The organism is Rhizobium sp. AAP116, assembly GCF_001295785.1.
GTDB lineage: Bacteria > Pseudomonadota > Alphaproteobacteria > Rhizobiales > Rhizobiaceae > Allorhizobium.
This window is the reverse complement of record NZ_LJIB01000027.1, coordinates 114702-171584: the sequence shown is the minus strand read 5'-3', so window position 1 is coordinate 171584 and position 56883 is coordinate 114702. Positions and strand designations below refer to the sequence as shown.

The following is a 56883-nucleotide window of genomic DNA, read 5'->3' as shown; positions in this document are numbered from 1 at the left end:
ACCGATATCCTGTCGCTTGATGAACGCCGGGCGGCACCATCCGAAACCTTGAGTGAACGTGAGATCGCCTGCCTGCAGCTTGCAGGAGATGGACGCATCAGCGAAGAGATCGCAGAACGTCTCGGCCTGTCGGTGCATACCGTCAACGCCTATCTGGGATCGGCAACCATCAAGCTTGATTCGGTCAACCGCATCCAGGCGATCGCCAAGGCGATCCGCCTCGGCTACATCACCTGAACCGGTCTCATCCGTAGAGCGGGGACGCCTGTCCCTTGACGAAGCGCGCTTCTTCCAGGCGTTCTTCCAGCATACGCGTATTGCCGTCCGGATCTCCGGAGGTGTCGTGAAACGCGATATGCTTGATATCGAGGCCGGCATGCTCGTTGGTCAGCGTCAGCTGCGAGTAGATAGTAATTCCACGCGGCTTGATCTCAAGATCGAGCACGACTTCCGGCGGACCACCCCATTCGAGCCGATAATCGCCCCCGGCGCCGAAGACGACGGTACCAGGATGGAAATAGAGTTCGGCTGCGGACGAAACGAGGTCCGAGAGATTTCCGTAAAGTTCAAAACGTAGGAGTGAAATGAGGTCGGCAGCGTCGAGAAGGCGCAATTCACTCGCGACGGGGCTGATAGCCTCCGCAACGATGCGTTCACGCTGGTTAGTATAGGAGCACTTCTTCATCGGGCCTAGCGTATCCGTCTCTTGGGGGCCTTGGACGCATAGACCCGGTGCACGAGCTCTGCGACTGCCTTGTAAAATACTGACGGAATGACGCTATCGACCGAGACTTGCGCAAACATGGAGCGGGCGAGCGGGGGATCCTCAAAAATGGGGATGTCGTTTTCGCGAGCGATTTCGCGGATTTTCAGCGCCACCAGATCCTGCCCCTTGGCAACGACCATCGGTGCCTCGTTTTCCTCGCGCACATATCGCAAGGCCACCGCGTAGTGAGTCGGATTGGTGATCACCAACGTCGCACGGGGAACGCTGGCGATCATGCGTTTGCGGGCCCGATCTCGAGCAATGGAGCGCTGGCGGGCCTTGACGATCGGGTCACCCTGAGCCTGCTTGTACTCTTCCTTCACCTCTTGTTTGGTCATGCGCAGCTGTTCGTACCAGTGATACCGCGTCCAGAAGATATCGACTGTTGCCAGCAGTGCCGTCGCCATGACGACGATGATCATCATCTTGTTCAGGATCTCCGACATCTTGACGAAAATGACCTGAGGGTCGGAGAACATCGTGTCGATGACGGCGAAGTAATCGTTGCGCAGCGCAAACACCATGATCGCCGAAAGCACGACGATCTTGAAGATCGATTTGGCGAATTCGACCATGCCCTGGGCGCTGAAGATCCGTTTCCAGCCGGCGAAGAGCGAGATCCGGTTCACTTGGGGCCTGATTCGCTCCAGAACGAAGTAGGGCATGTTCTGCGCGACATTGGCCGTAACCCCGAGCAAGATCAGCATGATCAGCATGGGAGCGAGGAAGGCGCCGATCTCCCAAGCGAGATGGGTGAAGAGAGAGACGACGTCGACGGCCGTGCCGAGATACCATTGGTCGGGGCGCTCGAAGATGTCCTTCAGCGATTGTGCCAGGCGCGTGACCGCCCCGGGCATGAAGAACACCGCGAAGAGATAGAAGCCGAGTGCAGTCGCAAAGAGCGGTGCTTCGCGTGAGCTCGGCACGTTTCCCTTCTCCATCGCGTCCCGAAGCTTTTTCTCGGTCGGGTCTTCGGTTTTGCTGTCTTTGTCGTCATCTTCGGCCATGGCCGCTGCCATCCTCGGAGGCTGCACCGGGCGGGTTCGATGATGCCCCGGTCGATTGAGCCGTCTGCGCTTGGCGCCCACGGCCACCGGAAAGATGCCGGTGCCTTGAACGTAGACACCCGCCGATTGGGGTTCAATCGGCGGGTGATCAAAAGGATCGGGTTTTCAACAGAGGTGACCGTTCAGGCCGCCTGCGTATCGCCGCCTTCGGTATCTTTCAGCTGAATCTGACCGGCATTGGCGAGGCGGATCGCTTCCTGCGCCACTGCACGGCGTGCGATCGCGATCTCCCGCGGGTTGATTCCGGCGGTTCCGGCCTGCAGGTCTGATTCGATCATGCGGCGGGAGCGAGGGCTGATCGAGGCCAGCACGCATTCCTTGATCTCCGCGCTGGCACCACGCAGCGCCATGGTCAGGATATCGCCGGAGATGTCGTTCAGCAGGAGCACGCGGCTGCGCTGCGGCATGACGAGCAGATCTTCGAACAGGAAGATCTTCGGGCGAACCTTGTTGACCGATTCCTTGCTGATCGATTCCAGCGAGGTGAGCAATGTATCGACTTCGGTCTTTTCCAGTTCGTTCATCAGTTCCGCCACCTTGGCCGAGCCGGTCGAGTTCTTTTCGGCTTCGATTTCGGCGATCAGGTCGTGAACCCGGTTCTCGATGATCTGGGCAGCCTTCGGGCTGACATTCTTCAGGTTCACCGTGCGGTTCATGATGTCTGCGCGACGGCTTTCGGGCAGCTTCAGGAGCACCTTGGCGCCGAAGGACGAGGGCAGCATCGAGAGAATGTAGGCGACAGTCTGGGGATGCTCGCGCATCAGGAAGCGTGCGATGAAATCAGGATCGGCGTCCTGAAGACGGTCCCAGATGGAGGCTTCATAGGCCTGGAACGCGGTACGACGTCCGAGAAGTCCGTCGACTTCCTCGGGCGTCAGGCCTTCTTCGAGAATGCTCTCGATGGCCTTGGCATTGTCCATGAGGCCCGCACCTTCGGTGAACAGGTCTTCGAACTCGTTGACGAGCTCGGTCAGTTCATCCGGCGGAATGGTGCGCAGGGTCTGTGCCGATGCGATGATCGTCTGCAGCTCCGCCTGCGTGAAGTATTTGAGCAGCTTGCCGGCAACGCCCTTTCCCATGGCCAGCAGCACGGCGGCTGCCTTATCGGCCTGGGAAAGCGGTTTTCCGGTTAAGGGGCCGCCAAAATCGTCGAAGTCCATCATGGTCTTGTCCTCTCTGGCCCGTCATGGGTCAGGATGTCTTGGTCGCCATCACTTCAATCAGCTTGACACCAAATCGTGTATCGTCGTTCTCGAGAACGGTGATCTCGCCGCGCGCAATGCGACGACCATTCACCATGATCTCGACAGGTTCGCCGATCTTCTTGTCCAGCGCGATAATGGCGCCTTCTTCCAGGTTCATCAGTCCGGATACCTGCATCCGGCTGGAGCCGAGCACGATCTGGACCTCGATCGGGATGTCCATGATCAGGTCGAGATTGGCGGTGAGGCCGCTGCCCGGTTCCTGCTGCGAGCCGCTGGAGCCGCCGAAGTCGGCGCCGCCGCCGAAATCGCTGCCACCACCGAAATCGCTTGAGCCGCCAAAATCGCTGCCACCGCCGAGATCGCTGGAGCCGCCGAAATCGCCAAGTCCGAAGTCATCGCTTGGGCCAGCTGCAGCGCCGCCGCCGAAATCCGACTCAAACGCTGCGAGCGGGTCGTCCTTGAGACCAAGGTCCGAACCGAAGTCCCCGAGACCGCCGTCCGCGTCAGCCTTGAGGACGCCGCGCAGGTCATCGACGGCCTGATCGAAATCGGTGTCGCTCGCGCCCGGCATCGCCAGCGCGTCGTCATCCTTCGGTGGTGTCTTCTTCGTTGCCATGGGTTGATTATTCCTCTTGAAACTTGCCTCAAGCTGCCGTGCGGCGAGCCCCGGTAAATTGCTAGCTCATCAAATGCTTTAGAATCTCATCTTCGCTGCTCACATTGTCCTTTACGCGCACGGTGTATCGATCGCCTGCGCGGCCGAACTCGCAGCGGTAGAGATTCTTGCCGTTGGCGCTGACATCCACCATTACGTCGCCCTTGTCGTGGAAGGGAATGACGTCGCCGGCGACGAGGCGCGAAACGGTGGCGAGCGTCAGCGAATCGAGTCGGACCCGGGCTTCCAGGGTGACCTGGGAGCGACGAACCTGCTCGGCGATCTGTTCCTGCCATTCCTTCTTCGACTTGCTGGCCTGGTTCTTCGACTTCGGCATCGTGACGACAGTCTTGAGGAGCGCCTTCTGCGGAATCATCAGGTAGAATTCCGAGGTGACCGTGCCGAGCGTGATGCCGAGCTTTACCGTCACCGCATATTCGTCAACATGGTCTTCTTCCAGCTTCTGTCGATCTTCGGCATTGTGAGCCTTTTCGAGCAGCGGCTCGAACCCGCCGGGCGCGTTGACGCCCGAGCGCAGAACGTTTGCGATCTTGTCGAAAACCATGACGGCCAGATCGAGTTCGATCTGCGACAGAGGGCGCTCGATCGGCTCCTGGATCGTCTCCGGCAGGGCACCGAGAAGATTTTCCATCAGCGTGATGACGAAGCTGTTGCCGCATGCCAGCACGAAGTTCGGTGACCAGTTGCGCAATTGCCCGTCGGCAAGCGAGACATTGTCGCCGAGATCGGCAACCAGGTCCGTCATCAGGCCGCTTTCGTGGCCGTTGTAGTGAACCTGCATGGTGAGCCCGGTCTCGCTGTGGAAGACGTCCGGCAGGAACTCGACATAGAGCTGCCCGAAGTCGCTGCACAGGCGCTGCAGGGTTTTCGAATCGCCCAGCCCGCCGGTCAGTTTGGCGAGAAGCGCGCGGTCCATGCTGGGTGCTGTCTCAGGGATGGTCTCGGTCATGATCAAGCTGCCTTGCTTTCACCGCCGCCACCCGGGTTCATCATTTCCTGCTCGACGGCGTCGATCGACGGACGCTCGTGCGAGGAAATTGTCTTGCGGCCGTATTCGAGTGCCACCTGCGGCACCGAGCCGTTCATGTAGGCGAGTAGTGTCTGCTTCACGATGATGTAAAGGCGATGCTGCTTGGTGCGGACGACCTTTATCTGTGCGATCAGCGGGCTGACGAGGCAGTAGGACAGGAAGATACCGAGCATGGTGCCGACCAGTGCGGCGCCAACCAGGCCGCCGATCACCTCGGGCGATTCGTTGATGTAGCCCATGGTCTTGATGATCCCGAGCACGGCCGCGATGATGCCGATGGCCGGGAAGGCGTCACCGACCGTGTTCAGCGAATAATAGGGTTTCATCTTGTCGTAGAGGATCGTCTCGATCTCTTCGTCCATCAGCGCTTCGATCTCGTGGCTGCGGGCATTGCCGATGATGATCAGGCGGACATAGTCGCAGATGAAGGAGGTCAGCTCCTTGTTCTTCAGCAGGTTCGGTGCTGCCGTGAAGATCGAGGATTCTTCCGGGTTGTCGATATGGGCTTCGATCTCGTTGCGCGACTTCGTGCGAAGGTCACGCATCAGAGAATAGAGAACACCCAGCACGTCCAGATAGTCGCGTTCCTTGGGTACCTTGTACTTTATGGCTTCGCCAACAGCCTTTCCGGTATCCTTTATGACCTTCATGGAGTTAGCCATGATGAAGCCGCCGACGCCCGCGCCTCCGATGATGAGCAGCTCGAACGGCTGGTTGAGCACGGCGAGCTTGCCACCCATGGCCATGTAGCCGCCGAGCACGCAGCCCAGAGTGATCACGAATCCGATGATAATGTTCATTTTGCCCGTACCCGAACGTTACTATTCACTTTGAGCGATAAGGCACCTGCCTTGCGTGAGGCTGAATCAGGGTTTCCTTTTGGGTGTCCCCGCTTCTTAAGGCCTGGTTCCGTCTCGACAGTTTCGCGCAAGCCTTTTGCCGCAAGAAGAGTGGCATGGAGCGTAGGCTATCCTGCGTTAAATAATGATTTACTGATATTATTCACTTGCGGAGGCAAAGCGGTGCAATCCGGTATCTATGTGTCCCTGTCGTCGCAGATGGCCCTTGAGCGTCGTCTCACCACCATCGCCGACAACATGGCCAATGTGAACACGGTGGGCTTTCGCTCGACGGATGTGAAATTCGACGAGATGCTGAGCCGAACCGGCAATGAGCTTAATGCGAAAATCGCATTCGTGAGCCAGGGCAACGACTATCTGTCGACCAAGAGCGGCGAACTGCGCGAGACCGGCAATGTGCTGGACTTCGCGATCAAGGGTGACGCCTGGTTTTCAATCGACACACCGGTCGGCCAGGTGCTGACACGTGATGGCCGTTTCACCATGACTGACACTGGCGAGCTGGTTTCGACCCGTGGCTACCCGGTTCTCGATGCCGGCGGCGCGCCGATCCAGCTCAACCGCGCCGGCGGTCCGCCGGAAGTCGGGGCCAGTGGTCAGATCATACAGGACGGTCGTGTCGTCGCCACGCTCGGCATCTTCACTGCGGACGTGCGCAACGGCTTCCTTCGATATGAGAACAGCGGCGTGACCACCGTCGACAACCCGCAGCCGGTCGTCGACAACCCGGAAATCTCGATTCTTCAGGGCTATGTCGAAAACTCCAACGTCAACGGCATCGGCGAAATGACCCAGCTCATCCAGGTCAATCGCGCTTTCGAAGCCATCAGCGCTCTGATCAGCTCGAGCGAGAATACCATGAGCGAGGCGATCAAGGTCCTCGGCGGCGGCAACTAAGCCTGAAAGCGGATAAACATGAGCGCGCCGACACCAGACGAATTTCCGCTGTCACCCAAGCTCGGGCAACTGGCGGCGTTGGCGCAGCGTTATTCCCGGCCGACCAATTCTGTCACGCAGGGCGGCCATGTTCGCACCATCGCAGCCGGGCACTACACGGTAACCGGCCTCTCGCGCCATGTCCGCCTCGGTGAATTCGTCGCGCACCGTTCGTCGACGGGCGTGCATCTCGGCGAGGTCGTGCGTGTAGAGCCGGATGTCTGTTACGTCTGCCCGATCGAACCCGGCGAACCCATCGGCATCCACGATGTCGTGATCCGCAAGGGTGCCTTCCGCATCGCACCCGACGACAGCTGGTGTGGCCGCACCATCAACGCGCTGGGCGATCCCATCGACAACGGTCCGGCGCTGGCGCCTGGACCCGAGCGTCGTCCAATCTCGACGACGGCACCACCTTCCATGACACGGCAGCGTGTCGAGACCGGTTTCAAGACCGGTGTTCGTGCTATCGACATTTTCTCGCCGCTTTGCCTCGGCCAGCGTCTTGGCATCTTCGCCGGGTCCGGCGTCGGCAAGTCGACGCTTCTGTCCATGCTCGCCCGCGCCGATGCCTTCGACAAGGTCGTCATCGCCCTAGTCGGCGAACGTGGTCGCGAAGTGCGCGAATTCATCGAGGACACGCTCGGCGACAACATGGCGAAATCGATCGCCGTGGTCGCGACCAGCGACGAGAGCCCGATGCTCAGAAAGATGGCGCCGCTGACGGCGATCACCATTGCCGAGCACTTCCGCGACAAGGGCCAGAACGTTCTCTTTATCGTCGACAGTGTCACGCGTTTTGCCCATGCAATCCGCGAGGTGGCCACGGCCGCCGGCGAGCCACCGATTGCCCGCGGTTATCCGGCCTCGGTCTTCACGGAATTGCCACGCCTTCTTGAGCGTGCCGGTCCGGGCGCGGAAGGGGCGGGAACCATCACCGCGATCATCTCGATCCTCGTCGACGGCGACAACCACAACGACCCGATTGCCGACTCGACACGCGGTATCCTCGACGGTCACATCGTGCTTGATCGCGCCCTTGCCGACGAGGGACGTTATCCGCCGATCAATCCCCTGACATCGATCTCCCGTCTGGCCCGCAAGGCCTGGACGCCCGAGCAGGAGAAGCTGGTGTCGCGCCTCAAGGCGCTCATTCATCGCTTTGAGGAAACCCGAGACCTGCGCCTGATCGGCGGCTACCGCAATGGTTCCGACCCCGATCTGGACATGGCGATCAAGCAGGTGCCGGTCATCTACGACATTCTGAAGCAGACGCCGGGCGAGAAACCGGCACTTGATGCCTACGCCGATCTGGCAAACGCTCTCAAGGCGGCTGCCGGCGGGCAAGGCATGAGACAAAGGGGGTGACCATGACCGATTTCGATGCTGACGAGCCCGTGGCTCCGCTGCGACCGGTCTTGGCGAAGCGCCGTGTTCCGCCCGTTGACCGTGTTCTGGCCTTCACCGGCATTGCGCTGGCATGCAGTGCCGCGCTGTTTCCCTGGTACGTTTTCTTCAATGAAGGGAAATTCGGCGTCCGGCTTGCCGAGTGGGGGCCTACGCGTGATCTGCCCGAGGGCCCGGGACGCAACGTCTTCAGCGTATCGCCGCTTGCTCTCGTGGACAACGATGATGATGAAGATAATAGCGAGGGCGAGGTGGAGGCGGTTGACCAGATCGTCACCGCGACCGTCCCGACCTTGGGGCGGGAACAGCCGGAAGCGCTCGATGTGCCGAGCGCGCAGCCATTTCCAGGAAAAAGCGGCTTCCGTCTTTTGCATGTCGCCAATGGTCGTGCGCTGATCGAAGACAAGTCCGGCATGTTTCTCGTGCGGGTGGGTTCGATCCTGCCCGACAACAGCCGTGTCGCCACGCTTGAGCAGCGTGACGGAAAATGGGTCATTGTAACCTCGACCGGCGAAGTTGTTCGAAACAATTGAAAAGGCGCGGGGCGGGCAAGTCCCACGCAAGATTAAGGGCCTAGGCTCCGATCAGTAAAAGACGGAGTAACGCCCATGAATCCCATCCAGTTGTTCGAGCTGGCATCCCGACAGTCGGAATGGCTTTCGGTGCGGCAGCAGGTCGTGGCGACCAACATCGCCAACGCCAATACCCCGAAATTTCTGGCCAAGGATATCACGCCCTTCAGTGCGGTCCTGGACCGGACGAGCACCGTGCAGGGCATGGCCGTCACCCAGCCGGGCCACATGGCTGCCAACGACTTCAGCGATCGCAACATCGCCGTCGAGGACGAAGATCTCAACAACGAGATCGGCATTCAGGAATCGGGCAACACGGTCGCGCTCTCGGACGAACTGAGAAAGACCGGTGAAAACAAACGCAACCACGAGCTGAATACCTCGTTGGTCTCCTCCTTCCATCGCATGATGCTAATGACGGTGAAACGCTGATGACTGATCCATTGATGGCAACCTTGCGGGTTGCGGGAAGCGGGCTGGAAGCCCAGTCGACCCGCCTTCGCATTGTATCGGAAAACATCGCCAATGCGCGCACCACGGGCGATACGCCTGGCGCTGATCCCTATCGCCGCAAGACGATTACCTTTGGTGCCGAGCTGGATCGCGTGACGGGTGCACAGACCGTCGAGGTCAAGAAGCTCGGCGTGGATCAGAGTGATTTCATTGCGGAATACGATCCGGGTAACCCGGCGGCTGACGAGCGCGGCATCGTCAAGATGCCGAACGTCAACATTCTGATCGAGATGGCTGACATGCGTGAATCCAACCGCACGTATGAAGCGAATCTGCAAACCATCAAGCAGACTCGTGAAATGCTCTCTCAGACAATCGCGCTCCTGAGGGCCTCGCAATGATCGAATCTATCACGAAGACCAGCGCATTGGGCATCGGCGGCCTGGATTCACTGTCCAGCTCGTTTTCGTCCAAGGGCCTGACCACCGAGGGTACGACGCCTGGCACCATGACCGGCGAGACCTTCATGGCAGCGCTGAGCAATGTTGCGTCGGGCGCAGCCAACAACCTGAAGCAGGCTGAACAGGTCTCCTTCGATGGGATCCTGGGCAAGGCGACGACCCGCGAAGTGGTCGATGCCGTCATGCAGGCCGAGCAATCGCTCCAGACGGCGATCGCGTTCCGCGACAAGATCGTCAACGCCTATCTCGAAATCACCAAGATGCAGATCTGACAGGGGTACCGAACTATGAGAGCGCTCGCCATCGCAGCCACGGGTATGGATGCCCAGCAGACCAATCTTGAGGTCATCGCCAACAACATCGCCAACATCAACACGACGGGCTTCAAGCGCGCACGTGCTGAGTTTTCCGACCTCCTCTACCAGACGGAGCGGGCCCAGGGCGTACCGAACCGCGCAAACCAGGCGATCGTGCCGGAAGGCGCCAACATCGGTCTTGGCGTGCAGACGGCGGCCGTCCGCAATATTCATACCCAGGGTCAGCTGACGCAGACCGGTAACGAATTGGACCTCGCGCTCATCGGCCGTGGCTGGTTCCAGATCGAAAGCCCCGATGGTGCAACGCTCTACAGCCGCTCCGGCGCATTCAACATGAATGCCGAGGGCCAGCTGGTCACGATCGACGGTTACCTCGTCACGCCGCAGATCACGATCCCGCAGGATGCCAGCGAAGTGGTGATCAGCCGGACAGGCCAGGTTCAGGCCCGCATCGGCAACGATGCCGACTATACCGACCTCGGACAGCTGACCATCGCCAACTTCGTCAACGAAGCCGGTCTGAAGCCGCTCGGTGACAACCTGTTCGCCGAAACCGCAGCCTCGGGTGCCGCAATCGTGGGTGCGCCGGAAGATCCGGGCTTCGGCTACATCAAGCAGTCCTACCTGGAAGCTTCGAACGTCGACTCGGTGAAGGAGATCACGGACATGATCTCGGCCCAGCGCGCCTACGAGATGAATTCCAAGGTCATCACCACTGCCGACGAAATGGCTCAGATCGTCAGCAAGAACCTCAAGTAAGACAACTGGAGGCAAACATGAGGTTTCGCCGGAAATTCGGACATGCCTTGCGCGCGATGGCTGTCGCCGTCGCCGCCCTGGCTCTCGGCGCCGGCACTGCCCTGGCGCAGAACACGGCCGTGATCCCCAAACAGGTGATCTATCCAGGCGAAACCATTGCATCCGAGCAGGTCGATGTGGTTCCCGTAACCAATCCGAATCTGGCCGGAGGCTATGCCCGCACCAGGGAAGAAGTGGTCGGCATGGTGGCCAAGCGCACCTTGCTCCCCGGTCGGACCATTCCGGTCCATGGCCTCCGCGAAGCGTTTGCGGTCAAGCGCGGAAGCAGCGTTCGTCTGACCTTCTCGATCGGCACCATGCTGATCAGCGCCAGCGGTACGCCGCTGACCGACGCCTCGGTCGGCGAGGTCGTGAAGGTGCGCAATATCGATTCCGGCTCGATCGTGTCTGGCACGGTCATGGCGGATGGCACGGTACAGGTGATGGCAAAATGAGATTGATTGCTCCCATGCGGATTGCGCTCTGCGCGCTGGCGCTGGTCATGGCTCCCCTCGAGCCGGCCATGAGCGCCAATTCGCGCATCAAGGACATCGCCTCGCTCCAGTCCGGACGAGACAACCAGCTCATCGGTTATGGCCTCGTGGTCGGTCTGCAGGGAACCGGCGACAGCCTGCGTTCTTCGCCGTTTACCGACCAGTCGATGCGCGCGATGCTCCAGAACCTCGGCATTTCAACCCAGGGCGGGCAGTCGAACGCCAAGAACGTTGCGGCCGTCATGGTCACCGCCAATCTGCCGCCTTTCGCGAGCCCCGGAAGCCGCATCGACGTGACCGTGAGCTCGCTGGGTGACGCAACGTCTCTGCGCGGTGGCACGCTGGTCATGACATCGCTGACCGGCGCCGACGGTCAGATCTATGCCGTTGCGCAGGGGTCTGTCGTCGTCTCGGGCTTCAATGCCCAGGGCGATGCTGCAGCCGTGCAGCAAGGCATCACGACGTCCGGCCGCGTTCCTACGGGTGCCATCATCGAGCGCGAACTGCCGTCCAAGTTCAAGGATAGCGTCAACCTCGTGCTGCAGCTCCGCAACGCCGACTTCACCACGTCGCTTCGCATCGCTGATACGATCAACGCCTATGCCGCTGCCAACTACGGCGCGCCGATCGCCGAGGCGCGCGACAGCCAGGAAGTGGTTGTCCAGAAACCCCGCACGGCCGACCTCGCCCGCCTGATGGCCGATATCGAAAACCTGGTCGTCGCAACGGATTCGCCTGCCCGTGTCGTCATCAACGAGCGTACCGGTACGATCGTCATCGGCGCCGATGTCCGAGTTTCGCGCGTTGCCGTGAGCTATGGAACGCTGACCGTCCAGGTGCAGGAGACACCGCAGATCATCCAGCCGGAGGCCTTCTCGCGCGGTGAGACGGCTGTCCAGCCGCAGACCGATATCTCCATCCGGCAGGAAGGCGATCAGATCGCAATCGTCGATGGACCTGATCTCAGAACCCTCGTCAGCGGCCTCAACAGCATCGGCATCAAACCGGACGGCGTCATCGCCATCCTGCAGGGCATCAAGTCCGCCGGTGCGCTGCAAGCGGAGCTCGTGCTGCAATGATCCATCTCGATTGTCTTCGCCCCTCTGCAAAGTCGCTGCGCAACGTGGCTCTTGTCGTGGCCGTCGCCACCTTGCCGGCCTTCGCCCAGAACGCGGTCGGCCAGCAACAGCCGCTTGGAAGTGCGACAGAAGCCGAAATCCGCCAGTTCTGCACCGGCATCGCCGATGCAGCACGCGACCAGCGTTACCTCCTGCAGAAGCAGGAACTCGACAAACTGCAGGCCGACGTGGACAGCCGTATCGCCATCCTCGAAGAGCGCCGCGCGGAATACGAGGACTGGCTGACCCGTCGCAACGAATTCATGAAGCAGGCCGAAGGGCAGCTCGTCGAAATCTACCGGAAAATGGCGCCGGATGCGGCAGCTCCTCAACTTGAGGAAACCAACGTGATGCTGGCGGCCGCCATCATCATGAAACTGCCGCCGCGCCAGTCGAGTCTCATCCTGACAGAGATGAGCCCGGCCAAGGCTGCCCAGGTCGCTTCGATCATGTCGAGCGCCGGCAACCCCAATACATCGAAGGACCCATCATGATGAAGCGTTTCCCGGCACTGCTGGCCGTTCTCCTTCTGGCCGGCTGCCAGAGCCAGACGATCAAGGAGATCGGCAACGCACCGTCGATGAGCCCGATCGGGTCCGGACTGCGCTACAGCCAGACCCCGCAGATGGCGATGTACCCGAAGCAGCAGGCCCAGACCGCGAGCGGCTATTCCCTGTGGAGCGACAGCCAGTCCGCGCTGTTCAAGGATGCGCGTGCCCTGAACGTCGGCGACATCCTCACCGTCAACATTGAGATCAATGACCGCGCGTCGTTCAACAACGAAACCGATCGCAGTCGTGACAACAATACGGGCCTTTCTTGGGGAGCTGAGATATCGAACTTCCTCGGCTTCTCGACGGCGACGGGGACCACCGGAGATCTGTCGACTGATTCCACGACCAGTTCGTCCGGCAAAGGTTCCACGGAACGCTCGGAGCGCTTGAATCTGCTCGTTGCAGCGGTCGTCACGGGTGTGCTTGAAAACGGCAACCTGCTGATCAGCGGTTCGCAGGAAGTGCGCGTGAACCACGAGCTTCGCATTCTGAACGTCGCAGGTATCGTCCGGCCCCAGGATGTCGATGCAGACAACGAGATCTCTTATGACCGGATCGCCGAGGCCCGAATCTCCTATGGTGGTCGTGGCCGTCTGACCGAGGTCCAGCAGCCGCCGATCGGCCAGCAGGTCGTCGACATCTACTCGCCGTTCTGACGCGGGGGAGGCAAGGACATGGAAGAAGGCCAGGAAGGCGAAGGCAAGAAGAAGTCGGGGATCATGGCGCTTGTCATCCCGCTCGTGGTCCTCACCGCCGTCGGTGGCGGTGGCGGCTGGGTGATCGGCAACATGCTCGCACCCCAGGTGAAGCAGGCCGAAGACGCAGCCAAGGCCGCTGAAGCGGCTGCCGGTGAGAAGGGTGGTGAGGACAAGAAAGACGAGGAGGGGCTTCCTCCGATCTCCACCGAGGCCAATGGTGTCGTGGCGCTTGAGCCGATCACGACCAACCTCGCATACCCGTCCGAAAACTGGATCCGTCTCGAAGTGGCCCTGATGTTCAACGGCGCGCCGGATGTCCAGATCGCCGAAGCCGTGCACCAGGACATCATGGCCTATCTTCGCACCGTATCACTGCAACAGGTCGAGGGCCCGCGCGGCTTTCAATATCTCAAGGATGACCTTCAGGAGCGAGTTGACCTGCGCTCGGAAGGCCGCGTATCCAAGGTGATGTTCAGAACGCTCGTGATCGAATGATTCGGTTTCTACTCCTCGTCGCTGTCATGATGATGGCGCCGCAACTGGCTGTGGCCCAGCAGTTGCCGACGGATATCTTCAACACCCCGATCGATGGATCGGTGGCGGCGTGGATCATTCGTACCTTCGGGCTGCTGACGGTGCTGTCGATTGCACCCGGCATTCTGATCATGGTCACGAGCTTCCCGCGTTTCCTGATCGCCTTTTCCATTCTTCGCTCCGGTATGGGGCTTGCCAGCACGCCGTCGAACATGATCCTGACCAGTATGGCGCTGTTCATGACCTTCTATGTCATGGCGCCGACCATGGACCGCTCCTGGCGCGAAGGCGTTCAACCGCTCGTCAACAATCAGATTACCGAAGCTGAGGCTGTCGTTCTCATTGCCGAGCCGTTTCGCGCCTTCATGACCGCAAACACGCGCGACAGGGATCTTGCGCTTTTCGTCGATATTGCCAATGAGCGCGGCCAGGCAACCATAGTGGATGGCCAGATCGACTATCGCGTGCTCATCCCTGCGTTCATGCTTTCGGAAATCCGACGCGGCTTCGAGATCGGCTTCCTGATCATCCTGCCCTTCCTCGTCATCGACATGGTGGTGGCAACCATCACCATGGCCATGGGTATGATGATGCTGCCGCCCACCTCGATCTCGCTGCCGTTCAAGATCCTGTTCTTCGTCTTGATCGACGGCTGGAACTTGCTCGTCGGCAGTCTCGTCCGGTCGTTCGTTTAAGTTAACCATCCCCGCTTACGGTTGATTCACCACGCTCCCTTACGGGCGGTTTACCACGTCATCAGCGTCCCTTGAGCTGCCTTCAATTGTAAAGAAGTTGGCAAGGATTGGCTGCGAGTTTGGACCTCGCACGACGGGTCTGGTAGCAACGAAAAATACCAAAAGGCATGATGCCGAACGTCCGTGACCGGTAAGTCTTTCAGTCCGGTATGTCCCCTCTTGTATCTCGTTTTTAAGGGACAAATCCATGGCCAGCATTCTGACCAACTCCAGCGCGATGTCCGCGCTCTCCACTCTGCGCTCGATCGCTTCCAACATGGAATCGACGCAGAACTCCATCTCGACCGGCATGAAGGTTTCCAAGGCCTCCGACAACGCTGCCTACTGGTCGATCTCGACGGGCATGCGCTCTGACAACATGGCGCTCAGCGCAGTTACCGACGCTCTCGGCGTTGGCGCGGCGAAGGTTGATACCGCATATGCCGGTATGGAATCCGCCATCGACGTTATGAAGGAAATCAAGACCAAGGTTGTCGCCGCCACCGAAGAAGGCGTTGACAAGGCCAAGGTTCAGGAAGAGATCACGCAGCTGAAGGAACAGCTGGTGTCGATCGCCAAGAGCTCGTCCTTCAACGGCGAAAACTGGCTGGCGGTTGAAACTGCTGGCGACAAGACGGTCGTGTCGGGCTTCATCCGCGATGCATCGGGCAATGTCGGTGTTAAGACCACGACCTACACCCTGGATCAGAACAACCTGCTCTACCGTTTTGACGCGCAGGGTGAAGTCGATGACGCTCAGGAATCGATCCTGACGAGCACCGACAACGTTACGGTCAGCGGCGCGGCTGCTGCGGTGCAGTCGATCAAGATCACCGACCTCGACGTCGAGAACGACGATCTTGACGTGGCTCTCGCATCTGTCGACGCTGCTCTTGAGAAGATGACGAGCGCTGGCGCCGAACTCGGCTCGGTCTCGAAGCGCATTGACCTTCAGACTGAATTCGCAGGCAAGCTGTCTGACGCCATCGAAAAGGGCGTTGGCCGTCTCGTCGACGCCGACATGAACGAAGAGTCGACCCGCCTGAAGGCCCTGCAGACCCAGCAGCAGCTGGCGATCCAGGCTCTCTCGATCGCGAACAACGACTCGCAGAACATCCTGTCGCTCTTCCGTTAATAGCAAGATCAAGTCGGCCCTTAAGGGCCGGCTAGACTCTCCCGACGCCGATATGCCTTGGTGGCTGACCAGAGGCGTGCGAAGGGAAGGCTTAACCCTCCGGTGGCTGAACCGGAACGGAAGCTACACGAAGGCCGCGTTCGAGAACGAACGCGGCCTTTGCGTTTTATTAATCATGATCTGCTACGCGCGCGCACGCGCGAAAGTTGCAAAAAAAATCAAAAATCCGCCAACACATCGTTTCGTTTAGGTCTTCATTAACCTTGATGGTTTTATCTAAGCCTATCGAAACGGCGAGCTAACTATTAAAAATCAGCCAGTTAGCAGGCATGATGCTGTGCGCCGTTACCGGTGATACCGGAATGTCCCTTCTTAGTCAGCCATTCAAGGGGCAACACTACTATGACGAGCATTCTTACCAATATCGCCGCCATGTCGGCACTCCAGACCTTGCGCTCCATCGGCAGCAGCATGGAAGATACTCAGGCCCGCGTTTCGTCTGGTCAGCGCGTCGGCGAAGCTTCCGACAACGCCGCCTATTGGTCGATCGCCACCACCATGAAGTCCGACAATATGGCGCTCTCCGCCGTGTCTGACGCCCTCGGCCTCGGCGCCTCCAAGATCGACACCGCTTATGCCGGTATGGAATCGGCCATCGATGTCGTGAAGGAAATCAAGGCCAAGCTGGTTACCGCGACCGAAGAAGGTGTCGACAAGGCCAAGGTCCAGGAAGAAATCACGCAGCTTCAGGGCCAGCTGAAGTCGATCGCCGACTCGGCCTCTTTCTCCGGCGAAAACTGGATCGCTGGTGGCACTGACACTTCGACGACCGCTGCCCAGGTGACCGTCGTATCCGGCTTCGTCCGTGATGCCGCCAACAACGTTGCTGTAAAGACCACGTCCTACACGCTCGACGCCGAAACGGCCGGTAGCATGACCCTTCTGTTCGGAGGCGACGCGACCGGTGCAGTTGATACAACCAGTGGCATCCTCGGCACGAATGCAGCCGACTTCACGACCACCGACTTCGACGCGACCGCCGCCGGTACCGACGCCGCAGCGACTGCCGTAGGTGGTATGTCTGTCTACACGCTGGACATCAACGGTTTTGACGGCGCGGCCATGGCAGAAGCCCTGACGCTCGTCGATGCAGCCTTGGCCTTCATGACAAGCGCCGGCGCTGACCTTGGCTCGATCTCGATGCGCATCGACCTGCAGGAAGACTTCGTCAACAAGCTGTCCGACTCGCTCGAATCGGGTGTCGGTCGTCTCGTCGACGCCGACATGAACGAAGAATCGACCCGCCTCAAGGCACTGCAGACCCAGCAGCAGCTGGCCGTTCAGTCGCTCTCGATCGCCAACTCTTCTTCGGAAGTTATCCTTTCGCTCTTCCGTTAAGACTGAAGAGTTTGAAAATCGAAGCCGCCCTCCGGGGCGGCTTTTTGCATTTTAACGATTTTGTCAGATCTCTTTAACCATGCGTTAACCATACGGTCGTTACATGGGGTCATGTAACGATGAGTTAACCAAGACGAAGAACTGGTTAAGGGCATTAAGCCGCTTCATCGTTCCCGGAAAGACCGGGATGTCCCCAAATCTAGCCATTTAAGGGACACGACCGTGACCAGCATTTTGACAAACAACGCAGCGATGGCTGCACTCCAGACACTCCGTTCCATCGACTCGAAGATGCAGGACACCCAGGCGCGTGTATCCTCCGGTCTGCGTGTCGGCGGAGCTTCCGACAACGCCGCCTATTGGTCGATCGCAACCACGATGCGCTCGGACAACATGGCGCTCTCCGCCGTCCAGGACGCACTTGGTCTCGGCGCCGCTAAGATCGATACCGCCTATGCCGCGATGGAAAGCTCCATCGAGGTGATGAAGGAAATCAAGGCAAAGGTCGTCGCCGCCACGGAAGAAGGCGTCGATAAGTCGAAGATCCAGGAAGAAATCGACCAGTTGCAGGAGCAGCTTCGGTCGATCTCCGAATCGGCGAGCTTCAGCGGCCAGAACTGGGTCGCAACCGGCCCCGATACGGTAACGGCACCCGTCGACGTGACGGTTGTGTCCGGCTTTATTCGTGACTCCAGCGGCAATGTTTCCGTATCGACCACTCTCTATTCTCTCGATGCAACGACAGCGGACGGTATGACAGTTCTGTTCGGTGGCGACGCGACCGGCCTGATCGACTACAATTCCGGTATCATTGGCAGCGTATCCGATACCTTCGACGCCTTTGTCGACTGGGACAATGACGGCGTGGTCGGTGCAGCCGCGGCTGAAATCGCGGGCGTTTCCATCGATCAGCTCGACATCACCGGCCTGACCACTGCCGGCATGCAGGAAGCCCTGTCTCTGGTTGAATACGGCCTGCAGCAGATGACCAGTGCCGCAGCAGCCTTGGGCTCGATTTCCATGCGCATCGGCATGCAGGAGGACTTCGTTGCTGCTCTGACCGACTCGATTGACAGTGGTGTCGGTCGTCTCGTCGATGCCGACATGAACGAAGAATCGACCCGCCTCAAGGCGCTGCAGACCCAGCAGCAGCTGGCCATCCAGTCGCTCTCGATCGCCAACACCTCTTCCGAAAGCATCCTGACACTCTTCCGTCAGTAAGCGGCGCTCTGGCTAGGGGCGACTTCGTCCCGCCCTGACAGTGTCGGATGTTCTCGGTGTGAATCCGCGCCTCGCAAGAGGCGCGGATTTTCGTTTGAGCCTTGCGCGAAACTTTTGGCAATTTCGTTTGAACTACAAAAGACAAGCCTGTGCCTTGCCATGTCCTTGGTCTGTTTGTTAACTGCCGCTGTTAACGATTTGTTAACAGTGACGGGGATCGCGCGTTCGCGCGTTTTGCATGATGCCCTCCCGTCGTGCCGGCAAGTCGCCGGATGCGCAGTCCGACACGCTTAGGGGCATCAAGCATGACCAGTATTATGACCAATGCGGCCGCCATGGCGGCGCTGCAGACACTTCGTTCGATCGACAACAATCTCGAGATGACCCAGCGGCGCGTATCGTCGGGTTACCGGGTCGAAACGGCAGCCGACAATGCCGGCTATTGGTCAATCGCCACGACGATGCGTTCCGACAATGCTGCGCTCTCGACAGTTTCCGACGCACTTGGCCTCGGTGCGGCAACCGTTGATACCGCTTACACGGCGCTCGACAATGTCGTCGACGTGATGTCCACGATCAAGGCAAAGCTGGTTGCCGCGAGCGAGCCCGGCGTCGACAAGAACAAGATCAACGAAGAAATGACGCAGCTGAAGAACCAGCTGATTTCTTCTGCCCAGTCCGCATCCTTCTCGGGTGAAAACTGGCTTTACAACACCAATGCGCTGGAGTTGGGTACCAAGCAGGTCGTTTCCTCCTTCGTCCGCGGAGCCGACGGCAGCGTTCAGGTCACGACCCTCGACTTTGACACCGCCGAATCCGTGCTGATCGATATCCAGGATGCGTCTCGCGGCTTCCTCACCAAGTCAATCGACGCCGACGTGCTGCGCAACACCGGTACCGGTGCACGCGAATATTACCTCCTCGACATGGGGGCGCCGACCGGTGGCGACGAGATCGCGATAAACACCAACACGTCCAAGGAAGCGCTCGACGACATGATTGCCGTCGTCGACAACGTCATCCAGCAGCTGACCGATGCCGCCGCCACCCTCGGCGCCATCACCAGCCGTATCGAGATGCAGGACACCTTCGTCTCGAACCTCATGGACGTGATCGACAAGGGCATTGGCCGTCTGGTCGATGCCGACATGAACGAGGAATCGACGCGTCTGAAGGCGTTGCAGACCCAGCAGCAGCTTGGCATCCAGGCACTCTCGATCGCCAATAGCAGCGCAGAAAAGCTCCTGACGCTCTTCCAGCGATAAGCCTTGAACCGCTGGATATACTGGTATCCAGCGGTTCCGTGCCGTTTTGAAGCAGGTCGCCACCAGCCTCATTCATCTTCGCGCAAGTTTGAACCCCTAGCTTCAGGAAGCGCACGTGGCATCAGAAGCCAAGCCGTGCCGAATGAGCTTTGAACGATCCTTGAAGATGAGAGAACGCGTACGGACATGCTGATGTTTGATCTTCTTCTCCTGGAATTGCACTTCAGCCGTGTCCAATCTGTCGCCGATGGAGGCGATTGCCCATGAGCATGCCTTTGGCCCGTTATCTCAAGGACTTTTCGACAACGGTCGCACCGCCTGCGCCGCCGGCGCCGGCTTTCGATATGCCGTTGGTGGACGCCTTCGACATGGACTTCCCGGCGCTTCCCGAACCCGAGGCAGTCGACGTCGAGGCCATCAAGCGCGAGGCCTATGCCGAGGGTCATGAAGCCGGTGAAAAGGCAGCTGCGGAGCGTTTCGAGGTGGACCGGCAGGCAATCGAGATAGCCCACGCGCAGGCGCTGGCCGAGCGTGACCAGAAACTGCGTGATGAATTTGCAGACCTGCTCGCGACGAAGCTGCCGGACGTGATCGAGAGGCTCTCGATGGCCGTGAGCGAACAGGCGGCGATTGCGCTCGCTCCGGCGATTGGCGAGGCCCTTGCCGAGAAGGCTGTGAAAGACCTGGCTGAACTCTTGAAGGCAGCCATAAATGCGGGCGAGGCAGGCACGATTGAGGTCAAGGGGCCTCGTCTCCTGTTTGAAAAGCTGCAGTCGGAAATGCCGGAGCAGACAAGTTTCCTGCGCCATGTCGAGGATCCGGACCTCGATCTCTCGGCTGAATTCGGCGATGCCGCGCTCGTCACCCGCATCTCGGCCTTTACGGCGAGCCTGAAGAAAGTGCTGGCATGAGCGACGAGAACCACCACCACGGCAAGAGCCAGATCATCATCGTCAAGCGCCGCAAGGGTGACCACGATGGCGCGCATGGCGGAGCGTGGAAGATCGCCTTTGCCGACTTCATGACCGCGATGATGGCCTTCTTCCTCGTCATGTGGCTCGTCAATGCTGCCAATGAAGAGACCAAGGCCACGGTGGCCAGTTACTTCAATCCTATCCAGCTTGCCGACGAAAAGCCCACCGAAAAGGGGCTCGAGAAGCCGGTCGAAACCAGCGAGGGCCAAGAGAAGAAGGAACGCTCCCAGGTCGATGAAGATCAGGACAAGGTAGGTTCTGCCGCCGCGACCGGTGACGACCAGACGGCCTCCTCGGGCGACGAAGCCAATTATTCGGAGGCCGACTTCTTCGAAAACCCCTATTCGGTTCTGGCTGAAATCGCCCAGGAAGTCGGGCAACAGGCCAATGTCAGCGCCAAGGGCGAAGGCGGCGCAGCCGACTCTGGCCCGTCTACCGGCGCTCAGGGCGGTGAGGCCTATCGCGATCCCTTCGATCCGGATTTCTGGACGCAGCAGGTTCAGACCGCCAACGGTCCGCCGGGCGATCCGACCGACGCGCAGACGCCGGCCGAGCAGGCACAGACCGCCCCGCCATCCGACACTGACACGTCTGAACCTTCGACCGAGCCTGAACAGCAGATCGCCCTTGTAGTGCCCGGTCAGAAACCGGATCCGGCAGCCACGCCATCAGAAGCGATGGCCGCTGACAAGCCGGCCGACGCAGACGCGTCGGAGATCGGCCAGACCGAACAGCCGCTCGAGGGAGTTGCTGAGAAGCCGGAAACCGCCGAGGCTGAGCTCGAGGCTCAGCTTGCGGCGGCGGACACCCTCAAGGCTGAAATCGCAAATGCCATTGGCGGAGCAGCCGGCAAGCTGGCCGAGGGGCTCATCGTCACGCCGACGGAAGGTGGCTTGCTGGTCACGATCAGCGATCAGAGCGATGCCGCCATGTTCAATCTCGGCTCGGCCGTGCCACGCCGGGAACTGGTGGTCGCCATGGAGAAACTCGGTCAGATCCTGCAGGAAAAGCCGGGCCGCATCGTGATCCGTGGCCATACGGACGCCCGCCCGTTCCGCGGCACGGAAAATGACAACTGGCGGCTTTCCATGGCCCGCGCCCACAGCGCCTATTTCATGCTGGTCCGCGGCGGTCTTGACGAAGATCGTGTCGAACAGGTCTCCGGCTTTGCCGATCGGCGCCTGCAGGTGCCGGAGGATCCGCTCGCAGACGCCAACCGTCGCATCGAGATCCTGATCGAAGCGGAGCAGGGCTGACCATGCTCATCCGCCGTCTCACCCTCCGCCTGCTGCTGTCCGGTCTGACCGTCTTTTCGGTCGGATCGTTCGGCCATGCGCAGTCGACGGACGAGGCGATCGAGCCGTATCGAATGCTGCGATCGCTGCAATTCGTCCAGGATACTGTGGTGCGCGGCGACCATTCTGCAGCCGACATGCAGCGGTTCGTGCTCAACACGATCGACGAGCGTTTGCGCACGGCCGACCCGAAGATTTTCCAGGATCCTCGCAACGTCGATGCAGCCCTGATTTACGCGATGAGCGGAGGAAATCCGGCAACCCTGGAATTCTTGGTCGCCCGCGACATCGAGGGCAACTTCGACAACCGGGTCAGTGATGCCTTGCGCAAGTATCTGAGCGGCAAGGGTACTCTCATCGGCAAGACCCTTGGCGACATGGCCGTCGAATACAAGAATGACAAGATCGGCCCTTATCTGGCGCTGGTCGCCGGCAATGTGACCCTGACGCGAGATCCGGCCGCTGCGCTCAAGTTCTACGATTGGGCCCGCCTTACGGCGCCCGGCACCATCGTCGAGGAAGCGGCCCTGCGACGGTCGCTTGCGGTCGCGGTCGATGCCAAGATCGTCGACAAGGCCTCGCTTTACGCCAATGGCTATGCGCGTCGCTTCCTCTATTCTCCCTATGCCAGCCAGTTCGCTGATCTGTTCGTCCGTTTTGTCGTGGAACATTACGAGGTGCTGAAGCCCACCGACATCGAAGCCACACTCGGCTACATGGACGCGGATCGGCGCCGTGAGGTCTACCTACGGATTGCCCGTGAGGCGGCCATTGCCGGCCACAACCAACTGGCGACCATGGCGGCCGAGCAGGCAAAGCTGCTTTCCGGCACCGAGGAAGGTGCCGACGCTCTGGCGAAACTCTATGGCAGCCTCGTGCGTGTCCCCACTGAGAATGTCACCGACGCGATGGCGGCCTTGATGCAGGTCCCGGAAGACATGTTGTCGCCCAGGGATCGCGCCTTGAGGCAGGCAGCTGAAACCATCGCTAAAGAAGTCCTGCGCAAACCCGAACCCATTCAGCGTTCCCAGACGCCTTCGGCGGAAGCTGTGAGCATCGACGATCCGGCACAATCCGCATCGGCTGATCCGGACCTGCAGGATCCGTTTGCCCAGCCGGAGCCGGCCTCAGTTACGCAGGCTGACGCAACGCAGCCAGTCGCCGACGCAGTCGCGACACTTCCTGCCGAGCAAACCGAAATCGACCCGGAATTGCGTAGCTTCGTCGATTCCGGACGCTCTAAGCTCGACGCAATCGACGATCTTCTCCAGAAAGAAGGCCCGTAACATGATGGACGCACTTTCCGCCCCCAGAATGCCCGCGACGGATGGCCCGGCGGCTGCAAGCGGCTCGGGCCGCGCAGACAAGGCGGCGGACGACGGCAGCTTCTCCAAGGTGCTCTCCAAATCCGGCGAGCAGGAGGCAGGTGCGTCGAAGCAGGATCGCACACGCGACGAGACGGAAGCCTCGGGGGCAGAGGTAAATCAGCCAGATGCAAAGATGGCGCGGGCGAGTGAACGATCCTTCATCGATGATGCTTTGCTGGCGGAACTCGATGCACTTCCGGATGACGTCTCGACGGGGGATCTGATCCGGGCTCTCGCCAAGGCGCAGGCCAAGACCAAAGCAAATGCTCAGGGCGATAAGGAGCCTCAGGTCGAGATCGAAGGCCTCGATCCGGAACTGAAGGCGCAACTGGCGAAGGCGATGGCGGCCGTTCGGGATCGCAAGGAAACCGGTGAAGGCGAACCAGTGGCGACCGAGCAGGCTGCAGGCGAGGCGACCCCGTCCGAAACTCCGGTGGCGGACCTCGCCGATGTGCTTCAGCTTCTGGCGGGTGGCAAGATTGATCCCGCCGAGAAGGGCAAGGAGCCAGCCAAGGGCGACAAGTCGGACAAGGACGATCAGAAGGTTCTCGCCGGGAACCTTATTGACGCCAAGGCCCATGACGCCGCCGATAACGCCGCTTCGGATGACGACAGCTCTGACGGCGATCGCGATTTCCGCTTCATCCGGGCAGACGGCAAGGGGCAGCCACTTGTTCTGCGCGGGGAGGGGGCGTCTTCTCCGGAGCAGACCGAGCAGAAAGTGGTTGAGACGGTCACGGTCGTCGATAGCCGCCGCTATATCGCTCCAGTCTCCACATCCAATGCCGCGTCCATTACTGCAGCGATGCTGGGCGACAATGAGTGGCTCGGTGCCATGGCGCCCGGCTCAGAGCTCGCCAATGCCGCTGCCCAGTCCAGCCAGGGCAAGGTCGTGCATACGTTGAAGCTCCAGATGACACCGATTGAGCTCGGCAGTGTCACCGCGACACTGCGCCTGTCAGGCGAAGAGTTGAGTGTTCAGCTGACCGTCGACAACCCGGCGGCCTTCCGCCAGCTCTCAAACGATCAGAGCGACATCCTGAAGGCACTCCGGGCCCAGGGTCTGGTCGTCGACCAGGTCCAGGTGACCATGCAGACCCCGTCGGCGGATCGCAGCGCAGATGCAGGACAGAATGGATCGCAGAACCAGCAGTCCGGCCAACAGGCATTCCAGCCCGGAAATCAGGGCGGTGAACGACAGCAGCGCGGTGACGCGCCAGGAAATACCGTGAGGATGGCGGATGAGCGTGTGGCTGATACGACGGATGTTCCCGCTTCCGGCAATCGCGGCGCTCGCCCTGATCAGCTTTACGTCTGAGGTAGAGGCAAGTCGCGGTGCCTGTGAGGGCGCCATCAGCGCGGCCGCTGCCAAATACGGCGTTCCCGAAGGCATTCTCTATTCGGTCGGCCTGACAGAGACTGGCCGCAAGGGCAGTCTTGCCCCCTATGCCATGAACGTCGAGGGCAAAGCCTATTACTTCGACGATCTGGATGCTGCTCTCGACGGCTTCGAGCGTGCAAGAATGGGCGGAGCGAAGTTGATCGATGTCGGCTGCATGCAGATCAATCAGCACTTCCACGGGGAGCACTTTACCTCAGTCGAGGCGATGTTTGACCCGAGGCGCAACGTGGAGTACGCCGCTCGCTTCCTCAGCAACCTTCACAATCGTCATGAAACCTGGACGATGGCGGTTGCGCGCTATCATGCAGGACCTAATAATGATCCCGCCCAGAAGCGTTACGTGTGCCGTGTGATCTCCAATCTGGTTGCCACGGGCTATGGAAACTGGACGCCCAATGCGCGACAATTTTGCGGTGAATAGCAACCCCTGATTGTTTGACAGCCATGATTGTGCCGATTTGCGAATTGTGGCGACACTGCGGTAGCGAGAGCTCATGCAAGACCTTGTGCGAAACTTGCGTTAACTTTTCCACCGGAAAATTGTGTCCGCATAGTTAAAAACATACTAGATCTAGTTCAAATCGGCACCAAATGGTTAATCAATCGTTAATTACTATGGTTAAGTTCTCCTAGTTGTTCATGAATCGCCCGATTCGTACCCATGGTGCATCGAAACACCACACTGATTCGGAGGCGGCTGAATGATCGTCGTGGTAGATGAGCGCGAGCTCGTGAAAGACGGATACACATCACTATTTGGACGCGAGGGGATTCCCTCGACGGGGTTCGACCCCCGGGAGTTCGGGGAATGGGTCAATACGGCGGCCGATTCCGACATTGCAGCGGTTGAGGCGTTCGTCCTCGGCCAGGGCGAGATGACCCTCGAATTGCCGCGGGCAATTCGTGACCGGACCCAGGCGCCGGTGATCGCGGTCAGCGATCATCCGTCCCTGGAGGCTACTTTGGCGCTCTTCGATTGCGGAGTCGATGACGTCGTACGTAAGCCCGTGCATCCCCGTGAAATCCTGGCGCGGGCTGCGGCTATCCGCCGGCGTCTGCGGGCAATCACCAATTTCACCGAGATCGGTCCGATCAAGGTCTTCTCCGACGGCCGTGATCCCGAGATCGCCGGCGACGTCTTCCCCTTGCCGCGCCGCGAGCGCCGCATCCTGGAATATTTGGTCGCAAACCGCGGCCGACGCGTATCGAAGACGCAGATCTTCAACGCGATCTACGGGATCTTCGACGAGGAAGTCGAAGAGAACGTCGTTGAAAGTCACATTTCCAAGCTTCGCAAGAAGCTGCGCAAGAAGCTGGGTTTCGATCCTGTCGATTCCAAACGCTTCCTCGGCTACTGCATCGACTGGAGCTGATCTCTACCTGCGGCCGCCCTTGAGCGGCCGCATTTTTTTCCCTCGACGCGAGGGAAAAAGCTGGGCGCTCAAGCCAGACAGCTTCACGCAAGGCCCACCTCATACTCTCCAAATCGACTAGCAAACGAGGATTTTGACATGAGCCTTTACGGAACCATGCGAACGGGTGTCTCCGGCATGAATGCCCAGTCGAACCGGCTGAGCACCGTCGCTGACAACATCGCCAATTCCAGCACTGTCGGCTACAAAAAGGCCTCGGTGCAATTTTCATCCATGATTTTGCCGACCACGAACGGCGCCTACAATTCCGGCGGTGTCGAAACGGACGTGCGCTACTCGATTTCGAGCCAGGGTACCTTCAGCTACACGACGTCGACGACGGACCTCGCCATCAATGGCGACGGCTTCTTCATCGTCAAGGGCGACGACGGCACCCCCTATATGACGCGTGCCGGTTCCTTTGTTCTGCAGGACGACGGAACCCTGAAGAACACGGCCGGCTATACGCTACAGGGTTATCCCTATGATTCTGAGGTCGATCCGACGATTGTCGTCAATGGCTTCGATGGCTTGGAGCCAGTGGACCTCTCCGGTTCAGGGATTTCGGCAGTCAGATCACTGACAGGCACGCTGAACGTGAACCTGCCGAACTCGGCCGAGGTAGGTGTTGCCACTGACATCAAGAAGACGTCTCTGACCGTCTTTGACAGTCAGGGATCAAGCCGATTGATCGATTTCACCTATGAGAAGATCGCCGACAATACGTGGGAGGTCTCTGCGGTTGAACGGGATAACGGCACTCAGGTCCTTGCGCCCCAAACGTTGGTTTTTGACGCGGACGGCAAACTCGTAACTCCCGATCCAGCCGAGCTGCCGCTTGATCCCTACACTGTAGACGGCGCTGAAGTCGGCGACCCTGGTACCGGTATCCTGATCAGCATTGGCGATACGACCCAGCTCGCCTCGGATTTCTCCGTCCAGCTGGGCAAGGTGGACGGCAACGCCGCCTCGAAGGTCAAGGGTTACGAAATCGACGACAAGGGCATCGTTTCGATTGCCTACGACAACGGCGATTTGGTGCCGACCTTCCGCGTCGCGCTCGCCAGTGTCCAGAGCCCGGACAATCTCAATCCGGTGGCCGGCAACATGTACACCCAGTCGAACGACTCCGGTGTCGTCATCCTTGGCTATGCCGGCTCCAGCGGCTTCGGCACGATCCTGTCGGGCGCACTTGAAGACTCCAACGTGGATGTCGCTGAAGAGCTCACCGCGATGATCGAGTCTCAGCGCAACTACACTGCAAACTCCAAGGTATTCCAGACCGGCTCCGAATTGATGGAAGTCCTGGTCAACCTGAAGAGATAATCGAAAGAGTAGGTTAGTCCTATGTCGCTTGCATCGTCACTGAATACGGCCAACTCGATTTTCCGGAATACGTCCCAGCAGACGTCCGTAATCTCGACGAACATCGCCAACACCGGCAACGAGAACTACGTGCGCCGTGATGCGGTGGTCACGCAGACCGTCTACGGTTTCTCGACGGTGCAGAATGAACGGTCGCAGCAGATGGCTCTGCTGCGCCAGATGGCATCGTCGACGGGGCAGCAGAGTGCGCAGTCGACACTTCTGGACGGCCTGACCACGCTTTCCAATGCGCTTGGTGGCAATGACAAGGAATTGTCGCCATCCAACTATCTCGCGAACCTGCAAAGCAGCCTGCAGGCTTTCGCCGCCGCCCCGGGCGAATACGCACTCGCTTCCACGGTCGTGACGGATGCAATCGACGTCGTCAACTCGCTGAACAATACGACGATGTCGACGCAGAAACTGCGCGAAGACACCGATGCGCAGATGTTTCAGCAGGTCGAGTCGCTGAACAAGCTGCTCGCCGAGTTCAAGATCGTCAACGACACGGTCGTGCGTCAGACGGCGACCGGCGGCAATGCCGACGACTATCTCGATCGCCGCGACACGCTCCTCAAGGAGATCTCCAATATCGTCGGCGTATCCGTGAACATGCGCGATAACAGCGACATGGTTCTGTACACCTATGACGGCACGACGCTGTTCGAGACGGAGCCGCGCGAAGTCAGCTTCGTGCGTACCTTTACCTATGATTCGACCGTCTCCGGCAATGCCATCTACATCGACGGAACGGCGGTTCGCGCCGGCATCGGCGGCAATACCGATGGCCAGGGTTCGCTTGCTTCGCTCGTGCAGATCCGCGATGTCATTGCGCCGACCTTCCAGACCCAGCTCGATGAAATCGCGCGTGGCCTGATCGAAGCCTTCCAGGAAGTAGACACCGGCGGCGGCGGCGAACTGCCGGGCCTGTTCACCTGGCCGACCGGCACAATTCCCTTGACGGGAACGGTCGAGCCTGGCCTGGCTGCCCTCATTCAAGTCAATCCGGCCGTTCGCTCGGATGCCGGCGGCGATCCCATGCTGATCCGTGACGGTGGCATCAATGGCGCCGCCTATGTGCAGAACGTCGATGGATCATCGGGCTTCACCGATCTGATCAACAGCTATGTCGACGAACTCGCCGCGAACAGAAGCTTCTCCGCCGATGCGGACCTGAAGACGGATGCAAGTGTTTTGTCCTTCGCCAGCAACTCGATCGGCTGGCTGGAAGAGTTGCGTTCGAACGCCTCGACGGCGTTTGAGAACAAGCAGGCACTCTATGAGCGCACGTTCCAGACCTACTCCTCCAAGACGGCGGTCAGTCTCGACGAAGAACTCTCGATGCTGCTCGATGTCGAACAGTCCTACAAGGCCGCAGCCAAGCTCGTCTCAACGGTGGATGAGATGCTGAAGGCCGTCATGGATATGGTGAGGTAATCCCAATGTCGACAGCTAGCGTCTCCAATCTTTCCACCCAGACATCCATGCGACTGACCATTCGGCAGGCGCAAAATGAGCTCTTGAAGTCACAGCAGGAAGTCAGCACCGGCTTCTACGCCGACATCGGTGCCGAACTGGGCAGCAAGACCTCGACCGTCGTGGACCTGAACCGGGAAAGCCTGCGGCTGAACTCGATGATCAGCAACAACTCGATCGCGACGCAGCGACTGTCCGCCTCCCAGGAAGCGCTGAAGCAGATCGCGACCGCCGCCGAAGAGATGAACAACGCGCTGATCACCATCTCCGGGTCGTCGAACAGCGACACGATCAACACCACCGTGATGACCGTATCGAACTCCCTCTCGACGATGACGAGCATGGCCAACCAGTCGGCCAATGGTGAATTCCTGTTCGCAGGCATCAACACCGATGTGAAGCCGTTCAGCGAGTACACGGACACGTCGCCGGCGAAGACGGCTTTCGACAACGCCTTCACCGCCTATTTCGGCTTTGCGCCGACCGATACGGCGAGCGTCGCGACGATCGTCCCGAGTGGTGCAGTCCCGAGTATGGAGGATTTCATCACCTCCACGCTGGAGCCGATGTACACCGGAGCCGACTGGAACACCGATTGGTCGAACGCGACCGACCAGGCGATGACCAGCCGCATCACGCAGTCTGAAACTGTCCAGACATCGGCCTCGGCCAATGAAGACGGTTTCCGCTACTTCGCGCTCTCTGCCATCGTGACCAAGGAACTCCTGACGATCGGTGCGCCGGCCGCCGCAGTGACGGTCGCGATCAACAAGGCGATCGACTACACGGGCCGCGCCATCACCGGCATCAACTCGACGCGCTCGGAACTTGGTCTTTCCGAGAACCGAATTGAGAAGGCGGATGCCTCGCTCAAGGTTCAGGTGGATATTATCGAAACCAGCCTGTCGAGCAAAATTGAAGTAGATGCGTACGAAGCGTCGACTCGCGTTAACTCTCTGCTTGCCATGGTGGAAGCATCATACACGCTGACATCGAGGATCCAGGGCTTGAGTCTTGTAAACTACCTTTGATGAGCAAAGGGTGAAATGAACCTGAAGGGCAACTGAATGTACCAGTTCTCATATGCCGAGATTATGGAAGATGGCGTCGCTGACGCCAAGGAGCGCGAACGGCAGGCCCTTGACCGTTGCATCCAGCTTCTGAGCGCGGCCCGTGAAAAGAAGGGCTACTCCCGCGAGGCGATCGAAGCTCTGTTTTATACCCGCCGGGTCTGGATCCGGCTGATCGAAGATCTGCAAAACCCCGAGAACCAGCTCGGCGACGAAGTACGCGCCAATCTGATTTCCATCGCCATCTGGATTTTGAAAGAGTGTGACCGGATCCGCAAGCGTGAGTCCGAGAACTTCCAGGGCATCATCGACGTGACAACCATCATCAGGGATGGACTTAAATGAAGAGCACTTTGCGCATCTCGCTCAAGTCGGGCGAACGTATTTTCATCAATGGAGCGGTTCTGCGCGTCGACCGCAAGGTTGCCCTCGAGTTCCTGAACGATGTCACCTTCCTGCTCGAGAACCACGTTCTGCAGCCGGAGCAGGCGACCACGCCGCTGCGTCAGCTCTACTTCATCGCCCAGATGATGCTGATCAATCCGGAAGGCAAGGATCAGTCGCTGGCGATGTTCCGCAAGTCGGTCATCATGCTGCTGTCCTGCTTCGAGAACGAAGAGATCCTCGCTGAGCTGAAGCGCATCGATGGCATGGTCTCCTCCGGTCGCGCTTTCGATGCCTTGAAGGCGATCCGTCAGCTCTATCCGATTGAGGACCGCATCCTGAACAACCAGGAAATGACGCCGGCGACCATCGAGCAGATCCGCAAGGAGATTGCGCCATGGCGGTAGACGGTGTAGCTGCCGCCACTGCGGCCACGACGACATCGTCTGCCACCAGCAGCACGGCGAGCAAGGCTGCCGAGAAGGCATCGATCGATTACGATAGCTTCTTGAAGCTCCTGATCGCCCAGATGAAGAACCAGGATCCGACGAATCCTATGGATGCGACGGAGCAGATCTCGCAGCTTGCCACCTTCTCCCAGGTCGAGCAGACGATCCAGACGAACTCGAACCTCGAGACGTTGATCACCGGCAACGCGCTGAGCAACGCCTCCTCCTACATCGGCAAGACCATCACCAGCGCCGATGAAAAGACCACCGGCGTCATCGCCTCGGTTCGCGTCTATAGCGACACGATGGTGGCAACGACCGCTGAGGGCAAGGAAATCCCCATCACCGTGGGCGTCCGCGTCGGGACCAAGCCCACGACGAGCGGCACGTGACATGCTAGGCCTTTCGGAGTGGAAGGCGTGATTCGCCACTCCGAAAGGATACCGTCTCATGAATGAGGCAGACGCTCTCGACATTCTCCAGGCTGCAATCTGGACAATCATCATCGCTTCCGGGCCGGCCGTGGCCGCCGGCATGATCGTCGGTGTCGTCATCGCGTTGATCCAGGCGCTGACCCAGGTCCAGGAAATGACCCTGACATTCGTGCCGAAGATCCTTGCCATCATGATCACGATCGGCATCTCGGCGCCTTTCGTCGGAGCCCAGATCAATCTCTTCAGCAACCTCGTTTTCTCGCGGATCCAGTCAGGCTTCTAGCGGAGCGGTCTGACACCCTCGCGCAAGCTTCGCCGTCTATCTCTTCAAGGCAGACTGCCGGAAGCATGGTCTTCCGGGTGACTTCTCATGAAGAGATGGAATGGACATGGCGCAACCACCTGCACTCGTAATCCCGAAGGCCAGCCCCAGCGGGCGTGACATCGGTTTCGCGTTCGGGATCGTGATGATCCTGTGCATCCTCTTTCTGCCCATACCGCCCTTTCTGATCGATGTCGGCCTGGCATTCTCCATTGCGCTTTCCGTCCTGATCCTGATGGTCGCGCTCTGGATTCAGCGCCCTCTGGACTTCTCGTCCTTCCCGACCATCCTGCTGATCGCCACCATGATCCGTCTGTCGCTCAACATCGCGACGACGCGCGTCATTCTAACCCATGGTCACGAGGGCCACGGGGCCGCCGGCGGGGTGATCGCCGGCTTCTCCAACCTCGTGATGGGCGGCGACTTCGTCATCGGTCTGATCGTCTTCCTGATCCTGATCACCGTCAACTTCATCGTCATCACCAAGGGCGCCACGCGTATCGCGGAAGTCGGCGCCCGCTTTACCCTTGATGCAATCCCCGGCAAGCAGATGTCGATCGACGCCGACCTATCGGCCGGCATCATCGACGAAAAGGAAGCACAGCACAGACGCCGTGAACTGGAGCAGGAAAGCTCGTTCTTCGGTGCGATGGATGGTGCTTCGAAGTTTGTCCGCGGCGACGCGATCGCCGGTCTGATCATCACCGCCATCAACGTTGTCGGCGGGATTGTCATTGGCTACTTCCGCCATGACATGGAGCTCGGTGAAGCAGCAGACGTCTTCGTCAAGCTCTCCGTCGGTGACGGCATCGTCTCCCAGGTACCAGCACTGATCGTTTCGCTGGCCGCCGGCCTTCTGGTCTCGCGCGGCGGCACACCCGGCTCGACCGACGAGGCTGTGGTCAATCAGCTGAGCGGCTATCCGCGCGCCTTGTCTGTCGCGGCCGCAATGATGGGGGCACTTGCGCTCGTTCCCGGCCTTCCCCTGATCCCTTTTACCGTTCTGGGTGGTCTGATGGCCTTCGGTGCCTGGCTCATCCCGCGCCGCCTCGAGGCCGAAAATCAGGTCAAGCGCGAGCAGGAAGAAAAGAAGGTCATCCAGAACAAGGAAGCCGAGAAGGATTCGGTCAAGTCTGTTCTCAAGACCTCCGAGATCGAACTGGCCCTTGGCAAGCTTGTCTCCACCCGACTGCTTGGGGCCCATCAGGAACTCGCCTTCCGCGTTGGCAAGATGCGCAAGAAATTCGCCAGCCAGTACGGTTTTGTCGTGCCGGAAATCAAGGTGACCGACGATATCGCGATCCCGGAAAAGGCCTATCAGATCCGTATACACGGTACGACGGTCGCGTCGAACAACCTGCGTGTCGGCGAAGTTCTGGTCGTGACAGGCTCTGGTCGCAAGCCAAACGTACCGGGCGACGAGATCCGCGAACCGGCTTTCGGCATGCCGGCGGTCTCGGTCCTCGAAACCTTCACAGAAGAACTCAAGCGCGAAGGCTTCCACCCGATCGACAATGTCTCGGTCGTGCTGACCCATGTCTCGGAAGTCATCCGCAACAACCTGCCACAGCTCCTGTCCTACAAGGATGTCAAGGTGCTGATCGATCGCCTGGATCCCGAGTACAAGAAGCTCGCCGATGAGATCTGCTCGTCGCATATGTCCTATTCGGGCCTTCAGGCGGTCCTGAAGCTGCTGCTTGCCGAGCGCGTCTCGATCCGCAATCTGCATCTCATTCTCGAAGCGGTCGCCGAACTCGCGCCGCATGTCCGCAAGACGGAGCAGATCGTCGAGCATGTGCGTGTCCGCATGGCCCAGCAACTCTGCGGTGACCTCACCGACAACGGTGTCCTGCGCGTCTTGCGTCTCGGCTCCAAGTGGGATCTCGTCTTCCACCAGGCGCTGAAGCGCGATGCCAAGGGCGAGATCGTCGAATTCGACATCGATCCGCGCAGCCTGGAAGAGTTCTCCGAACAGGCAAGTCAGGTTATCCGTGAATTCATGGACCGGGGCCTGCCCTTCGTCCTTGTCACGTCGCCCGAAACACGGTCCTATGTGCGCATGATCATCGAACGACTCTTTGCCACCTTGCCGGTCCTTTCACATGTGGAACTCGCCAAGGGCATCGAGATCAAGATTCTGGGCTCCATTTCATGATTTCTGACCCGCAGGGGAGTGTGCTGGTACTGATCGCGATTTTCTGTCGCATCGGCGCCTGCATCATGACCCTGCCGGGCTTTTCTTCGGCCCGTATCTCGATGACGGTGCGGTTCTTCCTTGCCTTTGCCATCTCGCTGGCCATGACGCCTTTGCTCTTCGATACCGTGTACCCCACGGTCTCCGGGGGCGGGGCCTCTCTCATCGGCGTCATTGTCGCGGAACTCCTGATTGGCATGATGTACGGCCTTGTTCCGCGCTTCTATGTACTCGGATTGCAATTTGCAGGCTCGGCGATCTCGATGGCGATTGGCCTCAACACGCCGGGCGCGTCAGACGTTCTCGAAGACACCCCTGACAACCAGATGACCAATCTGATCTCCTTCGGTGGCCTTCTCATGCTCTTCATGTTGGATTTCCACCATGTGGTGTTTCGCGCGCTGTTCGATTCCTATTCGGTGATGCCGATCGGCGGCATGCCGGACAGCCAGAAAATGCTGATCACGCTGACCGACACCCTGACGCAGACCTTCCTTCTGATGCTGCGTTTGGCGAGCCCATTTCTGATCTTCGGTCTGATGTTCAACGTGGCCGTCGGTCTGGTGAACAAGCTCGCACCCCAGGTGCCCGTCTTCTACATCTCGACCCCTTATCTGCTGATGGGTGGACTGCTCCTGGTCTATTTCACCATCGCTGCCATGGTCATGCAGTTCGGCCAGAATTTCCCGATGATCTTCAATTTCTGACGAGGCTGCCTTGGGACCGCAAAAGAAATCCGACAAACTCAAGCGTCTGGTCGCCGTACAGCGTCACATGGAGCGGATGGCCGAAAGCGATCTGGGCATCACCGCACAACGCATCGAGGAAAACGCTCGTTCGATGGACACGGTCATGGATGCCATCGGATCGCTCGATCCCTTGCACCGGCTTTTCGCCCAGAACTATGCGGACCGCTTCGATCGCCTGTCCAACACGGACAAGCAGTTGCACGGTCTGCAGCAGGTTCAGGAGATGAAGCTGATGCGCGAGCGCGCCAAGGGCGACCGGCTGGAAGAAAACATGAAGGATGCGCGCGACCACGAAGAGCGCGAGCGCGATGACGATGCCATCTATGATCTGATCGACCTGAAATTTGCCACACCAGCCTCCAGCAAGCTTCAGGAGTGATAGTCGCCTCGAACCGAAATCGAGGATGTCATCGTGGCCATTTCTCCTCCAAGCGATCTGGTGCTGGACGTTGTCCGTGCTGCTGATCCGGCACAAGTTGCCGCTGCTCAGGAACAACTGAAAGCCAACCGGGCGAACTTCATGGCGACCAGTCTCGCCGAGAAGGGCGCAGGTTTTGGCGCGACTGTCGACATTCTGAACCGCAGCGCCAACGCCGCTCGCGTCGAAGCGACGGCGCAACCGACCGAGGATGTCGGCAAGCCTCCGAAGATCTACCGCGATTTTGAAGCCGTTTATCTCACCAACTTCGTCCAGAGCATGCTGCCGGACGAGAGCGAGGAAGTGTACGGCAAGGGCAATGCCGGCGAGATGTGGAAGAGCATGATGGCCGAGCAACTCGGCACGGTTCTGTCTGAATCCGGCGGCGTCGGCATCGCCGAGCAGATGTATGACCAGGCTCTCCAGCGCGTGCGCGGACAAGATAGCGTCAATGCTGCCACGGACGAGACAGATCGCGGGCTCGCCATGAGCTGGGTGACCGATCTGGAGCGCCGCACCTTGGGTGCCGACACCGATAACAAGAATTGATCGATTTTTCGAAAGACAGGGCAGAATTCATGGAATTTGTTTCAAGCGAATATCGGGTGAAGACGGTACTGAGCCGGCTTGAGCGTATCATCGACAATGAGAACGAGCGGATCGGCAAAGATCCGGAATTCGACTTCAAGGTTTCCAACGCCCACAAGAGCCGCTGCCTTTACGAATTGACCATGCTGTTCCGTGACACGGACCCGCGCGAATTCGCGGTCAACTATGTCGAGCAGCTCCATGTTCTGAAGGAAAAGCTCGCTCTGAACGCCCGTCGCGTCGAGGCGCATCTCGCGGCCGTTCGTGCGGTTGCCGACATCCTGAAGAACGCGGTTCGCGACGCAGACGGTGACGGCACCTATTCTCAGGAACAGTTCCAGTTCAGCGAGTTCTGATGGGCAAGATACTCGGAATCGGCCTTTGGGTCTGCATCGTCACGCTGGGGGCCGTCTACGGTTCGATCTATCTGGCGACAGCCCCTGCCGGCCCGAGCGAGGAAGAAACAAAGACGGCCGCACTCGAGCTCGTTCGCGGTGAGTCCATCACCATTCCGGTCATCGGCGGTGGTGATGTCACCGGATATTTCCTGACCCGCATCTCCTTCATGATGGACAAGGAAAAGCTCAAAGGACAGGACCTGCCGACGACCGAATTGATGACCGACCAGCTGTTCACGCTGCTGGTTGGCAACAAGATGGTCGACATCGGCAACGTCTCCGCCTTCGACGTCAATTCGTTTCGTGAGCAGATCAAGACCGAGATGAATGCAAGGCTCGGTGAGGGTATGATCGCTCAGGTGCTGATCGAGCAGCTCGATTACGTCTCGAAGGACGCCGCCCGCAAGGCTGCCGACGGTGGTTCCAAGCCCATGGAGAAGACCACGGTCGTCGAAGGCGAAAAGGTTGAGGAAAAGGCGGCATCCTCAGGGCATTGACCATTCGCGTGGCCTTATGGTGAACGCCGCATTGATCATCTCATGAGAATTGTAGCGCGGAGCTTAACCTGAATTTTAGCGGTGACTGATAGGTTCTGGGTATCAATCCTTGGGACCCCTTCCATGCCAGCTTCGTCATTTTCTGCAGTGAGAGAGCCTGACGACGTCGTTGGCCCGGCTCCGCAAACGGTTGTCCCCGTACGCCCGATCCTCGACATGCCCGTCCACGACCTGGGCTGGAAGCCAGCGCTCGCCCTTCTTGAGGAAAAGCTGACCGAGGACACGGGCCTCACACACATCGCCTTCCTCAATGCCAACAATGCCAATGTGATGATGCGGGACCCCGATTACCGCGAGGTTCTCGGTCGGTGTCTGGTCCTGCCGGATGGCATCGGTGTCGATATCGCCGCGAAGTTCCTGCACGGAGACCGCTTCTCGGCCAATCTGAACGGGACCGATTTCGTCCCGGCAGCGCTGACCTTCATCACGAAGCCGCTCAGGGTAGGGCTGCTCGGAGCAACATCCGAGGTGCTGCAGGATGCCGCCAAGAACTTTCGCCTTCACACACCCTGGCACGAATTCGTCGAAATCTCGGATGGCTATTTCGATCGTGCCGATCCGACATTCATCCTCAAGCGCATTGAGCAGGCCCGCATCGATCTGCTGCTCGTCGCCATGGGCACGCCGCTGCAGGAAAAATGGGTCGACAGGCATCTGACCGGCGATCATGCGCGGGTCGTGATCAGCGTTGGCGCACTGCTCGACTTCGTCTCGGGACGTGTCCCCCGTGCGCCTGACTGGGTCCGCCAACTCAGGTCCGAATGGCTGTTTCGTCTTTGGCGGGAGCCTTCGCGCCTCTGGCGACGCTATGTGCTCGGCATCCCCGTCTTTCTCGCATATGTGCTGCGTCACCGGCTCAGTCAGCCGGCAACGATGTCCGGCTGACACCAGGGCCGCGAAATCCTGCACTTGCAATGTGCCGCATTTTGACAGCATAGGACGGCGACAGGCAAACGGCGCCTGCATGTTGGCGCTAGCTTGCTGCGAGTTCTAGACGGGGATTGTGCACAGTGACCACGGTAATCGATGGAAAGGCAGCCGCTGCTTCGGTGATTGAAGCAGTAACCTCAGCAGCGACGACGCTCAAGACCTCCGGCCATCGCAAGCCCGGTCTGGCTGTTGTCATCATCGGCAACGACCCGGCAAGTCACGCCTATGTCGGCGCGAAGAGCCGGATGGCCAAGCAGTGCGGTTTCAACTCGATCCAGCACACCTTGCCGGAGGAGACCTCTCAGGACGAGCTGATGGCGCTGGTCGCCTCGCTCAATGCCGACCCCGAGATCGATGGTATCCTCGTCCAACTCCCGCTTCCCAAGCATCTCGACAGCGAGCCGGTGATCCAGTCGATCCTGCCGGAAAAGGATGTCGACGGCCTGCACATCGTCAATGCCGGAAAGCTTGCGACAGGTGATTTGAAGACGGGCCTGCTCTCCTGCACCCCGGCCGGTGCCATGATCCTTGTCCGCCAGATCCATGGTGACGACCTGTCCGGCCTGAATGCACTGGTGATCGGCCGGTCGAACCTCTTCGGAAAGCCGATGGCGCAACTGCTGCTGAATGCCAATGCCACAGTCACTATCGGCCATTCTCGCAGCCGCGACCTGCCGGAACTCGCCCGCCAGGCCGACATCCTGGTCGCCGCCGTCGGCCGTGCTGAAATGGTCAAGGCTGACTGGTTGAAGCCCGGCGCGACCGTCATCGATGTCGGCATCAATCGTGTTGCGGCTCCGGAGAAGGGCGAGGGCAAGTTCAAGCTGGTCGGCGACGTCGCCTTTGCCGAATGCAAGCCGGTTGCCAAGGCGATCTCGCCGGTTCCGGGCGGCGTCGGGCCGATGACGATTGCCATGCTGATGGCCAACACAGTGATCGCCGCCCATCGTCGGGCAGGCATGGCGGCGCCGCGCTTCTGACGGATCGTGCGGGGCGCCGTGCTCAGGCCGGCGCCGGTCCCGTCGAGGCCCGCACCACCAGTTCCACCTTCCACAATTCCTGCTCGGGCAAGGCTGGTTCGCTCTGGTTGATCATTGCAATCAGGCGCTCGCCGACCCGCTTTCCTGCTGCGCGCAACGACGAGCGGGTCGTGGTGAGGGGCGTCGAGAAGTTTTCCGGCTTCAGCAGCGGCAACTCGTCGTCATGGGCGATAAGCGAGATGTCGGTCCCGAGCTTCAGCCCGAATTCGTTCATCGCCCGGACGGCGCCAAGCGCAAGCACGGTACTGGCACACAGAACCGCAGTCGGACGATCGGGCAAGCCCAGGATCTCTTTCATGCCGCGATAGCCCTGCTCGTCGCCCATGAAACTGTGCCGGGTGTGCCGGGGATCGAGCAGAAGCCCTTTCTCAGCAAGCGCCTTCTCCGTTCCAAGTCGACGCCGATAGGCGAAGTCGAGCTCCGCCTGTCCATTCAGCAGGGCAATACGCTTATGCCCGAGCTGGAGCAGGAAGCGTGTCGCATCATAAAAGGCGCCTTCGTTGTCCACATCGAGGAAGGGGTAGTCCAGACCGAGACCGGAGGATCGACCGTGCACGATGAAGGGCAGGGACAAGGATTTCGCCATCGCGATCCGCGGATCTTTCTCGCGCACATAGGCGAGATAGTAACCATCGACACTGCCGCTTGAGACAAGCCAGCGGATGGCCTGTTCCTCTTCTTCAGCCCGTGACGGCATGATGACGAAATGGAAGTCGTGGACGATCGAGGCTTCGGCGAGCCCGCTCTGGAATTCGGCGAAGTGCATGTCCGAGCTATGATCGGGCGAGATCGGCATGATCAGCCCAATGGATCCGGCCTTGCCGGTCGCCAGACGCTGGGCCGCCCGATTCGGACGGTAGCCAGTCTCCTTGGCTGCCTGAAGCACGCGCCTGCGCGTCTCCGCGTTCACTTCCGGATAGCCGTTGAGCGCACGGCTTATCGTCGTCTGCGACAGACCGAGCATCTGCGACAATTCTTTGAGATTCACTGCTGGCATTCCTCTCCCGTGCAAGACCGCCAGTTGCCTCCGCAGGTGGTCAAAGCGCTTCGACTATGGCGCAGACGCCCGGTCGGCGACAAGAGAAAAATGCTTTAAATCAATGCAGATGCTGCTGGGCTTGCCAGGGGTTGCGCCAAAATGCGGCAGAACCAGAAAAGCGCTTGACTCAATATGGAACCCAATGGGATGAAATAGGGGCCAAAGCGCTTTGAGGATAATGCGCTGACCAAGGACGTTTGGCCGTCCGATGTGATGGGAGGTTAATCACATGAAGAAACTGTTTTTGATGACCGTGGCTGCTGCCGCGCTCGTTGCTGGCACGGCCGGCGCACAGGAATTGAAGTTCGCTCCCGGTGAAGATGCCAAGTTCAATTGGGCAAGCTTCGAGGAGCTGAAGAAGACCCAGCTCAACGGCGAACAGATCACCATTTTTGGCCCCTGGCTGGGCCCGGACCAGGTCCTCGTTGAAAGCGTTCTGGCCTATTTCGCAGCCGCGACCGGCGCGGATGTCCGCTACACCGGCTCTGACAGCTTCGAGCAGCAGATCGCCGTCGATCTGGAAGCCGGCTCCGCCCCGAACATCGCCATCTTCCCGCAGCCGGGCCTCGCGTCCGACATGGCGAAGCGTGGTTTCCTGACCGATCTCGGCGCTGAAAACGCATCCTGGCTTAAGGATAACTACGCCGCTGGCCAGTCCTGGGTCGATCTCGGCACCTATGCTGGCCAGGACGGCAACAAGGCCTTCTACGGCTTCCCCTTCAAGACCGACCTGAAGTCGCTCGTCTGGTATTCGCCTGAAAACTTCGAGGATGCCGGTTACGAAGTCCCGCAGACCATGGAAGAGCTCAAGGCTCTGACCGAGAAGATCGTCGCTGACGGTGGTACGCCGTGGTGCATCGGTCTCGGTTCGGGTGCCGCCACCGGTTGGCCGGCCACCGACTGGGTCGAGGACATGATGCTGCGCACGGCGTCGCCGGAAGACTACGACAAGTGGGTTTCCAACGAGATGAAGTTCGACGACCCGATCGTCGTCAATGCCATCAATGAGTTCGGCTGGTTCGCCAAGAACGACAAGTTCGTCGTCGGTGGTGCCGGCGCCGTCGCTTCGACCGACTTCCGCGACAGCCCGAAGGGCCTCTTTGCCTCGCCGCCGCAGTGCTACATGCACCGCCAGGCGTCGTTCATCCCGTCCTTCTTCCCTGAAGGCACGTCGGTGGGCGAAGATGCAGACTTCTTCTACTTCCCGGCCTATGCCGAAAAGAACCTCGGAAGCCCGGTTCTTGGCGCTGGCACGACCTTCACTATCACAAAGGACAGCAAGGCCGCTCGCGCTTTCATCGAGTTCCTGAAGTCGCCGATCGCCCATGAAGTCTGGATGGCCCAGAAGGGCTTCCTCACCCCGCACAAGGGCGTGAACCCGGAAGTCTTCACGGATCCTACCGTACGCAAGATGAACGACATCCTGCTGCAGGCGACCACGTTCCGCTTTGACGGTTCCGACCTGATGCCGGGCGCCATCGGCGCAGGAAGCTTCTGGACCGGCATGGTCGATTATGTCGGTGGCAAGTCCGCGGAAGATGTTGCAAAGTCGATCCAGACAGCCTGGGACGGCGTCAAGTAAGCTGCCATAGAGCAGTACTGCCTCACGAGCGTCCGGGCTAAACCGCCCGGGCGCTCGCAAAAATCAGAAGGCATGCGGAGGGGGAGACCATCATGAATCCAGCGTTGCAGGCTCTGATCACGATCATCATCGGTGTCGGTGGATGTGTCGGGTATTTCTACCTGTCGAATATTTTTGTCGACAGGGTGCTGTTCCCCGCCAAGGGTGAGCACGCAGGGCGCAATATCAATCGCGCCAATATGATCCGCCCTTGGCTGTTCCTGTTTCCTGCGATTGTCGCCCTCGGCTTCTATCTGGTCTATCCCGTCATCGCCACGCTCTGGCTATCAGTGTCGGACCGCAGTTTAGGGGGAGCCTTTGTCGGCTTGGCCAATTATGAGCGGATGGCTGCTGAACCGAAGTTCTGGGAGGCGATCACCAACAATCTGCTATGGCTGATTGTGGTGCCGGCAGTCTCCACAGCCTTCGGCCTTCTGGCCGCACAGCTTACCGACCGCATTTCCTGGGGCAGCATCGCGAAATCGCTGATCTTCATGCCTATGGCGATCTCCTTCGTCGGTGCGTCAGTCATCTTCAAGCTGGTGTATGACACACGACCGGCGGGTGAGGAACAGATCGGTATCCTCAACGCCATCTGGCTGTCTTTCGATGGCGGATTTGGGGCGGTTCTGACCCTGCGTATCCTGCCGGCACTGCTGCTTCTCGCGTTCATTGCCTTCGTCGCCTATGGCATTTACCAGCTGTTGCGTCCCCTCGGCGGAGGAATCGGCCATCGTGGCGGAAGCTCGAAATTCGGTGTCGTCGTCCGCGTTGCGCTGACGCTCGCCGGTGCCTGGCTCTGCTATCGTGCGCTTGTCTCCATCTACACCGTCATGACCTTCGCCTATCCCTATGGCGAGCCGCAGACCTGGTTGACGATTCCGTTCTGGAACAACTTCTTCCTGATGGTCGTGCTGATCTGGATCCAGACGGGCTTCGCGATGGTCATCCTGTCGGCGGCCATTCGCGGCATCCCGGAAGAGACAATCGAGGCGGCCGTCATCGATGGCGCGAACGATTTTGAGATCTTCTTCAAGATCAAGATCCCGCAGATCATGGGAACCGTGGTCGTCGTCTGGACCACCATCACGCTCGTCGTTCTCAAGGTCTTCGACATCGTCTTTGCGATGACCAATGGCCAGTGGGAAACGCAGGTGCTTGCCAACTACATGTTCGACAAGCTCTTCCGGGCTAATGACTGGGGCATCGGTTCGGCAAGCGCCATGGTGATCATGCTGCTGGTCCTGCCGATCCTGGTCTGGAACGTCTACAATGCTCGAAAAGAAATGCGCTGAGGGGAGGCGGGATCATGGCAAAGATTGCAGGCAAGAAATCCGGTCTCGTCTGGGCCGTACACCTCTCGGTTGTCGCACTGGTCATCCTTTGGCTGCTGCCGACCGCGGGCCTTTTCATCTCGTCATTCCGCACTGCGGATCAGATTTCCACCAGCGGCTGGTGGAGCTCGCTGTTCTCGCAGGAGCAGAACCTCGTGCTGAGAACCGCAGCTCCGTCCACCCAGCAGCAGGAAGGCAATCTCTGGGTCATCGAGGGCAATCTGCTCAGCGAAGGCGGTGCTTCGGCCGAAGCAGAGATCTCGGTCTGGGGGACATCCTCGCGAGCCATCAGTGAATACGAGGCCGGTGCGACTGCGCCAATGGGAGACAATGCTCGTGTGACCGTCCAGGCCAATGGCGACTATCGTCTGGAAAGCGATGTCGAACTGACCGGAAGCCGCGGTGATCGCATCTTCGTCACGGCCGAGCTGCCGCCGAAGTTTACGCTCGACAACTACGAGACGGTCCTCTTTTCCGGCTCGACCACGGACTCCATGGCAAAAGCCTTCTTCAACACGCTGACGGTCACCATTCCCGCGACCGTCATCCCGATCGTGATTGCAGCCTTCGCTGCCTATGCGCTCGCGTGGATGGAATTCCCCGGCCGCGCTTTGCTGATCGCGGCCGTGGTAGCACTTCTGGTCGTTCCGTTGCAGCTCGCGCTCATCCCGCTGCTGCGTCTGCATTTGTCGATCGGCATCGGCAAGGGCTATCTCGGTGTCTGGCTCGCCCATACGGGTTTCGGCCTGCCGCTCGCGATCTACCTCCTGCGCAATTACATGGTGGGGCTCCCGCGCGACATCATCGAATGCGCGAAGGTGGACGGTGCCACGGATTTCCAGATCTTCACCCGCATCATCCTTCCCTTATCGTTCCCGGCGCTCGCCTCCTTCGCCATCTTCCAGTTCCTCTGGACCTGGAACGACCTGCTCGTCGCCAAGGTCTTCCTGATCGATGCGACCGGCGAGACGACCGTGATGACGAACCAGATCGTCGAGCTTCTGGGCACGCGCGGCGGCAACTGGGAAATCCTGGCGACAGCCGCCTTCGTGTCGATCGCGGTGCCGCTCCTCGTCTTCTTCTTCATGCAACGCTACCTCGTGCGTGGCCTCCTTGCCGGATCGGTCAAGGGTGGCTGACGCCGGGTTTCAGACCAAGCCAACAGGAATATCTAAATGAGTGCAGATGCAAATCCCGTCATGACGCCCGACAAGGACTGGTGGCGCGGCGCGGTGATCTATCAGATCTACCCACGCTCCTATCAGGACTCCAACGGTGACGGCATCGGTGACCTGAAGGGCATCACCGCCCGTCTGTCACATATCGCCGATCTCGGCGCCGACGCGATCTGGATCTCGCCTTTCTTCGCCTCGCCGATGAAGGACTTCGGCTACGACGTCTCGAACTACGTCGACGTCGATCCGATGTTCGGCTCGCTGACCGATTTCGACGGCCTGATCGCCGAAGCCCACCGCCTCAACATCAAGGTCATGATCGACCTCGTGATGTCGCACTCGTCGGACCAGCACCCTTGGTTTGTCGAGAGCCGCTCGAGCCGCGTCAATCCCAAGGCTGACTGGTATGTCTGGGCAGATTCGAAGCCGGATGGCACGCCGCCGAACAACTGGCTGTCGATCTTCGGCGGATCCGCCTGGCAGTGGGATCCAACCCGCATGCAGTATTACATGCACAACTTCCTGACCTCGCAGCCGGACATGAACCTGCACAATCCGGAAGTGCAGGATGCGCTCCTGGCGGCCACACGCTTCTGGCTCGATCGCGGCGTCGACGGCTTCCGCCTCGACACGATCAATTTCTACTTCCACGACAAGGAACTGCGGGACAATCCGCCGCTTGCACCGGAGCGCCGCAACGCCTCGACCGCACCGGCCGTGAACCCTTACAACTTCCAGGAACACATCTACGACAAGAACCGCCCTGAGAACATCGCCTTCCTGAAGCGCTTCCGTGCGCTGCTCGACGAGTATCCGGCGATTGCCGCCGTCGGCGAAGTCGGCGACAGCCAGCGTGGTCTGGAAATCGTTGGCGAATACACCTCCGGCAATGACAAGATGCAGATGTGCTATGCCTTCGAATTCCTGGCGCCGGAACCTCTGACGCCGGAAGTCGTGCGCAACACGCAGAATGCATTCGCAAATGCAGCCCCTGAAGGCTGGGCCTGCTGGGCCTTCTCCAACCATGACGTCGTTCGCCACGTATCCCGCTGGGGAGCAAACGTTCTCGATCGCGACGCCTATGCGAAGATGACCTCGGCGCTGCTGTTGACCCAGCGCGGCTCCGTCTGCATCTACCAGGGCGAAGAACTCGGCCTCACCGAAGCCGAAATCGCCTTCGAGGATCTCCAGGACCCCTATGGCATTCAGTTCTGGCCGGAGTTCAAGGGCCGCGACGGTTGCCGCACGCCAATGGTCTGGGACGATCATGCGACCCAGGCGGGCTTCTCGACGGCGCAGAAGACCTGGCTGCCCATCCCGGTTGAACATAACCTGCGCGCGGTCAACACGCAGTTTGGCAAGCCGGAATCCGTGCTCGAGCACTATCGTCGCTTCCTGGCCTTCCGCCGACACTATCCGGCCTTTGCCAAGGGCGACATCACCTTCCATGAGGCAGGCGATGACCAGCTGGTGTACACCCGCGCCTTCGGCAATGAGAAGCTGCTTTGCATCTTCAACATGAGCGCCGATCAAACGTCGATTGCCATGCCATCCGGCGAATGGATCGCGCTCGAAGGCCACGGCTTTGACAGTGCAATCAACGATAACAAGGTAGAGTTGCCGGCTTGGGGCGCCTATTTCGCGCGCCACGCCTGACAGGGGAGGAAAGCATGACGGGTCTCGTTCTCAAGGACATCCGCAAAGCATACGGGCAGGTGAAGGTCCTGCACGGCATCGATCTGGAGATCAAGGAAGGCGAGTTCGTGGTCTTTGTCGGCCCCTCGGGCTGCGGCAAGTCCACGCTCCTGCGCATGATTGCGGGCCTTGAGGACATCACCGGCGGTGAACTCTATATCGACGGCCAGCTCGTCAACGATGTGCCGCCGTCCAAGCGCGGCATTGCCATGGTGTTCCAGTCCTATGCGCTCTACCCGCATATGACCGTCTATGACAACATGGCCTTCGGCATGCGCATCGCCGGGGAAAGCAAGGAAGAGATCGACCGTCGCGTTCGCTCCGCGGCGAACATTCTTCAGCTTGATTCCTATCTTGACCGCCTGCCCAAGGCGCTGTCCGGTGGTCAGCGCCAGCGCGTTGCCATCGGTCGCGCCATCTGCCGCGACCCCAAGGTCTTCCTGTTCGACGAGCCGTTGTCCAACCTCGATGCGGCCCTGCGTGTTGCGACCCGCATCGAGATCGCCAAGCTCAACGAGCAGATGGCGGACACCACGATGATCTACGTGACCCACGATCAGGTCGAGGCGATGACGCTTGCGGACCGGATCGTGGTGCTCTCGGCTGGCAAGATCGAACAGGTCGGCCCGCCGCTCGAACTCTATGAGCGTCCGGCCAACCTCTTCGTCGCCCGCTTCATCGGCTCGCCGGCCATGAACATCATGCCGGTGGCCGTGATCGGCACGGGCGAGGCGACCCGGATCAAGTTGAAGGATGGCTCGGAAGTCACCGTTGATGTGGCGATCGCCGCATCGGAACAGGGCAAGTCCGCAAGCTTTGGCGTCCGACCGGAAGATCTTGCGATCGCAACCGGCGCGGAATTTCTCTTCGAGGGCAATGTGGACATCGTCGAGGCACTCGGCGAAGTCACGCTTCTCTATGTCAAGGGGCCGGTCGAAGAAGAGCCGATCGTCGTCAAACTGCCCGGCATTGTCGATGTGAAAAAGGGGCAGACGCTGCGCTTTTCCGCAGACAAGACCAAGCTCCATCTGTTCGACGCCGATGGTCAGACCTACCGCCGCTGACCATAACTTGACCAATCTGCTTAAAGCCCTGTTATCCTTACCGATAACAGGGCTTTTTCGTGGTCAGGAATGGCCCTTGCGGCAACACCGACTGTTAAGTTGTCGCTGTTAGCTTTTTGCCCATAACAATTGACAAAAAGACGAGGGCAGAAACGATGAGAGCAGCAAGCGGCGGATCTCATTTCCTGAAGAAGGAGGAATCCTTCATGTATGACCGTGAGAACCGGTATCGCATGGAGGATACGATGAATGCCGGGCGCCTCGAATACACCGAGAACGGCATGTCCCACATGGCAGCGCGGCGTTGCGACGTCCTGCGCATATCGCTCAGCGGCGCGGTGATCGGACTGATCACGCAGGTCAATCTTCCCAAGGAGTTCTATCTCGATATTCCGGATGCGCGCATCAACAAGGTGGGTGCGGTGCTGATGAAGAGCTTTGCCAACAACACGGCCGAAATCCGTTTCCTGCGCCTGCTGACGCAGAAGGAGCTGGATCGCATCTTCGTCTTCTCCACCCATCCGGCGCACAAGGACCGCGTTCTCGACGTTCGCAGCTGGTAATCACAGCTTCCACGAAATCCATCAAGGCCGGTGTAGCAAACGCTGCACCGGCCTTCAGCATTTCTGACTGGACATCGCCGGGCTGACCTTTGATCTTCGCTCCCATCAAAGGGAGATACAGACATGTCCAGTCAGAAGGTCGCCATCGTCACGGCAGGGGGAAGCGGTATGGGGGCGGCTGCCGCAAGGCGCCTTGCCGCCGACGGTTTCAGGGTCGCCATCCTCTCGTCCTCCGGCAAGGGGGAGGCACTCGCCGCCGAACTTGGTGGCTTCGGGATCACCGGGTCGAACCAGTCTCCAGAAGACCTTGCACGCCTCGTGGACGGCACGATGGAGCGCTATGGTCGCGTCGATGTCCTGGTGAACAGTGCAGGCCACGGCCCGCGGGCCCCGATCCTCGAGATCACCGATGAGCAGTGGGCCAAAGGCATGGATGTCTATCTTCTCAATGTTATCCGTCCGACACGCCTCGTCACGCCGATCATGCAGAGCCAGAAATCCGGGGCCATCATCAACATCTCGACAGCCTGGGCCTTTGAACCATCTTCGATGTTCCCGACCTCGGCCGTCTTCCGCGCAGGCCTCGCGTCCTTTACCAAGCTCTTCGCCGATACCTATGCGGGCGAGAATATCCGGATGAACAATGTCCTTCCCGGCTGGATCGACAGCCTGCCTGCGACCGAGGAGCGGCGTGATGGTGTGCCGATGAAACGCTACGGTACGAGCGAGGAAATCGCAGCCACGATCGCCTTCCTCGCCTCGGATGGTGCGGCTTACATCACGGGTCAGAACCTCAAGGTCGATGGCGGGTTGACCCGTCACGTTTGAAACTATCTCGACGCCGCGCCCGGAAATGTCACAAAGGAGCTCCGGGCGTAAACCTCTTGGTTACCAAACTTCTTCATTCTTTAGGACAGCCGACAGGACGACCATCGGGCATCCTGTCCCAGTAAAGCCGGTTTCCGCTGCTAGGCGACCGGTTCTCCGAGTTTTGGTAAGCGAGTTCAGGTATCATGGCGTCCTTGACCCCTCAGGTCATCGGTGGCGATCGCGCCGCCGTTCAGAAGACAAAGTCGCGCAGAAATAAGCGCGGCTCCAGCCTGCCGACGGTCTTGGGCATCTCGCTGGCATGCCTCTTCTGGGGCACAGCAAGCCTCGCCGTAATCAAGGGACTGTCATCCTCCACAATCCAGGCACCGACCATGGCAGGCTACAGCCTGCCGAAGCCGGACCTCGCCCTGTCGAAGCCGCTTCCGCCCCTAGCCATACCGACGCCATCGGCGGATTTTGCGGCCCTTGACGAGATGCGCAACCGCTTTGCCGAGGCGATCGCCGCCACCGACCATCTGGGTCTGCTGATGCTGCCTGCGGCCATGCAGCTTGCAGAGGTCGACAAGTCCGACCGCCTGCTCCTCGCCCGCGTGGAAAGCGTTGTCGGCGCACAGGAGATTGCGGTGTTGCGCGAAGCGCTGGCTCAAGCGGAAGCGGGGCGTCAGCAGGCCGCCCTTGCGACTGCCGCCCATGAACGCCGCAGCGAGAGAGACGACGTTGATCCCGTCGTCACCGCCTCCATCACGAGGAACACGGCCGAGGCAGCACCTGTCGCCCTCGGCTATGCTGCAACGCCAAGCGCATCCGAAACGATGGCCGCGGCCGATCCGCGCGAAGAGCCCTTCGAGGAATTGCTCTCGGCACCCCATACAGAAGATCACGGTGCGCTGCCGGATGACGGCCCGGTTCCGGGTGCCAAGCCGCAGGCCAAACCGCGTGTCGAGCGCGTACCGGCTCCGGAAGCGCCTGTTGCCGTCACCACGACTGAAAAGCCGAATAAAAAGACGCTGTTCGGCATGCTGGCCTACGCCAAGCCGGAAAATCCGATCACCACGGATGACGGGGCAGGGGGCATCTTCAACCGCAAGAACAGCCTGCCCGGTCCGGGCAGCCGCATCGCGGTCTATGTGATCGAGGATTCCGTCGTACACATGCCCAATGGCGAAAAGCTGCGCGCCCATTCCGGTCGTGGCCACATGCGCGACAATCCGAAATACGTGCATGTAAAGAACATGGGGCCGACGCCGCCCAACGTTTACAAGCTGCGCATGCGCGAAGCCCGGTTCCATGGCATCGAGGCCATTCGCATGAACCCCGTCGGCGATGCCAAGATGTATAACCGCGACGGCTTCCTGACCCACACTTACCTGCTGCGCCGTCGTGGTGACAGCTCAGGCTGTGTCGTCTTCGAAGACTACAATAAGTTCCTCAATGCCTATAAGCGGGGACACGTCCATACGTTGATCGTCGTGCCCAGCATGCGGGAACTGCCAAAATATATGGCGATGCTCTGATGAAAAGGCCTCCGCGATGATCTCGCGGAGGCCTTTTCGCTTTGGTTGGCGGAGCCTGCGGATACAGGCCCCTTGTAAGCTCTGGCTTACATCGCCGGGATCACCGTGATCGACTTGATCGCCGCCGGCGCAACGGTGATGTCACCGGTCTTCGTTGCTGCACCCGTTTCAAGGCTGACCGTGTAGAGTGCGCTATCGGCAACCAGCCAGGCGGTATTCTTGCCGTCGGCTCCCGCTTCGATGTCGAAGGCATAGGTCTTCGGCATGCCCTCGATGCCCAGCTTGCCGATCGCCTTCAGCGTTCCGTCATTCGGCTTGGTCTGCTGGATGAGCGCGCCGATCGTCGCGTCGATGTTGTACATCGCGGTCTTTTCCGGCTTGCCGACAGAATTCGTATAGGCGGCAGCGACGGTATTCGGGGTTTCGCCCTTGTGCATGTCGCCTTCCTCGAAGACGAGGCTGCCGTCCACGGTCACGGCACCCGTGTCGGGATGGACGCGATGATTGGTGGTGCCGGTCATGTAGCGCAGCCGGTCAGCCGCCGGGTTGAAGTTCACGACCACAGGCGCATCGCCGATCGTCAGCGGTTTGTCCATCTTGGCGAGTTCCGTTGCCGCGCCGGTTTCCGGATCGATGGTGACGATCACATTGTCCGCCGTCACGCCAACGATGGTCTGATTGGCCGGACGGTAGTCGATGCCGACGAGGCGATCGACGCCGGTGACGTCCATCGACTTCGAGACTTCAGGCTTTTCAGTGTCGAACATCACGAGCGTCTTGTCGCCTGCGAGACCGACGACCTGAGCGGCCTGCGCTCCGAAGGCCGTAAGGGCGGTGGCTGCGGCAAGGCCGAGGATACGGATGCTGGTCATGGAAAACTCTCCCGTTTGGATGGTGGCGACACCGATCTGGTGCCTCCTGAACCAAAGACACGCGGCAGATGCCGATTGGATGCAGGCGTCGGAAGTTTTTTTCTTCTGCATCCAGAGACGCTCGTCGCGTGTCTCCGAAATGAAGGAGAAACTCATGGACGTGGCGATGACGAGCGGCAGTTCTTCGGCGGGTGCATGTGGTGCAGGTTGCCAAATCAGACGGGTGAGCTACTTTCCGCGCAGGTTCTTGGAAGGAAGCTGGATGGAGAATGAGCAAGATAAGCTCGGTGCGGCACTGAAAGCCTGTGCCGCAGGGGATCGCAACGGCCTGGCCTTGATCTACGAAAGCGAGGCGGCTCGCATGGTCACGGTGGCTGAGCGAATCCTGCGTCGTCACGACCTGGCGGAGGAAATCGTCCAGGAAGCCTTCTTGCGGATCTGGAACAAGGCCTGGCAGTACGATCCGTCGCGCGGCTCCGCGCGCGGATGGATCTTTGCAATTGTTCGGTCACGCTCGCTGAATGCACTCCGGGATGGTGGGCGGGAAGATCTGACTGAAACGGACAGCCTCGAGCGACTGCAGGATGAGGGCGCGGATGCCCTCTATCACGATCTGTTCGATCAGCTCGATACAACAAGTCGCCTTCGCGCCTGTCTTGGACGGCTCGACGGGCTGCGTCGCAAGACGGTCATGATGGCTTATGTCTCGGGCTACAGCCACGGTGAGATCGCCGGTCGATTGAAATTGCCGCTTGGGACCGCCAAGGCCTGGATCCGGCGCTCGCTGGTGGCGCTGAGGGAGTGCATGGCATGAGCACATGGCACACTTTAGCCGAACGCGCCGATGCCTATGTTCTCGGGTTGATGGACGAGGACGAGCATCGTTCAACCGAAATCGAGATGGAACGCGACGAGAGCCTCGCCCGTGCCGTTGCCGTGTCGCGTGATAAGTTCCTGGAGCTCGACCTCGTCGGTCCGACCGCGAGCGTATCTCCTGATCTCTGGGCAAGGATTGAACGACAGCTCGGTCCGCAGGAGCGACCGAAGAGCGCCGCCGTTCCTCCGATGGCTGTCAACGACAACGGCCTCTCCTGGTGGCGAGGCTTCGGTCTGGCGGCTGCGGCCGCCTCACTCCTGCTTGTCGGCGCCTTGTCTTACACCCTTCTCCGCAGCGCGGAGCCACAGGTCATCGCCGTTCTAATGAATGAACAGGGCGAGCCGGTCGTGATGATCGAGGATTTCGGCAATGACACGGCCAAGGTGATCCCGCTTTCCGACGTGTCCGTGGCCGCAGACCGGTCGCTGCAGCTCTGGACGCTGCCGTCGAGCGATACCGGACCGGTATCGCTCGGCGTTCTCGACGGTTGGCGGACGGCAACAGTCGAAGGGCCTGATCTTCCCGGCCCAATCGAGGAGCAGCTCTACGAGATCACGGTGGAGCCTTTGGGTGGATCACCGACGGGCAAGCCGACAGGCCCGATCCTGGGCAAGGGCTTCGCAAAGGTGCCGCGCCCATGAGTGTGGCGTCGCGCCCGGCGTGCGGGCGCGACCCTTGTCAGGCTCAGAACTCCTGCCACTCATCCTGCTTGAGAGCGGCATTTCCGTGCGTCTGCGCCGGGCGTCCCGGTGCGCGCCGGGGTGCTGCTGCAGGGCTGGATGGCGTGTGAGCGCGTGCCGCACCATGGGATGCTGACGTCGTCCCCTGCTGGCCGGTATAGTGCCTGCCGAGGGTAAAGCGGGAGATGAACTGGCGAAGCCGCTGTGTCTCCGTTGCCAGCGTGGCGCTCGCAGCGTTGGACTCTTCCACCATGGCAGCGTTTTGCTGGGTGACCTGGTCCATCTGATTGACCGCCGAGTTGACCTCGGAGAGGCCGGTTGCCTGTTCGCGTGCCGAGCTGGCTATGGCCTGCATGTGGTCATTGACCGCCACGATATTGTCCTGGATCGTCTTCAAGGCCTCACCGGTCTCGCTGACCAGCTTGACGCCGTTCTTGACTTCTTCGGAGGAGTTGCGGATCAGCTCCTTGATCTCCTTCGCAGCACCGGCGGACCGCTGCGCGAGCTCGCGGACTTCCTGCGCAACAACAGCAAAACCCTTGCCCGCTTCGCCGGCGCGAGCCGCTTCGACGCCGGCATTCAGCGCCAGCAGGTTAGTCTGGAAGGCAATTTCGTCGATCACTCCGATGATATTGGAAATCTGGTTCGAGGACTGCTCGATGCGTGCCATGGCGCCTACAGCCTCGGCAACGATCTGGCCGGAGCGCGTCGCGCTCGTATCGGCAGCGAGGGTGGCGTGTCGGGCTTCCTCGGCGCGCTTCGAGGCGTTGTTGACGTTGACGGTGATCTGGTCGAGGGCCGCTGCCGTCTCCTCGAGCGAAGCCGCCTGCTGTTCGGTGCGTTTCGACAGGTCTTCGGCGCTCGAGCTGATCTCGCGGCTGCCGCTGTCGATCTGGTCGGTCGATTGCGCCACGGCGCCGAGCGTGGTTGCAAGCTGCGTCACGGCGTCGTTGAGGTTGGTTCTGAGAGCTTCGAAATCCCGAGCGAAGGGTCTGTCGATCGTGAAGCTGACATCGCCCTTGGCCATGCGTCCAAGCGCATCGCCGATCGTGTCCACGGCATGCACGCGCTCGGTCACATCGGTGGCAAATTTCACCACCTTGGTCACACGGCCGCGATCGTCCATGATCGGATTGTAGGAGGCGTTGATCACGACCTTCTTGCCGCCCTTGCCGTAGCGGGTGAACTCGGCGGCCTGGAACTTGCCGGCTCGCAACTGCGTCCAGAACTCCTGATAGTCAGGCGTGCGCGCATATTCGGGGTCGACAAACAGACTGTGCTGCTTGCCCTTGATCTCGTCCATTCGGTAGCCGAGGGCATCAAGAAAGTTCTGATTGGCCGAGACCACTTCCCCTTGCGGCGTGAATTCGATGATGGCCTGGACGCGGCTGATGGCCTCCATCTGGTTCTGGAAGTCGAGGTTCTGCAACCGTTCCTTGGCGTTGGCCCATTCCACGACGAAGCCGGTGGTTTTGGCGCCATTCTTCAACGGCGTGACGATCAGGTCAAAAGCCCGGTGGCCGACCCAGATGGTTGCCTTGTGCTGATTCTTCAGGCTCGACAGCATGTTGCGCTGATGCCCGGGATCTTTGTGGAAGATGTCGATATTGCTGCCGATCAGCCTGTCGAAGTCAAAGCGCGGCAATTCCTTCTTCAGGTCACTCTCCGCTTCCTTCAACATCGCCTTCGTAGCGGTGTTCATGTAGCGGATGTTGAGTTTGTCGTCGGCGATCATGATGTTCGCGGTAATGACCTCAAGCGATTCAAGCTGCGAGTGGGTGTTGCTGGACATTCCAAACATGTTGCCTTGGTCCTTTGGCCAATTTCCTGCTTCAGAAACCGGACCGCACATTCAAAAGGTAGACAAAGGGCGAAGGTGCAGCAGCAGAATCGTCGTTTTGTATAACCTATTGATATCGCGTTTGTTTCTGTATCAAATTATATAAAATTAGAAGTGTCGAATTTATTAAAGGACGCGTTTGCGAACACACTGCCGGACGAAAACTGTCAGTCGGAACAGACAAAAAAGGCCGCGATCGCTCGCGGCCTCTAGTCAAACATGTGCGCAAAAGACGGATTCAGAACAAGACGCTTGCGCCTTGGTCGGCAGGCCCGGCGATCCTGCGGAAGCTCGCAAACAACTCGCGTCCCATACCGAATTCATTGTCATCCAGATTGGTCGTAGCCAGCGGCCGGGCATCGAATTCGGCGGCATCGACCATAACTTCGAGCGTGCCGGCGATAGCGTCCAGCCGGACAATGTCTCCGTCCTTGATCTTGGCAATTGCGCCGCCATCGACGGCTTCCGGCGTCAGGTGGATCGCTGCCGGGATCTTGCCCGAGGCGCCGGACATGCGCCCGTCAGTGACGAGCGCCACCTTGAAGCCGCGATCCTGAAGAACGCCGAGCGGTGGTGTCAGACGGTGCAGCTCCGGCATGCCGTTGGCCTTGGGACCCTGGAAGCGAACGACGGCGATGAAGTCCTTTTCCAGCTTGCCGGCCTTGAAAGCATCCTGCAGTTCCTGCTGATCGTTGAAGACGATCGCGGGGGCTTCGACGACATGGCGCTCCGGCTTGACGGCCGAAATCTTGATGACCGCCTTGCCGAGATTTCCCGTCAGCATCTTCAATCCGCCATTGGCCTGGAAAGGCTTGTCGATCGTTGTCAGCACCTTCGGATCGGCGCTGACCTCCGCTGCCGGCTCTCGGTGGACGTTACCGTCATCGCCGAGCTTCGGATCGATCGTATAGGCAGCCAGACCCTGGCCGAAGACCGTGCGCACATCGTCATGCACATAGCCTGTCTTGAGCAACTGCTTGATCAGGAAGCCCATGCCGCCGGCTGCGTGGAAGTGGTTCACGTCGGCAAGCCCGTTCGGATAGACGCGGGCTAGCAGCGGCACGATGTCGGAAAGCTCCGAAATGTCCTGCCAGGTGAGCTGGATGCCGCCGGCACGCGCCATTGCGATCAGGTGGATCGTATGGTTGGTGGAGCCGCCGGTTGCGTGCAGACCGACGACACCGTTGACGATCGAGCGTTCGTCGATCATCTCGCCAGCCGGCGTGAATTCGTTGCCGAGCGCAGTAATGGCGAGCGCCCGCTTCGTCGCTTCCTTGGTCAGCGCGTCACGCAGCGGCGTGCCCGGATTGATGAAGGAGGCGCCGGGCAGGTGGAAGCCCATGATCTCCATCAGCATCTGGTTGGAGTTGGCCGTGCCGTAGAAGGTGCAGGTGCCCGGCCCATGATAGGACTTGGATTCCGCTTCGAGCAGTTCCGCACGCCCGACCTTGCCCTCGGCATAGAGCTGGCGAATGCGCGACTTCTCGTCGTTCGGGAGACCCGTCGTCATCGGTCCGGCAGGAACGAATACGGCGGGCAGGTGGCCGAAGGTGAGGGCAGCGATCATCAGACCGGGCACGATCTTGTCGCAGACGCCGAGATAAACGGAGCTGTCGAACATGTTGTGCGACAGGCCGATGGCCGCCGACATCGCGATCGCATCGCGCGAGAAGAGCGAGAGCTCCATGCCCGGTTGGCCCTGGGTTACGCCGTCGCACATTGCGGGAACACCACCCGCGACCTGTGCCACGCCGCCGGCTTCGGATGCTGCCTGGCGGATCAGCGCCGGATAGGTCTCAAAGGGCTGGTGGGCCGAGAGCATGTCGTTATAGGCCGTGATGATGCCGAGGTTGGGCACCACGTCGCCGGCCAGGGCTTCCTTGTCCTTGGGGGAACAGACGGCGAAGCCATGGGCGAGGTTGCCGCATGACAGCGTCGAACGATGCACGCCCTTGGAGATTGCCCGACGTGTGCGGTCGAGATAGGCTTCGCGGGTCGGCTTGGAACGCTCGACGATCCGCTTGGTGATGGCTTCGATGCGGCTGTCTGCACTCATGAGATATTGCTCCTCATCTGGCGCGGGCGCTCAAGGCGCACATCGCGCAAAGGCCTCCTCGGCCGTGAAACTCGTCTTATGCGCATCACCTGCCGGAACGCTCCGACAGGCGAGGGCTCTCCCTCAGGGCGCCCAGTAGATGTCGGTTGCGGTGTGGGCCCGTTCAAGAACGGCCCGGATCGGCATCTCTGCCTCGTCCGTGCCGGCAAGCGCCTTTTCCAGCACGGCCTTCTTTTCGGCGCCCTCGATGTGAACCACGAGAAGGCCGGCATCGTGAAGCGCCGAGAAGGAGAGGGTGAGGCGAGCCTCGCCCGCCCCCGGCGCTTCCATGGTCATGACGCGGCGCGGCAGCGAAAGATCAAGTGCAGCAGCAAGGTGATCGCCGCCGGGGAAGAAGGAGGCGGTATGCCCATCCGTCCCCATGCCGAGGATCGCCACGTCGAAAGGCTGGCTCATGCCCGGCACGATCCCGGACGCAGTCTTCGCAGCATCCTCGATCGTTGCCTCAGGACGGTAGAGCGGCACGAATTCCGCCGCCACCGCTTCATTCTTCAGAAGATGCGTCTTGACCAGCAGATGGTTCGAACGCGGATTGTCTTCGGGCACGAAACGTTCGTCGACCAAGGTGACTTTCACTTTGGTCCAGTCGAGGATGCGTGTCGACAGCGCCTCGAAGAAAGCCTTGGGCGTCGAGCCGCCCGAGACGGCAAGCGTCGCTTCGCCGCGCTCGGCAATCGCAGCCGACAAGGCCGAAGCCACGGTATCGGCGAGACCAGCCGCAAGAGCGGCTCCGTTCTCGAAAATCTTCATCTGATGCGCCATTGGTCCGGGCCTCAGTCGATTTCGTGCCAGGTGCGGCCGTCACGCTCGATCAGCGCAATGGCCTGGCTCGGGCCCCAGGTGCCGGACGTATAGCCCTGCGCCTTCTGGCCAATTTCCTCCCAGGATTTGAGGATCGGATCGCACCAGTTCCATGCGGCTTCCACTTCGTCGCGGCGCATGAACAGCGTCTGGTTCGAACGGATGACGTCCATCAGCAGGCGTTCATAGGCATCCGGATTGCGCACGTCGAAGGCCTGGGCGAAGCTCATGTCGAGCGACACGTGGCGCAGGCGCATGCCGCCCGGACCCGGATCCTTGATCATCAGCCACTGCTTGACGCCTTCGTCCGGCTGCAGGCGGATGACCAGCTTGTTGGC

At 59.9% G+C, this 56883-nt stretch carries 61 protein-coding genes (2 of these 61 running past the window's edge); 49 read left to right on the top strand and 12 right to left on the bottom strand.

The window, feature by feature from the left end:
* On the top strand, nt 1–237 hold the 3' portion of the coding sequence (locus IP85_RS17025) for a helix-turn-helix transcriptional regulator (RefSeq protein WP_054150865.1). It extends 513 nt beyond the left edge of the window; 237 of the gene's 750 nt are visible here — the last part of the coding sequence; its start codon lies beyond the left edge, outside the window; it ends in the stop codon at nt 235–237.
* A 7-nt stretch (nt 238–244) separates the two neighbouring features.
* Here the strand turns inward: IP85_RS17025 and IP85_RS17020 are convergent, their stop codons facing one another.
* The 6 genes from IP85_RS17020 to motA form a co-directional block, all read right to left on the bottom strand.
* Nucleotides 245–685, bottom strand: a complete 441-nt coding sequence (locus IP85_RS17020; protein ID WP_054150864.1) for a hypothetical protein — start codon at nt 683–685, stop codon at nt 245–247.
* Nucleotides 686–690: 5 nt separating this feature from the next.
* A complete protein-coding gene (flhB, locus tag IP85_RS17015) occupies nt 691–1773 on the bottom strand; it encodes a flagellar biosynthesis protein FlhB (RefSeq protein WP_054150863.1) in 1083 nt (360 codons plus the stop codon).
* A 182-nt stretch (nt 1774–1955) separates the two neighbouring features.
* Nucleotides 1956–2996, bottom strand: coding sequence for a flagellar motor switch protein FliG (fliG, locus tag IP85_RS17010; RefSeq protein ID WP_006726285.1), 1041 nt, complete (start codon nt 2994–2996; stop codon nt 1956–1958).
* 28 nt (nt 2997–3024) lie between these two features.
* On the bottom strand, nt 3025–3654 hold the full coding sequence (fliN, locus tag IP85_RS17005) for a flagellar motor switch protein FliN (RefSeq protein ID WP_054150862.1): 630 nt from the start codon (nt 3652–3654) through the stop codon (nt 3025–3027).
* A gap of 61 nt (nt 3655–3715) precedes the next feature.
* Nucleotides 3716–4663, bottom strand: coding sequence for a FliM/FliN family flagellar motor switch protein (locus IP85_RS17000; protein ID WP_054150861.1), 948 nt, complete (start codon nt 4661–4663; stop codon nt 3716–3718).
* 2 nt (nt 4664–4665) lie between these two features.
* On the bottom strand, nt 4666–5544 hold the full coding sequence (motA, locus tag IP85_RS16995) for a flagellar motor stator protein MotA (RefSeq protein WP_054150860.1): 879 nt from the start codon (nt 5542–5544) through the stop codon (nt 4666–4668).
* Nucleotides 5545–5766: 222 nt separating this feature from the next.
* Between motA and flgF the strand changes: the two genes are divergently transcribed.
* The 38 genes from flgF (at nt 5767) to folD (ending at nt 38463) form a co-directional block, all read left to right on the top strand.
* Entirely contained in the window at nt 5767–6501 is a 735-nt protein-coding gene (flgF, locus tag IP85_RS16990) for a flagellar basal-body rod protein FlgF (protein WP_054150859.1), read from the top strand.
* Between the two features lie 18 nt (nt 6502–6519).
* A complete protein-coding gene (fliI, locus tag IP85_RS16985; protein WP_054150858.1) occupies nt 6520–7908 on the top strand; it encodes a flagellar protein export ATPase FliI in 1389 nt (462 codons plus the stop codon).
* A 2-nt stretch (nt 7909–7910) separates the two neighbouring features.
* The gene (locus IP85_RS16980) at nt 7911–8480 is read left to right on the top strand and encodes a hypothetical protein (RefSeq protein ID WP_054150857.1); all 570 of its coding nucleotides are present in this window, start codon (nt 7911–7913) and stop codon (nt 8478–8480) included.
* A 75-nt stretch (nt 8481–8555) separates the two neighbouring features.
* Nucleotides 8556–8951, top strand: coding sequence for a flagellar basal body rod protein FlgB (gene flgB / locus IP85_RS16975; RefSeq protein ID WP_054150856.1), 396 nt, complete (start codon nt 8556–8558; stop codon nt 8949–8951).
* Nucleotides 8951–9373, top strand: coding sequence for a flagellar basal body rod protein FlgC (flgC, locus tag IP85_RS16970; protein WP_054150855.1), 423 nt, complete (start codon nt 8951–8953; stop codon nt 9371–9373). Before flgB ends, flgC begins: the two co-directional genes overlap by 1 nt.
* Nucleotides 9370–9705, top strand: a complete 336-nt coding sequence (locus IP85_RS16965; RefSeq protein WP_054150854.1) for a flagellar hook-basal body complex protein FliE — start codon at nt 9370–9372, stop codon at nt 9703–9705. Before flgC ends, IP85_RS16965 begins: the two co-directional genes overlap by 4 nt.
* Before the next feature lie 15 nt (nt 9706–9720).
* Nucleotides 9721–10509 carry a flagellar basal-body rod protein FlgG gene (gene flgG, locus IP85_RS16960; RefSeq protein WP_006726361.1) on the top strand — a complete coding sequence of 263 codons (789 nt, stop codon included), beginning with the start codon at nt 9721–9723 and terminating at the stop codon, nt 10507–10509.
* Nucleotides 10510–10565: 56 nt separating this feature from the next.
* Nucleotides 10566–11003 carry a flagellar basal body P-ring formation chaperone FlgA gene (gene flgA / locus IP85_RS16955; protein ID WP_156322951.1) on the top strand — a complete coding sequence of 146 codons (438 nt, stop codon included), beginning with the start codon at nt 10566–10568 and terminating at the stop codon, nt 11001–11003.
* Nucleotides 11000–12121: a flagellar basal body P-ring protein FlgI gene (locus tag IP85_RS16950; RefSeq protein ID WP_054150852.1), complete on the top strand. Its 1122-nt coding sequence runs from the start codon at nt 11000–11002 to the stop codon at nt 12119–12121. Before flgA ends, IP85_RS16950 begins: the two co-directional genes overlap by 4 nt.
* The gene (locus IP85_RS16945) at nt 12118–12654 is read left to right on the top strand and encodes a MotE family protein (protein ID WP_054150851.1); all 537 of its coding nucleotides are present in this window, start codon (nt 12118–12120) and stop codon (nt 12652–12654) included. The genes IP85_RS16950 and IP85_RS16945 overlap by 4 nt, the downstream gene beginning before the upstream one ends.
* A complete protein-coding gene (flgH, locus tag IP85_RS16940; RefSeq protein ID WP_054150850.1) occupies nt 12651–13370 on the top strand; it encodes a flagellar basal body L-ring protein FlgH in 720 nt (239 codons plus the stop codon). The genes IP85_RS16945 and flgH overlap by 4 nt, the downstream gene beginning before the upstream one ends.
* 18 nt (nt 13371–13388) lie before the next feature.
* Nucleotides 13389–13907 (top strand): flagellar basal body-associated FliL family protein, encoded by a 519-nt coding sequence (locus tag IP85_RS16935; protein ID WP_054150849.1) that lies wholly within the window; start codon nt 13389–13391, stop codon nt 13905–13907.
* Nucleotides 13904–14641: a flagellar type III secretion system pore protein FliP gene (fliP, locus tag IP85_RS16930; protein WP_054150848.1), complete on the top strand. Its 738-nt coding sequence runs from the start codon at nt 13904–13906 to the stop codon at nt 14639–14641. Before IP85_RS16935 ends, fliP begins: the two co-directional genes overlap by 4 nt.
* Nucleotides 14642–14888: 247 nt before the next feature.
* Nucleotides 14889–15815, top strand: a complete 927-nt coding sequence (locus IP85_RS16925) for a flagellin (RefSeq protein WP_054150847.1) — start codon at nt 14889–14891, stop codon at nt 15813–15815.
* Between the two features lie 402 nt (nt 15816–16217).
* A complete protein-coding gene (locus tag IP85_RS16920) occupies nt 16218–17213 on the top strand; it encodes a flagellin (protein WP_054150846.1) in 996 nt (331 codons plus the stop codon).
* A 222-nt stretch (nt 17214–17435) separates the two neighbouring features.
* Nucleotides 17436–18434, top strand: coding sequence for a flagellin (locus tag IP85_RS16915; protein ID WP_054150845.1), 999 nt, complete (start codon nt 17436–17438; stop codon nt 18432–18434).
* Nucleotides 18435–18739: 305 nt separating this feature from the next.
* The gene (locus IP85_RS16910; protein WP_054150844.1) at nt 18740–19699 is read left to right on the top strand and encodes a flagellin; all 960 of its coding nucleotides are present in this window, start codon (nt 18740–18742) and stop codon (nt 19697–19699) included.
* 263 nt (nt 19700–19962) lie between these two features.
* The gene (locus tag IP85_RS16905) at nt 19963–20610 is read left to right on the top strand and encodes a hypothetical protein (protein ID WP_054150843.1); all 648 of its coding nucleotides are present in this window, start codon (nt 19963–19965) and stop codon (nt 20608–20610) included.
* A complete protein-coding gene (locus tag IP85_RS16900; RefSeq protein WP_054150842.1) occupies nt 20607–21929 on the top strand; it encodes a MotB family protein in 1323 nt (440 codons plus the stop codon). Before IP85_RS16905 ends, IP85_RS16900 begins: the two co-directional genes overlap by 4 nt.
* A 2-nt stretch (nt 21930–21931) precedes the next feature.
* Nucleotides 21932–23254, top strand: a complete 1323-nt coding sequence (motC, locus tag IP85_RS16895) for a chemotaxis protein MotC (RefSeq protein ID WP_054150841.1) — start codon at nt 21932–21934, stop codon at nt 23252–23254.
* Between the two features lies 1 nt (nt 23255).
* Entirely contained in the window at nt 23256–24653 is a 1398-nt protein-coding gene (locus tag IP85_RS16890) for a flagellar hook-length control protein FliK (RefSeq protein ID WP_054150840.1), read from the top strand.
* Nucleotides 24601–25158 (top strand): transglycosylase SLT domain-containing protein, encoded by a 558-nt coding sequence (locus IP85_RS16885; protein ID WP_054150839.1) that lies wholly within the window; start codon nt 24601–24603, stop codon nt 25156–25158. Before IP85_RS16890 ends, IP85_RS16885 begins: the two co-directional genes overlap by 53 nt.
* Before the next feature lie 280 nt (nt 25159–25438).
* Nucleotides 25439–26110, top strand: a complete 672-nt coding sequence (locus tag IP85_RS16880; protein WP_054150838.1) for a winged helix-turn-helix domain-containing protein — start codon at nt 25439–25441, stop codon at nt 26108–26110.
* Between the two features lie 138 nt (nt 26111–26248).
* Nucleotides 26249–27475, top strand: coding sequence for a flagellar hook protein FlgE (locus IP85_RS16875; RefSeq protein ID WP_054150837.1), 1227 nt, complete (start codon nt 26249–26251; stop codon nt 27473–27475).
* A gap of 21 nt (nt 27476–27496) precedes the next feature.
* Nucleotides 27497–28951: a flagellar hook-associated protein FlgK gene (flgK, locus tag IP85_RS16870; RefSeq protein WP_054150836.1), complete on the top strand. Its 1455-nt coding sequence runs from the start codon at nt 27497–27499 to the stop codon at nt 28949–28951.
* A 5-nt stretch (nt 28952–28956) separates the two neighbouring features.
* Nucleotides 28957–30021, top strand: coding sequence for a flagellar hook-associated family protein (locus tag IP85_RS16865; protein WP_054150835.1), 1065 nt, complete (start codon nt 28957–28959; stop codon nt 30019–30021).
* Between the two features lie 36 nt (nt 30022–30057).
* Nucleotides 30058–30405 (top strand): flagellar biosynthesis regulator FlaF, encoded by a 348-nt coding sequence (gene flaF, locus IP85_RS16860; protein WP_006726381.1) that lies wholly within the window; start codon nt 30058–30060, stop codon nt 30403–30405.
* Complete coding sequence (flbT, locus tag IP85_RS16855; RefSeq protein ID WP_054150834.1) at nt 30402–30851, top strand: flagellar biosynthesis repressor FlbT; 450 nt, start codon at nt 30402–30404, stop codon at nt 30849–30851. The genes flaF and flbT overlap by 4 nt, the downstream gene beginning before the upstream one ends.
* Nucleotides 30842–31285 (top strand): flagellar hook assembly protein FlgD, encoded by a 444-nt coding sequence (flgD, locus tag IP85_RS16850; protein ID WP_054150833.1) that lies wholly within the window; start codon nt 30842–30844, stop codon nt 31283–31285. The genes flbT and flgD overlap by 10 nt, the downstream gene beginning before the upstream one ends.
* Before the next feature lie 58 nt (nt 31286–31343).
* Nucleotides 31344–31610 carry a flagellar biosynthetic protein FliQ gene (locus IP85_RS16845; RefSeq protein WP_054150832.1) on the top strand — a complete coding sequence of 89 codons (267 nt, stop codon included), beginning with the start codon at nt 31344–31346 and terminating at the stop codon, nt 31608–31610.
* A gap of 106 nt (nt 31611–31716) precedes the next feature.
* Nucleotides 31717–33804, top strand: a complete 2088-nt coding sequence (gene flhA / locus IP85_RS16840) for a flagellar biosynthesis protein FlhA (protein WP_054150929.1) — start codon at nt 31717–31719, stop codon at nt 33802–33804.
* Nucleotides 33801–34550 (top strand): flagellar biosynthetic protein FliR, encoded by a 750-nt coding sequence (locus tag IP85_RS16835; protein WP_054150831.1) that lies wholly within the window; start codon nt 33801–33803, stop codon nt 34548–34550. The genes flhA and IP85_RS16835 overlap by 4 nt, the downstream gene beginning before the upstream one ends.
* A gap of 10 nt (nt 34551–34560) precedes the next feature.
* The gene (locus IP85_RS16830) at nt 34561–34971 is read left to right on the top strand and encodes a hypothetical protein (protein WP_006726387.1); all 411 of its coding nucleotides are present in this window, start codon (nt 34561–34563) and stop codon (nt 34969–34971) included.
* Nucleotides 34972–35004: 33 nt separating this feature from the next.
* Complete coding sequence (locus tag IP85_RS16825) at nt 35005–35559, top strand: rod-binding protein (RefSeq protein WP_054150830.1); 555 nt, start codon at nt 35005–35007, stop codon at nt 35557–35559.
* A 29-nt stretch (nt 35560–35588) separates the two neighbouring features.
* The gene (locus IP85_RS16820; RefSeq protein WP_054150928.1) at nt 35589–35954 is read left to right on the top strand and encodes a hypothetical protein; all 366 of its coding nucleotides are present in this window, start codon (nt 35589–35591) and stop codon (nt 35952–35954) included.
* Nucleotides 35954–36493: a flagellar basal body-associated FliL family protein gene (locus IP85_RS16815; RefSeq protein ID WP_054150829.1), complete on the top strand. Its 540-nt coding sequence runs from the start codon at nt 35954–35956 to the stop codon at nt 36491–36493. Before IP85_RS16820 ends, IP85_RS16815 begins: the two co-directional genes overlap by 1 nt.
* Nucleotides 36494–36616: 123 nt before the next feature.
* Entirely contained in the window at nt 36617–37438 is an 822-nt protein-coding gene (locus IP85_RS16810; protein ID WP_156322945.1) for a WecB/TagA/CpsF family glycosyltransferase, read from the top strand.
* 125 nt (nt 37439–37563) lie between these two features.
* Nucleotides 37564–38463 carry a bifunctional methylenetetrahydrofolate dehydrogenase/methenyltetrahydrofolate cyclohydrolase FolD gene (gene folD, locus IP85_RS16805; RefSeq protein ID WP_054150827.1) on the top strand — a complete coding sequence of 300 codons (900 nt, stop codon included), beginning with the start codon at nt 37564–37566 and terminating at the stop codon, nt 38461–38463.
* Between the two features lie 22 nt (nt 38464–38485).
* On the opposite strand, the gene IP85_RS16800 is transcribed toward folD, so the two are convergent.
* On the bottom strand, nt 38486–39511 hold the full coding sequence (locus IP85_RS16800) for a substrate-binding domain-containing protein (RefSeq protein WP_054150927.1): 1026 nt from the start codon (nt 39509–39511) through the stop codon (nt 38486–38488).
* 280 nt (nt 39512–39791) lie between these two features.
* On the opposite strand from IP85_RS16800, the gene IP85_RS16795 reads away from it, so the two are divergent.
* From IP85_RS16795 to IP85_RS16760, 8 genes are all read left to right on the top strand, one after another.
* Entirely contained in the window at nt 39792–41144 is a 1353-nt protein-coding gene (locus tag IP85_RS16795) for an ABC transporter substrate-binding protein (RefSeq protein WP_054150826.1), read from the top strand.
* A gap of 92 nt (nt 41145–41236) precedes the next feature.
* Nucleotides 41237–42478, top strand: a complete 1242-nt coding sequence (locus IP85_RS16790; RefSeq protein WP_054150825.1) for a sugar ABC transporter permease — start codon at nt 41237–41239, stop codon at nt 42476–42478.
* Nucleotides 42479–42492: 14 nt separating this feature from the next.
* A complete protein-coding gene (locus tag IP85_RS16785; RefSeq protein WP_054150824.1) occupies nt 42493–43656 on the top strand; it encodes a carbohydrate ABC transporter permease in 1164 nt (387 codons plus the stop codon).
* A gap of 36 nt (nt 43657–43692) precedes the next feature.
* On the top strand, nt 43693–45348 hold the full coding sequence (locus IP85_RS16780; protein WP_054150823.1) for an alpha-glucosidase: 1656 nt from the start codon (nt 43693–43695) through the stop codon (nt 45346–45348).
* Nucleotides 45349–45362: 14 nt separating this feature from the next.
* The gene (gene ugpC / locus IP85_RS16775) at nt 45363–46451 is read left to right on the top strand and encodes a sn-glycerol-3-phosphate ABC transporter ATP-binding protein UgpC (protein WP_054150822.1); all 1089 of its coding nucleotides are present in this window, start codon (nt 45363–45365) and stop codon (nt 46449–46451) included.
* Between the two features lie 155 nt (nt 46452–46606).
* Nucleotides 46607–47014: a hypothetical protein gene (locus IP85_RS16770; protein ID WP_054150821.1), complete on the top strand. Its 408-nt coding sequence runs from the start codon at nt 46607–46609 to the stop codon at nt 47012–47014.
* Nucleotides 47015–47137: 123 nt separating this feature from the next.
* Nucleotides 47138–47842: an SDR family oxidoreductase gene (locus IP85_RS16765; RefSeq protein ID WP_054150820.1), complete on the top strand. Its 705-nt coding sequence runs from the start codon at nt 47138–47140 to the stop codon at nt 47840–47842.
* 185 nt (nt 47843–48027) lie between these two features.
* Nucleotides 48028–49359 (top strand): DUF2778 domain-containing protein, encoded by a 1332-nt coding sequence (locus IP85_RS16760; RefSeq protein WP_054150819.1) that lies wholly within the window; start codon nt 48028–48030, stop codon nt 49357–49359.
* 86 nt (nt 49360–49445) lie between these two features.
* Here IP85_RS16760 and IP85_RS16755 read toward each other — a convergent pair whose 3' ends face one another.
* The gene (locus IP85_RS16755) at nt 49446–50231 is read right to left on the bottom strand and encodes a DUF4394 domain-containing protein (RefSeq protein WP_054150818.1); all 786 of its coding nucleotides are present in this window, start codon (nt 50229–50231) and stop codon (nt 49446–49448) included.
* 262 nt (nt 50232–50493) lie between these two features.
* Here IP85_RS16755 and IP85_RS16750 point away from each other — a divergent pair, with 262 nt between their 5' ends.
* Together IP85_RS16750 and IP85_RS16745 are read left to right on the top strand one after the other, a co-directional pair.
* Entirely contained in the window at nt 50494–51045 is a 552-nt protein-coding gene (locus IP85_RS16750; protein ID WP_054150926.1) for a sigma-70 family RNA polymerase sigma factor, read from the top strand.
* Complete coding sequence (locus tag IP85_RS16745) at nt 51042–51749, top strand: anti-sigma factor (RefSeq protein ID WP_054150817.1); 708 nt, start codon at nt 51042–51044, stop codon at nt 51747–51749. Before IP85_RS16750 ends, IP85_RS16745 begins: the two co-directional genes overlap by 4 nt.
* 43 nt (nt 51750–51792) lie before the next feature.
* Here IP85_RS16745 and IP85_RS16740 read toward each other — a convergent pair whose 3' ends face one another.
* The 4 genes from IP85_RS16740 to zwf form a co-directional block, all read right to left on the bottom strand.
* Complete coding sequence (locus IP85_RS16740) at nt 51793–53589, bottom strand: methyl-accepting chemotaxis protein (protein WP_054150816.1); 1797 nt, start codon at nt 53587–53589, stop codon at nt 51793–51795.
* A 277-nt stretch (nt 53590–53866) separates the two neighbouring features.
* Complete coding sequence (edd, locus tag IP85_RS16735; protein WP_054150815.1) at nt 53867–55684, bottom strand: phosphogluconate dehydratase; 1818 nt, start codon at nt 55682–55684, stop codon at nt 53867–53869.
* Nucleotides 55685–55807: 123 nt separating this feature from the next.
* Nucleotides 55808–56506 (bottom strand): 6-phosphogluconolactonase, encoded by a 699-nt coding sequence (pgl, locus tag IP85_RS16730; RefSeq protein WP_054150814.1) that lies wholly within the window; start codon nt 56504–56506, stop codon nt 55808–55810.
* 11 nt (nt 56507–56517) lie between these two features.
* Nucleotides 56518–56883, bottom strand: the final stretch of a protein-coding gene (zwf, locus tag IP85_RS16725) for a glucose-6-phosphate dehydrogenase (protein WP_054150813.1). The gene runs 1107 nt beyond the window's last position; 366 of the gene's 1473 nt are visible here — the last part of the coding sequence; the start codon falls outside the window, past its right edge; its stop codon occupies nt 56518–56520.

Bases quoted from the DNA above. Each gene is read 5' to 3' on its own strand.
- IP85_RS16795 (WP_054150826.1), top strand. From the start codon at position 39,792: ATGAAGAAACTGTTTTTGATGACCGTGGCTGCTGCCGCGCTCGTTGCT.
- IP85_RS16740 (WP_054150816.1), bottom strand. From the start codon at position 53,589: ATGTTTGGAATGTCCAGCAACACCCACTCGCAGCTTGAATCGCTTGAG.
- IP85_RS16945 (WP_054150851.1), top strand. From the start codon at position 12,118: ATGATCCATCTCGATTGTCTTCGCCCCTCTGCAAAGTCGCTGCGCAAC.
- IP85_RS16905 (WP_054150843.1), top strand. From the start codon at position 19,963: ATGAGCATGCCTTTGGCCCGTTATCTCAAGGACTTTTCGACAACGGTC.
- IP85_RS16815 (WP_054150829.1), top strand. From the start codon at position 35,954: ATGGGCAAGATACTCGGAATCGGCCTTTGGGTCTGCATCGTCACGCTG.
- fliP (WP_054150848.1), top strand. From the start codon at position 13,904: ATGATTCGGTTTCTACTCCTCGTCGCTGTCATGATGATGGCGCCGCAA.
- motC (WP_054150841.1), top strand. From the start codon at position 21,932: ATGCTCATCCGCCGTCTCACCCTCCGCCTGCTGCTGTCCGGTCTGACC.
- flgH (WP_054150850.1), top strand. From the start codon at position 12,651: ATGATGAAGCGTTTCCCGGCACTGCTGGCCGTTCTCCTTCTGGCCGGC.
- IP85_RS17000 (WP_054150861.1), bottom strand. From the start codon at position 4,663: ATGACCGAGACCATCCCTGAGACAGCACCCAGCATGGACCGCGCGCTT.
- flaF (WP_006726381.1), top strand. From the start codon at position 30,058: ATGTACCAGTTCTCATATGCCGAGATTATGGAAGATGGCGTCGCTGAC.
- IP85_RS16910 (WP_054150844.1), top strand. From the start codon at position 18,740: ATGACCAGTATTATGACCAATGCGGCCGCCATGGCGGCGCTGCAGACA.
- IP85_RS16770 (WP_054150821.1), top strand. From the start codon at position 46,607: ATGAGAGCAGCAAGCGGCGGATCTCATTTCCTGAAGAAGGAGGAATCC.
- IP85_RS16875 (WP_054150837.1), top strand. From the start codon at position 26,249: ATGAGCCTTTACGGAACCATGCGAACGGGTGTCTCCGGCATGAATGCC.
- IP85_RS16925 (WP_054150847.1), top strand. From the start codon at position 14,889: ATGGCCAGCATTCTGACCAACTCCAGCGCGATGTCCGCGCTCTCCACT.
- IP85_RS16810 (WP_156322945.1), top strand. From the start codon at position 36,617: ATGCCAGCTTCGTCATTTTCTGCAGTGAGAGAGCCTGACGACGTCGTT.
- IP85_RS16965 (WP_054150854.1), top strand. From the start codon at position 9,370: ATGATCGAATCTATCACGAAGACCAGCGCATTGGGCATCGGCGGCCTG.
- flhA (WP_054150929.1), top strand. From the start codon at position 31,717: ATGGCGCAACCACCTGCACTCGTAATCCCGAAGGCCAGCCCCAGCGGG.
- fliG (WP_006726285.1), bottom strand. From the start codon at position 2,996: ATGATGGACTTCGACGATTTTGGCGGCCCCTTAACCGGAAAACCGCTT.
- IP85_RS16865 (WP_054150835.1), top strand. From the start codon at position 28,957: ATGTCGACAGCTAGCGTCTCCAATCTTTCCACCCAGACATCCATGCGA.
- IP85_RS16745 (WP_054150817.1), top strand. From the start codon at position 51,042: ATGAGCACATGGCACACTTTAGCCGAACGCGCCGATGCCTATGTTCTC.
- IP85_RS16765 (WP_054150820.1), top strand. From the start codon at position 47,138: ATGTCCAGTCAGAAGGTCGCCATCGTCACGGCAGGGGGAAGCGGTATG.
- IP85_RS16790 (WP_054150825.1), top strand. From the start codon at position 41,237: ATGAATCCAGCGTTGCAGGCTCTGATCACGATCATCATCGGTGTCGGT.
- IP85_RS16880 (WP_054150838.1), top strand. From the start codon at position 25,439: ATGATCGTCGTGGTAGATGAGCGCGAGCTCGTGAAAGACGGATACACA.
- flgK (WP_054150836.1), top strand. From the start codon at position 27,497: ATGTCGCTTGCATCGTCACTGAATACGGCCAACTCGATTTTCCGGAAT.
- IP85_RS16820 (WP_054150928.1), top strand. From the start codon at position 35,589: ATGGAATTTGTTTCAAGCGAATATCGGGTGAAGACGGTACTGAGCCGG.
- IP85_RS16750 (WP_054150926.1), top strand. From the start codon at position 50,494: ATGGAGAATGAGCAAGATAAGCTCGGTGCGGCACTGAAAGCCTGTGCC.
- flgD (WP_054150833.1), top strand. From the start codon at position 30,842: ATGGCGGTAGACGGTGTAGCTGCCGCCACTGCGGCCACGACGACATCG.
- IP85_RS16950 (WP_054150852.1), top strand. From the start codon at position 11,000: ATGAGATTGATTGCTCCCATGCGGATTGCGCTCTGCGCGCTGGCGCTG.
- flgC (WP_054150855.1), top strand. From the start codon at position 8,951: ATGACTGATCCATTGATGGCAACCTTGCGGGTTGCGGGAAGCGGGCTG.
- IP85_RS16980 (WP_054150857.1), top strand. From the start codon at position 7,911: ATGACCGATTTCGATGCTGACGAGCCCGTGGCTCCGCTGCGACCGGTC.
- IP85_RS16780 (WP_054150823.1), top strand. From the start codon at position 43,693: ATGAGTGCAGATGCAAATCCCGTCATGACGCCCGACAAGGACTGGTGG.
- fliN (WP_054150862.1), bottom strand. From the start codon at position 3,654: ATGGCAACGAAGAAGACACCACCGAAGGATGACGACGCGCTGGCGATG.
- IP85_RS16760 (WP_054150819.1), top strand. From the start codon at position 48,028: ATGGCGTCCTTGACCCCTCAGGTCATCGGTGGCGATCGCGCCGCCGTT.
- motA (WP_054150860.1), bottom strand. From the start codon at position 5,544: ATGAACATTATCATCGGATTCGTGATCACTCTGGGCTGCGTGCTCGGC.
- IP85_RS16900 (WP_054150842.1), top strand. From the start codon at position 20,607: ATGAGCGACGAGAACCACCACCACGGCAAGAGCCAGATCATCATCGTC.
- IP85_RS16755 (WP_054150818.1), bottom strand. From the start codon at position 50,231: ATGACCAGCATCCGTATCCTCGGCCTTGCCGCAGCCACCGCCCTTACG.
- IP85_RS16920 (WP_054150846.1), top strand. From the start codon at position 16,218: ATGACGAGCATTCTTACCAATATCGCCGCCATGTCGGCACTCCAGACC.
- pgl (WP_054150814.1), bottom strand. From the start codon at position 56,506: ATGGCGCATCAGATGAAGATTTTCGAGAACGGAGCCGCTCTTGCGGCT.
- IP85_RS16935 (WP_054150849.1), top strand. From the start codon at position 13,389: ATGGAAGAAGGCCAGGAAGGCGAAGGCAAGAAGAAGTCGGGGATCATG.
- flgG (WP_006726361.1), top strand. From the start codon at position 9,721: ATGAGAGCGCTCGCCATCGCAGCCACGGGTATGGATGCCCAGCAGACC.
- IP85_RS16845 (WP_054150832.1), top strand. From the start codon at position 31,344: ATGAATGAGGCAGACGCTCTCGACATTCTCCAGGCTGCAATCTGGACA.
- IP85_RS16890 (WP_054150840.1), top strand. From the start codon at position 23,256: ATGATGGACGCACTTTCCGCCCCCAGAATGCCCGCGACGGATGGCCCG.
- IP85_RS16785 (WP_054150824.1), top strand. From the start codon at position 42,493: ATGGCAAAGATTGCAGGCAAGAAATCCGGTCTCGTCTGGGCCGTACAC.
- flhB (WP_054150863.1), bottom strand. From the start codon at position 1,773: ATGGCCGAAGATGACGACAAAGACAGCAAAACCGAAGACCCGACCGAG.
- flbT (WP_054150834.1), top strand. From the start codon at position 30,402: ATGAAGAGCACTTTGCGCATCTCGCTCAAGTCGGGCGAACGTATTTTC.
- flgA (WP_156322951.1), top strand. From the start codon at position 10,566: ATGGCTGTCGCCGTCGCCGCCCTGGCTCTCGGCGCCGGCACTGCCCTG.
- IP85_RS16835 (WP_054150831.1), top strand. From the start codon at position 33,801: ATGATTTCTGACCCGCAGGGGAGTGTGCTGGTACTGATCGCGATTTTC.
- flgB (WP_054150856.1), top strand. From the start codon at position 8,556: ATGAATCCCATCCAGTTGTTCGAGCTGGCATCCCGACAGTCGGAATGG.
- IP85_RS16885 (WP_054150839.1), top strand. From the start codon at position 24,601: ATGTTCCCGCTTCCGGCAATCGCGGCGCTCGCCCTGATCAGCTTTACG.
- fliI (WP_054150858.1), top strand. From the start codon at position 6,520: ATGAGCGCGCCGACACCAGACGAATTTCCGCTGTCACCCAAGCTCGGG.
- ugpC (WP_054150822.1), top strand. From the start codon at position 45,363: ATGACGGGTCTCGTTCTCAAGGACATCCGCAAAGCATACGGGCAGGTG.
- IP85_RS17020 (WP_054150864.1), bottom strand. From the start codon at position 685: ATGAAGAAGTGCTCCTATACTAACCAGCGTGAACGCATCGTTGCGGAG.
- edd (WP_054150815.1), bottom strand. From the start codon at position 55,684: ATGAGTGCAGACAGCCGCATCGAAGCCATCACCAAGCGGATCGTCGAG.